This is a genomic window from Streptomyces sp. YGL11-2 (assembly GCF_050054615.1).
Taxonomy (GTDB): domain Bacteria; phylum Actinomycetota; class Actinomycetes; order Streptomycetales; family Streptomycetaceae; genus Streptomyces.
The window spans coordinates 140,048-197,375 of sequence record NZ_JBNHIN010000013.1 but is presented as its reverse complement, the minus strand read 5'-3'; the positions used below and the strand labels follow the sequence as shown (position 1 = coordinate 197,375).

At 72.1% G+C, this 57,328-nt stretch carries 49 protein-coding genes, 5 tRNA genes and 1 pseudogene (1 of these 55 only partly in view); 42 read left to right on the top strand and 13 right to left on the bottom strand.

Features of this window, described 5'->3' with window-relative positions; all coding sequences use genetic code 11:
- On the bottom strand, positions 1 to 154 hold the start of the coding sequence (locus tag ACO1BR_RS17690) for a roadblock/LC7 domain-containing protein (protein WP_393907255.1). 260 nt of this gene lie to the left of the window's left edge; the window shows 154 of its 414 coding nt (coding positions 1–154); its start codon is at positions 152 to 154; its stop codon lies off the left edge, out of view.
- 9 nt (positions 155 to 163) lie between these two features.
- Positions 164 to 3,820 carry a nitrate- and nitrite sensing domain-containing protein gene (locus ACO1BR_RS17685; RefSeq protein WP_426796013.1) on the bottom strand — a complete coding sequence of 1,219 codons (3,657 nt, stop codon included), beginning with the start codon at positions 3,818 to 3,820 and terminating at the stop codon, positions 164 to 166.
- Between the two features lie 609 nt (positions 3,821 to 4,429).
- On the opposite strand from ACO1BR_RS17685, the gene ACO1BR_RS17680 reads away from it, so the two are divergent.
- The 9 genes from ACO1BR_RS17680 to ACO1BR_RS17640 all read left to right on the top strand — a co-directional run bounded on the left by ACO1BR_RS17680 (position 4,430) and on the right by ACO1BR_RS17640 (position 8,383).
- Positions 4,430 to 4,615: a hypothetical protein gene (locus tag ACO1BR_RS17680; protein ID WP_426796012.1), complete on the top strand. Its 186-nt coding sequence runs from the start codon at positions 4,430 to 4,432 to the stop codon at positions 4,613 to 4,615.
- 82 nt (positions 4,616 to 4,697) lie between these two features.
- A complete protein-coding gene (locus tag ACO1BR_RS17675) occupies positions 4,698 to 5,471 on the top strand; it encodes a fumarylacetoacetate hydrolase family protein (RefSeq protein WP_426796011.1) in 774 nt (257 codons plus the stop codon).
- On the top strand, positions 5,464 to 6,951 hold the full coding sequence (gltX, locus tag ACO1BR_RS17670) for a glutamate--tRNA ligase (RefSeq protein WP_426796010.1): 1,488 nt from the start codon (positions 5,464 to 5,466) through the stop codon (positions 6,949 to 6,951). Before ACO1BR_RS17675 ends, gltX begins: the two co-directional genes overlap by 8 nt.
- 99 nt (positions 6,952 to 7,050) lie before the next feature.
- Positions 7,051 to 7,776 carry an HAD family hydrolase gene (locus ACO1BR_RS17665; RefSeq protein ID WP_426796009.1) on the top strand — a complete coding sequence of 242 codons (726 nt, stop codon included), beginning with the start codon at positions 7,051 to 7,053 and terminating at the stop codon, positions 7,774 to 7,776.
- 88 nt (positions 7,777 to 7,864) lie between these two features.
- Positions 7,865 to 7,936 (top strand) — tRNA-Gln (locus ACO1BR_RS17660).
- 21 nt (positions 7,937 to 7,957) lie between these two features.
- Positions 7,958 to 8,030, top strand: a tRNA-Glu gene (locus tag ACO1BR_RS17655).
- A gap of 62 nt (positions 8,031 to 8,092) precedes the next feature.
- A tRNA-Glu gene (locus tag ACO1BR_RS17650) sits at positions 8,093 to 8,165 on the top strand.
- Between the two features lie 16 nt (positions 8,166 to 8,181).
- Positions 8,182 to 8,253, top strand: a tRNA-Gln gene (locus ACO1BR_RS17645).
- A 57-nt stretch (positions 8,254 to 8,310) separates the two neighbouring features.
- Positions 8,311 to 8,383 (top strand) — tRNA-Glu (locus tag ACO1BR_RS17640).
- Between the two features lie 243 nt (positions 8,384 to 8,626).
- On the opposite strand, the gene ndgR is transcribed toward ACO1BR_RS17640, so the two are convergent.
- Positions 8,627 to 9,346, bottom strand: coding sequence for an IclR family transcriptional regulator NdgR (gene ndgR / locus ACO1BR_RS17635; RefSeq protein ID WP_426796008.1), 720 nt, complete (start codon positions 9,344 to 9,346; stop codon positions 8,627 to 8,629).
- Positions 9,347 to 9,519: 173 nt separating this feature from the next.
- On the opposite strand from ndgR, the gene leuC reads away from it, so the two are divergent.
- From leuC to ACO1BR_RS17610, 5 genes and pseudogenes are all read left to right on the top strand, one after another.
- A complete protein-coding gene (gene leuC, locus ACO1BR_RS17630; protein WP_426796007.1) occupies positions 9,520 to 10,947 on the top strand; it encodes a 3-isopropylmalate dehydratase large subunit in 1,428 nt (475 codons plus the stop codon).
- Between the two features lie 5 nt (positions 10,948 to 10,952).
- Entirely contained in the window at positions 10,953 to 11,546 is a 594-nt protein-coding gene (gene leuD, locus ACO1BR_RS17625; protein WP_426796006.1) for a 3-isopropylmalate dehydratase small subunit, read from the top strand.
- Positions 11,547 to 11,682: 136 nt separating this feature from the next.
- A complete protein-coding gene (locus ACO1BR_RS17620) occupies positions 11,683 to 11,928 on the top strand; it encodes a hypothetical protein (RefSeq protein ID WP_100599609.1) in 246 nt (81 codons plus the stop codon).
- A 125-nt stretch (positions 11,929 to 12,053) separates the two neighbouring features.
- A pseudogene (locus ACO1BR_RS17615) lies at positions 12,054 to 12,698 on the top strand (HU family DNA-binding protein); the annotation flags it as partial.
- A gap of 97 nt (positions 12,699 to 12,795) precedes the next feature.
- Positions 12,796 to 12,999 carry a hypothetical protein gene (locus tag ACO1BR_RS17610; RefSeq protein ID WP_426796005.1) on the top strand — a complete coding sequence of 68 codons (204 nt, stop codon included), beginning with the start codon at positions 12,796 to 12,798 and terminating at the stop codon, positions 12,997 to 12,999.
- Here ACO1BR_RS17610 and cofC read toward each other — a convergent pair.
- Positions 12,980 to 13,693, bottom strand: coding sequence for a 2-phospho-L-lactate guanylyltransferase (gene cofC / locus ACO1BR_RS17605; protein ID WP_426796004.1), 714 nt, complete (start codon positions 13,691 to 13,693; stop codon positions 12,980 to 12,982). The two genes, ACO1BR_RS17610 and cofC, sit on opposite strands and share 20 nt — an antisense overlap.
- A gap of 140 nt (positions 13,694 to 13,833) precedes the next feature.
- Here cofC and ACO1BR_RS17600 point away from each other — a divergent pair, with 140 nt between their 5' ends.
- From ACO1BR_RS17600 to ACO1BR_RS17590, 3 genes are all read left to right on the top strand, one after another.
- Positions 13,834 to 14,691 (top strand): lysophospholipid acyltransferase family protein, encoded by an 858-nt coding sequence (locus tag ACO1BR_RS17600; protein ID WP_426796003.1) that lies wholly within the window; start codon positions 13,834 to 13,836, stop codon positions 14,689 to 14,691.
- A complete protein-coding gene (locus tag ACO1BR_RS17595; protein ID WP_426796002.1) occupies positions 14,688 to 15,689 on the top strand; it encodes an NAD(P)H-dependent glycerol-3-phosphate dehydrogenase in 1,002 nt (333 codons plus the stop codon). Before ACO1BR_RS17600 ends, ACO1BR_RS17595 begins: the two co-directional genes overlap by 4 nt.
- Positions 15,690 to 15,782: 93 nt before the next feature.
- Entirely contained in the window at positions 15,783 to 16,919 is a 1,137-nt protein-coding gene (locus ACO1BR_RS17590) for a D-alanine--D-alanine ligase family protein (protein WP_426796001.1), read from the top strand.
- A 303-nt stretch (positions 16,920 to 17,222) separates the two neighbouring features.
- Here the strand turns inward: ACO1BR_RS17590 and ACO1BR_RS17585 are convergent, their stop codons facing one another.
- Positions 17,223 to 17,714 (bottom strand): DUF3515 domain-containing protein, encoded by a 492-nt coding sequence (locus tag ACO1BR_RS17585; protein WP_426796000.1) that lies wholly within the window; start codon positions 17,712 to 17,714, stop codon positions 17,223 to 17,225.
- 9 nt (positions 17,715 to 17,723) lie between these two features.
- The gene (locus ACO1BR_RS17580) at positions 17,724 to 17,957 is read right to left on the bottom strand and encodes an Lrp/AsnC family transcriptional regulator (RefSeq protein ID WP_159507893.1); all 234 of its coding nucleotides are present in this window, start codon (positions 17,955 to 17,957) and stop codon (positions 17,724 to 17,726) included.
- Positions 17,958 to 18,115: 158 nt separating this feature from the next.
- Between ACO1BR_RS17580 and ACO1BR_RS17575 the strand changes: the two genes are divergently transcribed.
- Both ACO1BR_RS17575 and thiD read left to right on the top strand, forming a co-directional pair.
- Positions 18,116 to 19,084: a thiamine-phosphate kinase gene (locus ACO1BR_RS17575; protein ID WP_159507892.1), complete on the top strand. Its 969-nt coding sequence runs from the start codon at positions 18,116 to 18,118 to the stop codon at positions 19,082 to 19,084.
- A 9-nt stretch (positions 19,085 to 19,093) separates the two neighbouring features.
- Positions 19,094 to 19,924, top strand: coding sequence for a bifunctional hydroxymethylpyrimidine kinase/phosphomethylpyrimidine kinase (gene thiD, locus ACO1BR_RS17570; protein ID WP_426795999.1), 831 nt, complete (start codon positions 19,094 to 19,096; stop codon positions 19,922 to 19,924).
- A gap of 119 nt (positions 19,925 to 20,043) precedes the next feature.
- Here thiD and rpmB read toward each other — a convergent pair whose 3' ends face one another.
- Complete coding sequence (rpmB, locus tag ACO1BR_RS17565) at positions 20,044 to 20,229, bottom strand: 50S ribosomal protein L28 (RefSeq protein ID WP_043266286.1); 186 nt, start codon at positions 20,227 to 20,229, stop codon at positions 20,044 to 20,046.
- A 232-nt stretch (positions 20,230 to 20,461) separates the two neighbouring features.
- Here rpmB and ACO1BR_RS17560 point away from each other — a divergent pair, with 232 nt between their 5' ends.
- From ACO1BR_RS17560 to mutM, 9 genes are all read left to right on the top strand, one after another.
- The gene (locus ACO1BR_RS17560) at positions 20,462 to 22,141 is read left to right on the top strand and encodes a DAK2 domain-containing protein (RefSeq protein WP_426795998.1); all 1,680 of its coding nucleotides are present in this window, start codon (positions 20,462 to 20,464) and stop codon (positions 22,139 to 22,141) included.
- Between the two features lie 117 nt (positions 22,142 to 22,258).
- The gene (locus tag ACO1BR_RS17555; protein WP_426796024.1) at positions 22,259 to 25,309 is read left to right on the top strand and encodes a helicase-related protein; all 3,051 of its coding nucleotides are present in this window, start codon (positions 22,259 to 22,261) and stop codon (positions 25,307 to 25,309) included.
- A gap of 160 nt (positions 25,310 to 25,469) precedes the next feature.
- On the top strand, positions 25,470 to 26,069 hold the full coding sequence (rsmD, locus tag ACO1BR_RS17550; protein WP_426795997.1) for a 16S rRNA (guanine(966)-N(2))-methyltransferase RsmD: 600 nt from the start codon (positions 25,470 to 25,472) through the stop codon (positions 26,067 to 26,069).
- A 26-nt stretch (positions 26,070 to 26,095) separates the two neighbouring features.
- Positions 26,096 to 26,578, top strand: a complete 483-nt coding sequence (gene coaD, locus ACO1BR_RS17545; protein WP_426796023.1) for a pantetheine-phosphate adenylyltransferase — start codon at positions 26,096 to 26,098, stop codon at positions 26,576 to 26,578.
- A gap of 139 nt (positions 26,579 to 26,717) precedes the next feature.
- Positions 26,718 to 27,803 (top strand): ATP synthase F0 subunit B, encoded by a 1,086-nt coding sequence (locus ACO1BR_RS17540; protein WP_426795996.1) that lies wholly within the window; start codon positions 26,718 to 26,720, stop codon positions 27,801 to 27,803.
- A 179-nt stretch (positions 27,804 to 27,982) separates the two neighbouring features.
- Entirely contained in the window at positions 27,983 to 28,609 is a 627-nt protein-coding gene (locus tag ACO1BR_RS17535) for a YceD family protein (RefSeq protein WP_426796022.1), read from the top strand.
- Positions 28,610 to 28,611: 2 nt separating this feature from the next.
- The gene (gene rpmF, locus ACO1BR_RS17530; RefSeq protein ID WP_043266291.1) at positions 28,612 to 28,785 is read left to right on the top strand and encodes a 50S ribosomal protein L32; all 174 of its coding nucleotides are present in this window, start codon (positions 28,612 to 28,614) and stop codon (positions 28,783 to 28,785) included.
- 7 nt (positions 28,786 to 28,792) lie between these two features.
- A complete protein-coding gene (gene rnc / locus ACO1BR_RS17525; protein WP_426795995.1) occupies positions 28,793 to 29,647 on the top strand; it encodes a ribonuclease III in 855 nt (284 codons plus the stop codon).
- 85 nt (positions 29,648 to 29,732) lie between these two features.
- Positions 29,733 to 30,662 carry a bifunctional DNA-formamidopyrimidine glycosylase/DNA-(apurinic or apyrimidinic site) lyase gene (gene mutM, locus ACO1BR_RS17520; RefSeq protein WP_426795994.1) on the top strand — a complete coding sequence of 310 codons (930 nt, stop codon included), beginning with the start codon at positions 29,733 to 29,735 and terminating at the stop codon, positions 30,660 to 30,662.
- Between the two features lie 37 nt (positions 30,663 to 30,699).
- Here the strand turns inward: mutM and ACO1BR_RS17515 are convergent, their stop codons facing one another.
- Positions 30,700 to 31,638, bottom strand: coding sequence for a CAP domain-containing protein (locus ACO1BR_RS17515; protein WP_426795993.1), 939 nt, complete (start codon positions 31,636 to 31,638; stop codon positions 30,700 to 30,702).
- A 131-nt stretch (positions 31,639 to 31,769) separates the two neighbouring features.
- Here ACO1BR_RS17515 and ACO1BR_RS17510 point away from each other — a divergent pair, with 131 nt between their 5' ends.
- The 4 genes from ACO1BR_RS17510 to ACO1BR_RS17495 all read left to right on the top strand — a co-directional run bounded on the left by ACO1BR_RS17510 (position 31,770) and on the right by ACO1BR_RS17495 (position 38,312).
- On the top strand, positions 31,770 to 32,051 hold the full coding sequence (locus ACO1BR_RS17510; protein WP_426795992.1) for an acylphosphatase: 282 nt from the start codon (positions 31,770 to 31,772) through the stop codon (positions 32,049 to 32,051).
- A 382-nt stretch (positions 32,052 to 32,433) separates the two neighbouring features.
- Positions 32,434 to 32,637: a hypothetical protein gene (locus ACO1BR_RS17505; RefSeq protein WP_043266296.1), complete on the top strand. Its 204-nt coding sequence runs from the start codon at positions 32,434 to 32,436 to the stop codon at positions 32,635 to 32,637.
- 334 nt (positions 32,638 to 32,971) lie between these two features.
- Positions 32,972 to 36,646, top strand: a complete 3,675-nt coding sequence (locus tag ACO1BR_RS17500; protein ID WP_426795991.1) for a chromosome segregation SMC family protein — start codon at positions 32,972 to 32,974, stop codon at positions 36,644 to 36,646.
- Positions 36,647 to 36,893: 247 nt separating this feature from the next.
- Positions 36,894 to 38,312, top strand: coding sequence for a sugar porter family MFS transporter (locus tag ACO1BR_RS17495; protein WP_426795990.1), 1,419 nt, complete (start codon positions 36,894 to 36,896; stop codon positions 38,310 to 38,312).
- A 100-nt stretch (positions 38,313 to 38,412) separates the two neighbouring features.
- On the opposite strand, the gene ACO1BR_RS17490 is transcribed toward ACO1BR_RS17495, so the two are convergent.
- The 3 genes from ACO1BR_RS17490 to ACO1BR_RS17480 all read right to left on the bottom strand — a co-directional run bounded on the left by ACO1BR_RS17490 (position 38,413) and on the right by ACO1BR_RS17480 (position 42,918).
- Positions 38,413 to 40,137, bottom strand: a complete 1,725-nt coding sequence (locus ACO1BR_RS17490; RefSeq protein ID WP_426795989.1) for an ankyrin repeat domain-containing protein — start codon at positions 40,135 to 40,137, stop codon at positions 38,413 to 38,415.
- 69 nt (positions 40,138 to 40,206) lie between these two features.
- The gene (locus tag ACO1BR_RS17485) at positions 40,207 to 41,274 is read right to left on the bottom strand and encodes an LLM class flavin-dependent oxidoreductase (RefSeq protein ID WP_426795988.1); all 1,068 of its coding nucleotides are present in this window, start codon (positions 41,272 to 41,274) and stop codon (positions 40,207 to 40,209) included.
- A 147-nt stretch (positions 41,275 to 41,421) separates the two neighbouring features.
- Entirely contained in the window at positions 41,422 to 42,918 is a 1,497-nt protein-coding gene (locus ACO1BR_RS17480; RefSeq protein WP_426795987.1) for a purine-cytosine permease family protein, read from the bottom strand.
- A 421-nt stretch (positions 42,919 to 43,339) separates the two neighbouring features.
- Between ACO1BR_RS17480 and ACO1BR_RS17475 the strand changes: the two genes are divergently transcribed.
- Complete coding sequence (locus ACO1BR_RS17475) at positions 43,340 to 43,645, top strand: hypothetical protein (RefSeq protein ID WP_426795986.1); 306 nt, start codon at positions 43,340 to 43,342, stop codon at positions 43,643 to 43,645.
- A 103-nt stretch (positions 43,646 to 43,748) separates the two neighbouring features.
- The gene (ftsY, locus tag ACO1BR_RS17470; protein ID WP_426795985.1) at positions 43,749 to 44,984 is read left to right on the top strand and encodes a signal recognition particle-docking protein FtsY; all 1,236 of its coding nucleotides are present in this window, start codon (positions 43,749 to 43,751) and stop codon (positions 44,982 to 44,984) included.
- 180 nt (positions 44,985 to 45,164) lie between these two features.
- On the opposite strand, the gene ACO1BR_RS17465 is transcribed toward ftsY, so the two are convergent.
- Complete coding sequence (locus ACO1BR_RS17465; protein ID WP_426795984.1) at positions 45,165 to 45,875, bottom strand: bifunctional DNA primase/polymerase; 711 nt, start codon at positions 45,873 to 45,875, stop codon at positions 45,165 to 45,167.
- Positions 45,876 to 46,366: 491 nt separating this feature from the next.
- Between ACO1BR_RS17465 and ACO1BR_RS17460 the strand changes: the two genes are divergently transcribed.
- From ACO1BR_RS17460 to ffh, 5 genes are all read left to right on the top strand, one after another.
- Entirely contained in the window at positions 46,367 to 47,860 is a 1,494-nt protein-coding gene (locus ACO1BR_RS17460) for a hypothetical protein (RefSeq protein ID WP_426795983.1), read from the top strand.
- Between the two features lie 197 nt (positions 47,861 to 48,057).
- On the top strand, positions 48,058 to 49,398 hold the full coding sequence (locus ACO1BR_RS17455; RefSeq protein WP_426795982.1) for an ammonium transporter: 1,341 nt from the start codon (positions 48,058 to 48,060) through the stop codon (positions 49,396 to 49,398).
- The gene (locus ACO1BR_RS17450) at positions 49,395 to 49,733 is read left to right on the top strand and encodes a P-II family nitrogen regulator (RefSeq protein ID WP_426795981.1); all 339 of its coding nucleotides are present in this window, start codon (positions 49,395 to 49,397) and stop codon (positions 49,731 to 49,733) included. Before ACO1BR_RS17455 ends, ACO1BR_RS17450 begins: the two co-directional genes overlap by 4 nt.
- A gap of 60 nt (positions 49,734 to 49,793) precedes the next feature.
- Positions 49,794 to 52,283: a [protein-PII] uridylyltransferase gene (locus ACO1BR_RS17445; RefSeq protein ID WP_426795980.1), complete on the top strand. Its 2,490-nt coding sequence runs from the start codon at positions 49,794 to 49,796 to the stop codon at positions 52,281 to 52,283.
- Between the two features lie 154 nt (positions 52,284 to 52,437).
- The gene (ffh, locus tag ACO1BR_RS17440; protein ID WP_426795979.1) at positions 52,438 to 53,991 is read left to right on the top strand and encodes a signal recognition particle protein; all 1,554 of its coding nucleotides are present in this window, start codon (positions 52,438 to 52,440) and stop codon (positions 53,989 to 53,991) included.
- 426 nt (positions 53,992 to 54,417) lie between these two features.
- Here the strand turns inward: ffh and ACO1BR_RS17435 are convergent, their stop codons facing one another.
- Positions 54,418 to 55,284, bottom strand: coding sequence for a methyltransferase domain-containing protein (locus ACO1BR_RS17435; RefSeq protein WP_426795978.1), 867 nt, complete (start codon positions 55,282 to 55,284; stop codon positions 54,418 to 54,420).
- 554 nt (positions 55,285 to 55,838) lie between these two features.
- On the opposite strand from ACO1BR_RS17435, the gene ACO1BR_RS17430 reads away from it, so the two are divergent.
- The 3 genes from ACO1BR_RS17430 to ACO1BR_RS17420 all read left to right on the top strand — a co-directional run bounded on the left by ACO1BR_RS17430 (position 55,839) and on the right by ACO1BR_RS17420 (position 57,276).
- Positions 55,839 to 56,429, top strand: coding sequence for a hypothetical protein (locus ACO1BR_RS17430; RefSeq protein WP_043266310.1), 591 nt, complete (start codon positions 55,839 to 55,841; stop codon positions 56,427 to 56,429).
- Positions 56,430 to 56,584: 155 nt separating this feature from the next.
- Positions 56,585 to 57,034, top strand: a complete 450-nt coding sequence (gene rpsP / locus ACO1BR_RS17425) for a 30S ribosomal protein S16 (protein WP_426795977.1) — start codon at positions 56,585 to 56,587, stop codon at positions 57,032 to 57,034.
- Between the two features lie 2 nt (positions 57,035 to 57,036).
- Positions 57,037 to 57,276: an RNA-binding protein gene (locus ACO1BR_RS17420; RefSeq protein WP_003980229.1), complete on the top strand. Its 240-nt coding sequence runs from the start codon at positions 57,037 to 57,039 to the stop codon at positions 57,274 to 57,276.
- Positions 57,277 to 57,328: the final 52 nt, after the last annotated feature.

Genomic DNA, 57,328 nt, shown 5'->3' with positions numbered 1-57,328 from the left:
CCGCCGCCAACTGGTCGGCGCGGTCGCGGGGGAAGCCCTCGGACATGGCGAGGAGCAGTCCGTCCGCGGAGACCACGACCGTGTGGGACACCCCGGGGGTGTTGTCCACGAAGTTGGTGATCAACCAGTTCAGGTTCTGCGCCGCCTGGCTCATCGGACTCAACTAACGCTCCTGCTGGTGAGTGGGATCGACAATGCCGTGGTTGCCGGTCGACGACGTCCCGGCCTGCCGGCCCTGCTGGATACCGCGGCGGAGATTGGTCAGCCGCCCGCGCACCTCACTGGGCGCGCGCGAGACCTGCGGACCGTTCTGGGGGGACTGCTGCTGGGCGGTGCCCGCGACGAGGTTCGCGCGGGGGACCCGGCGGGGCAGCCCGGACGTGGTCACACCGCCCGAGGCGGGCTGGCGTATCTGCTCGGCCTGCCGCCAGGTCTCGTCGTTCGGCGAGGTGCGCCACTGCGCCGTGGCGTCGGCCGGCGCCGGCGCGGCATCGCGGGCGCCGCCGGCCGGCCCCGCGGCGGGTGCCGCGCCGTCCTGCTCGGCCCCGCGGCGCGGCGGCGGCGCCGCCTCGGCGCGGTTCGCACGGTCGCCGGTCCGCGGCGGCACACCGGCGGCTGCCGATGCCGGGTGGCTGAACCAGTTGGACTCGATGGTGTCGAAGATCGGCGTCCGGCCGTCCCCGGGGCCGGCGTCCGCGCCGCCGAGCACATCGCCGCCGGCCGGGGCGGGGCCGGCCGCCGGCCGGTGGCCCTCGGGGCGCGCGAACTGGCCGGTGTCGAACTGGCCGGTGTCGCCGTCGGGGCGGGCGTACTGCCCGGTCTGCCCGCTGCCGCCGTCAGGGCGCGGGAACTGTCCGGTGTCACCGTCCGGTCGGGCGTACTGCCCGGTCTGCCCGCTGTCGCCGTCAGGGAGCGGGAACTGGCCGCTGGTCTCCGGCTGCCGGGTCGCGAACGGGTCGGCGTCGTACCGGCCGGCGCTCTCCGGCCGCCCGGTTTCGTACCGGCCGGTGTCGCTGTCGGGGCGGGCGTACTGCCCGGTCTGCCCGCTGCCGCCGTCGGGGAGCGGGAACTGACCCGTGCCGCCCGGCCCGTCGGCCGAACCGGTCCGGGCCGGCCGACCGCCGCCCGCGCGCGGAGCCGGCCCACGGGCCGCATCCGGGCGCGGTGCGCCGAAGTCGGGACGGGCGAACGCCGAGGTGTCGCCGGGGCCGGCGGCCGGCGCGGGCCGCTCGAAGCTGCCGGTGCCCTCGGGGTCCTCGTGGCCGCGCGGCTGGTCCTGCGCCTCGCGGGGCGCCATCGGCCAGTCGTCGGAGGAGCCGCGGTCCCGGCGCACGCCCAGCGCACCGTCCGTCGGCCGGGTTGTGTCCTGGGGGTCCCGGGGGGCCCGGGCGTCCTGGCCGGCGCCGCTGCCCGGCAGTTCGCCCGCGGCGTTCCGCGCCGGCAGCTGGGGCCGCTCGTCGCGGCCGGTTACGCCGGCGGGCGGGGCCACGGCTGAGGACGGGGCGCCGTCCGCGCCACGGGTGGGCAGCGCGGGACGCGCGCCGGCCGACCTGACGTCGCCGCCGCCGCGGGCCGGGGCCGTACGGCTGTCGGGAGCGGCGGAGCCGAACGCGTTCGGCGCGCCACCGGGGCCGCCGCGGCCGGGCAGCGCGGGCCGCCCGCCGGGACCGGAGCCCACCTGGCCGCGCGGCTGGAGTCCGGCCAGCCGGCTGGAGGGGCCGCCGGCGACGTCGCCGGCGGCCTTGGCATTGCTCGGCGCCGGCTTCTTGCCGCCCTGGGCGACATCGACCGGCAGCATGACCAGGGCGGTGGTGCCGCCGGAGTCGGACGGCCGCAGCTGGATGCGGATGCCGTGCCGCAGCGACAGCCGGCCGACCACGAACAGACCCATCCGCCGGGACACCGAGACGTCCACGGTCGGCGGGCTGGCCAGCCGCTCGTTGATCGCCGACAGGTCCTCGGGGGACAGGCCGATGCCGGTGTCGTGGATCTCGACCAGGACGCGGCCGTCGGGCAGCGCGTGACCGGTCACCTTGACCTTGGTCTGCGGCGAGGAGAACGAGGTCGCGTTCTCCAGCAGCTCGGCGAGCAGGTGCACGAGGTCGTTGACGACCCGGCCGGCGACCTCGGTCTGCGGTACCGCGTTGAGCTCGATCCGCTCGTACTGCTCCACCTCGGACGCGGCGGCCCGCAGGACGTCGACCAGCGGCACCGGCCGGGTCCACCGGCGGCCCGGCTCCTCACCCGCGAGGACGAGGAGGTTCTCGCCGTTACGGCGCATACGCGTGGCGAGGTGGTCGAGCTTGAAGAGGGAGGAGAGCTGGTCCGGGTCGGCCTCGCGCGACTCCAGTTCGGAGATCAGCGAGAGCTGGCGCTGGATCAGACCCTGGGAGCGGCGCGAGAGGTTGGTGAACATCGCGTTGACGTTGCCCCGCAGCAGGGCCTGCTCGGACGCCAGCCGGACCGCCTCGCGGTGCACGTCGTCGAAGGCCGCGGCCACCCGGCCGATCTCGTCCCGGCTGTGCACACCGACCGACTCGACGGAGGTGTCCACGTCCTGCGGGTCGGCCTCGGACAGCTGCTTGACCAGCTCGGGCAGCCGGTCCTGGGCGACCTTCTGCGCGGTGTCCTGGAGGCGGCGCAGCGAGCGGACCATGGACCGGGCCACGACGAACGCGCCGACCAGCGAGACACCGAGGACCAGCAGGATCACCGCACCGTTGATGATCGCGTCCCGGGTGGCGGCGTCGCGCAGCTCGCGGGACTTCTGGTCCATCTCGGACAGCAGCGAGGTCTCGATGCGGGACATCTCGTCGATCTTGACGGTGTCCGAGTCGTACCAGTCGAGGTACTTGTACTCCTGGCTGCGGATGCCGCTGGGGCTGTTGAACGAGCGGTGCGCGAACGCGACCGCGGCCTTGATCTCGTCGTTGTTGCCGTCCAGGCCGCGGGTGAGCGCGCCGGCGTTGCCGCTGTAGATCTGCGCGAAGCGGTCGCGGGCGGCCTTCTCGTCGTCCTCGGCGGCGTGGCCGGCCTGCCGGTCGTTGGAGGAGAGCTGGGGGCCGCCGGAGTGCGCCAGGCCCGCACTGACCAGGGCGCGCTGCATCGACGCGTACTCCTTGGCCGACGAGAACGCGGCCAGCGCGCGGGTGCTGCGGATCATGTCCGGTTGGCTGGTGGCCAGCGCCATGTCCTGGGACAGCTGGAGCAGGGAGTTGATCAGCTGGTTGTAGGCGCTGACGGTCCGCGCGACGTTGTTGTCGTCGTTGTAGGCGTTGGCGCGGATCTCGTTGAGGGTGTTGAGCTGGCGCCCGATCTCCAGGATGGTGGCCCGGACACCGGCCATCGTGGTGTCGTCGGCCTTGATGTCCCCGGTGGCCTGGTTGAACGACACCTTGGCGCGGTCGGTCGCCTCGCGGGGCGCGACCACGTTGGCGTCGTCCTTGGTGTTGCCCGTGCCGGCCAGCGGACCGGCCGACTTGTCCCGCTCGACCTGGAGCGCGTCGGCGAGCTCGGTCGCCTGACGCGTCATCTCGGTGAGCAGCTGCATCTTGTCCTGCTGGTCGATGTTGTCCAGCTGGGTCGCGATACGCATGCCGCCGAGCGTGGTCGCGGCGACGACGGGAAGCGCGAGCAGGGAGACCAGGCGGGTGCTGATGCGCCAGTTGCGCAGCGCTATTCGGTTTCCGGGCCCGGTGGGGCTGGTCTTGGGCTTGCCGCCGTCCGCGGCGTCCCCGCCCGGAGTCTGCGCGCGGTCGGTCTCGCCGCGCAGCTCCGGGTCAGCCGCAGCGTTGCCATCCCTCTTGAAACGTCCCTGCACTAGCGTCGCAACCTCTGGACCAGGCGTCCCACCGCGCCAACGGCGGGACGGTGTCGAGTCGAAGGGGACCGCGAAGTCCCCCGTGGCGGTCGTGAGTGACCGGCGGGCTGCCCCCTCTGGCCGAGAGAGCGGCACCACCGCGCGGCGCCACTTCGCGCCCGTGCGCGCCGGCTTGAACGTGCGGCGGTCCGTGGAATTCCAGCACAGTGCCGGATCTCCAACAAGAGCGGAGCCGGTCGCTGTGACATGGGTGACGCAATGTACGGGACGTGTCACGACTTGTAGAAGACGCTGCCCCAGATTTCGGACTTTTGCCCGCGAGTCGTACGCCCCCAACCCCTGTCCCAGGTGCGGTGATCAGGAGCGGAACATGCGGTTCAATCCATCAATGTCCGTTTCGCCCACGGATGTTGATCATGGGAAATGCGGCATATGTCACATCGCTCGTGAGGAAACTCACAGGAAGATCGCCGACTTCACCGGCGTTCCCCAGGGAATAGCGCGCTTAGCCTGACGCTTTACACAGTTGCGTAAAACGACAAGCACCTGACGGTGCGGTGATCGTGACGTTCCGCAACTCTTCCCTGACACGACGCGAGGCATACAGCAGTGAAGACGACGATGATGTTCCGCAACATAGCCAACCCGCGGCGCACCACCCTGGCCCACCTCAAGGACGCCGACGAGCTCGGCACCATCGAGGTCCCGGAACACCCCGTCGACCTGCCCGGCCAGACCGCCAATCCGCGCCGCACCATCCTGATGGACGCCCCGAAGCAGGACGTCCCGGCCTGAAAGGTCGGCGGAGCGGCGGTGCCCCCGCGATAGCCTGGAGTGTCAACTCCGGCCAGTGATCAATGAGGGGCAGCGGCAACCCGTGCGCATCGCCAGATTCTCCATCGACGGCAACGTCGGCTTCGGCGTCCTCGAAGGCGACGAACTCGACGTCATCAAGGGGCATCCCTTCGCGGAATTCGAGCGCTCGGGCCAAAAGGTCCCCCTCGACAAGGTCCGGCTGCTGCCGCCGGTCCTCCCCAACAAGGTCGTGGGCGTCGGCCGCAACTACGCCGAGCACGCCGCCGAGCTGGGCAACGAGGTCCCGGAGGTGCCGGTCACCTTCTTCAAGCCGTCCACCTCGGTGATCGGCCCCGGCGACCCCATCCCGTACCCCTCCTTCTCCCAGGAGGTGCACCACGAGGCGGAACTCGCCGTCGTCATCGGCCGGATGTGCCGCGAGGTGCCCCGCGAACGCGCGAAGGACGTCATCCTCGGCTACACCTGCGCCAACGACGTCACCGCGCGCGACGTCCAGCGGCGCGAGAAGCAGTGGGCCAGGGCCAAGGGCTTCGACGGCTCCTGCCCTCTGGGCCCCTGGGTCGAGACCGGCCTGGACCCGGCGGCGGTCGCCGCGGGCCTCGCCGTCCAGTGCACCGTCAACGGCGAACAGCGCCAGCTCGGCCGCACCAGCGAGATGATCCGCCCGATCGAGGACCTGATCGTCCACATCACCGAGGCGATGACGCTGCTCCCCGGCGACGTCATCCTCACGGGCACCCCGGCCGGGGTCGGCCCGCTCAACGTCGGCGACGAGGTCGCCGTCACCATCGAAGGCATCGGCACTCTCACCAACAAGGTGATCAAGCGTGGCTAACGCGACCCCCGGAACCCCCGTCCGCGTACGTTTCTGTCCCTCCCCGACCGGTAACCCCCACGTCGGCCTGATCCGTACCGCCCTGTTCAACTGGGCCTACGCGCGCCACAACAAGGGCTCCCTGGTCTTCCGCATCGAGGACACCGACGCGGCCCGCGACTCCGAGGAGTCCTACAACCAGCTGCTGGACTCGTTCCACTGGCTCGGCTTCGACTGGGACGAGGGCCCCGAGGTCGGCGGCCCGCACGCGCCGTACCGCCAGTCGCAGCGGATGGACATCTACAAGGACGTCGCCGAGAAGCTCCTCGCCGCCGGCCACGCCTACCACTGCTACTGCACCACCGAAGAGCTCGACGAGCGCCGCGACGCCGCCCGCAAGGCCGGCAGGCCCTCCGGCTACGACGGCACCTGCCGCGACCTGACCGCCGAGCAGAAGGCCGCCCACGAGGCCGAGGGCCGCAGCTCGATCGTCCGCTTCCGGATGCCCGACGAGCCGATCACCTTCACCGACCTGGTCCGTGGCGAGCTGACCTTCACCCCGGAGAACGTCCCGGACTACGGCATCGTCCGCGCCAACGGAGCGCCCCTCTACACCCTCGTCAACCCCGTCGACGACGCCCTGATGGGGATCACCCACGTCCTGCGCGGCGAGGACCTGCTCTCCTCCACCCCCCGCCAGATCGCCCTGTACCGGGCCCTGATCGAGCTGGGCACCGCCACGTCGATCCCCGTCTTCGGCCACCTCCCGTACGTCATGGGCGAGGGCAACAAGAAGCTCTCCAAGCGCGACCCGCAGGCGAACCTCAACCTCTACCGCGAGCGCGGCTTCCTCCCCGAGGGCCTGCTGAACTACCTGGCGCTCCTCGGCTGGTCCTTCTCGGCGGACCAGGACCTCTTCACCGTCGGCGAGCTGATCGAGAAGTTCGACATCGCCGACGTCAACGCCAACCCGGCCCGCTTCGACCTCAAGAAGGCCGAGGCGATCAACGCCGACCACATCCGCCGGCTGGACCCGAAGGACTTCGCCGCGGCCTGCGAGCCCTGGCTCGCGGCCCCGTACGCCAACTGGGAGCCCGAGGACTTCGACCGGGCCGCGTGGGAGGCCGTCGCCCCGCACGCCCAGACCCGCCTCACCGTCCTCTCCGACATCACCGCCAACGTCGACTTCCTCTTCCGCAAGGAGCCCGTCGAGGACGAGGCGTCCTGGACGAAGGCGATGAAGGGCGACCCGGCGGCCCTGCTCACCACGGCCCGCGCCAACCTGGAAGCCGCCGACTGGGCTGACCCCGAGTCCCTCAAGCAAGCCGTCCTCACCGCCGGCGAGCAGCACGGCCTCAAGCTCGGCAAGGCCCAGGCCCCGGTCCGGGTGGCCGTCACCGGCCGCACGGTCGGCCTCCCGCTCTTCGAGTCCCTGGAGATCCTCGGCAAGGAGCGCACCCTCCAGCGCATCGACGCGGCGCTGGCCAAGCTGGCCGGCTGACCCCGCGACGCACCCCCCTCGGGCCCGGAAGCCGCACGGCTCCCGGGCCCGAGGCGTATCCGGGCACAATGGGCCCCACCGGCAACGGAAAGGCCGCCCATGACCGTCCGCGCCGTCCTCTGGGACATCGACGACACCCTCTTCGACTACACGGGCTCCGACCGCACCGGCGCGCTGCGCCACCTGGAGGCCGAGGGACTGGTGGACGCCTACGGAGGCACGGAGCCGGCGCTGGCGCGCTGGCGCGCGGCCATGGAAACCGAGTTCGCCCGCTTCCTCGCAGGTGAGGTGGGCTTTCTCGACCACCGCAGGGCCCGCGCCCGGACGTTCCTGGGCACCGAGCTCTCCGACGACGAGGCGGACGCCTGGTTCGGCCGCTACGTGGCCCACTACGAGTCCGCCTGGACGCTCTTCCCGGACTCCGGCCCCGCCCTGGAGGAGCTGGCGCCGTTGGTCCGCCAGGCGGCGCTCTCCAACTCCTCGACGGCCAACCAGGAGCGCAAACTGACCACCCTGGGCATCCGGGAGCGCTTCGAGGCGGTGCTCTGCGCCGACGAGCTGGGACACGCCAAGCCCGCCCCCGAAGCCTTCCTGGGTGCCTGCGCGGCACTCGCCCTGCCGCCGTCCGAGGTGCTCTACGTGGGGGACAACCTCGACGTCGACGGACGGGGTGCCCGGGACGCCGGACTGGTGGCCGTGTGGCTGGACCGCACGGCCGGCGGGGCACAGCCGCCTCCGGGGGTGCGCCGGATCGGCGGCCTGGCCGAGCTACCCGAGCTGTTGCGCGGAGTTATCGGTTTTGGAGCCCCGTCCGCGATCAGGTAATGTTCTTCCTGCGCCGCCCGAGAGGGCCGAAAGGTCCGGCCGGGAAGCGCAGATCAAATCAAGCCCCCAGCCGGGGGTTGCGCTTTGATGGCCTATGGTGTAATTGGCAGCACGACTGATTCTGGTTCAGTTAGTCTAGGTTCGAGTCCTGGTAGGCCAGCTCGCAGAGCTCATCTGCAAAGCCCCCGTTGTGTAGCGGCCTAGCACGCCGCCCTCTCAAGGCGGTAGCGCCGGTTCGAATCCGGTCGGGGGTACAGATCCTTCCCGGGGAGACAGTCAGGGTCGCACCCACTGTCACTCACGCAGGATCGCTAGGGCCCCCGTTGTGTAGCGGCCTAGCACGCCGCCCTCTCAAGGCGGTAGCGCCGGTTCGAATCCGGTCGGGGGTACTGGTCTAAACCACCATGGGCTATGGTGTAATTGGCAGCACGAGTGATTCTGGTTCATTTAGTCTAGGTTCGAGTCCTGGTAGCCCAGCGCAGTGTGTCGCTCCGGCACGTGTCTCGATGACATCGCTCAACTGCAGCAAAACTTGCCCCCGTTGTGTAGCGGCCTAGCACGCCGCCCTCTCAAGGCGGTAGCGCCGGTTCGAATCCGGTCGGGGGTACAAGAAGGAGGCCCCCCGTGTATGCGGGGGGCCTTTTCGCTGTCCCAACCGCCGTGTGCGGGGCCCGGATCGGGATTCCCCCGCGGCTCGGCCGGGCCGGCTCCGCGCCGTACGCGGCGAGTTGGGCCGCCGGGGCGGCGGCTGCCCGCGGGCGGTGGGCAGTTGGCGCCGGCGGGAGCCGGTGTGCGCCGAGGGGCGGCCAGCCGGTCGTCGCGGGGGCGGGCCGACCGGCCGGCGGGGCGCTCAGGTGCCGTTGCGGCGCAGGCCGTCGGAGAGGCGGGCGGCGGCGTCGATGACCGCCTGGGCGTGCATACGGCCCGGGTGGCGGGTCAGCCGCTCGATCGGGCCGGACACCGAGACGGCGGCCACCACGCGGTTGGAGGGGCCGCGTACGGGCGCGGAGACGGACGCCACGCCGGGCTCCCGCTCGCCGATCGACTGGGCCCAGCCGCGGCGCCGTACGCCGGACAGCGCGGTGGCCGTGAAACGGGCGCCCTGGAGGCCGCGGTGCAGCCGCTCCGGCTCTTCCCAGGCCATCAGGATCTGGGCGGCCGATCCGGCCTTCATGGGCAGCGTGGAGCCGACCGGGACGGTGTCCCGCAGTCCGGACAGCCGCTCCGCCGCCGCCACGCAGATCCGCATGTCGCCCTGCCGGCGGTAGAGCTGGGCGCTCTCGCCCGTCACATCGCGCAGATGCGTGAGCACCGGCCCGGCCGTGGCCAGCAGGCGGTCCTCGCCGGCCGCCGCGGCCAGCTCGGAGAGCCGGGGGCCGAGGATGAACCGGCCCTGCATGTCCCTCGCCACCATCCGGTGGTGTTCCAGTGCCACGGCCAGCCGGTGGGCCGTGGGTCGCGCGAGCCCGGTCGCCGCGACCAGCCCGGCGAGGGTGGCCGGACCGGACTCCAGAGCGCTCAAAACCAGAGCTGCCTTGTCGAGAACGCCGACGCCGCTAGAGTTGTCCATGCAACGATACTCGCGTCTCACAGTGTGAAACGCAAGTTCAATTTTCCAGGGAAGTCGTCAATCTGTAGGTGCGGCCCTCGACCAGGGCCCGGCGTCAGGCCCGTCAGGGGACATTCGCGGGCATCGCGCACAGACGAGCAAGGCCGGCACAGCGGCCGGCCGGAGGGAAAGCGATGGGACGGACACTTGCGGAGAAGGTCTGGGACGACCACGTCGTCCGGCGCGCGGAAGGCGAGCCCGACCTCCTCTTCATCGATCTGCACCTGCTGCACGAGGTCACCAGCCCGCAGGCGTTCGACGGCCTGCGCAAGGCCGGCCGACAGGTGCGCCGGACGGATCTGACCATCGCCACCGAGGATCACAACACCCCGACCCTCGACATCGACAAGCCGATCGCCGACCCGGTCTCGCGCACCCAGCTGGAGACGCTGCGCAAGAACTGCGCGGAGTTCGGCGTCCGCCTGCACCCGCTGGGCGACGTCGAGCAGGGCGTTGTCCACGTCGTGGGACCGCAGTTGGGACTGACCCAGCCCGGCACCACCGTGGTCTGCGGTGACAGCCACACCTCCACCCACGGCGCGTTCGGCGCGCTGGCCTTCGGCATCGGCACCAGCCAGGTCGAGCACGTCCTGGCCACCCAGACGCTGCCGCTGGCGCCGTTCAAGACCATGGCGATCACGGTGGAGGGCGAGCTGCCCGAGGGCGTCACCGCCAAGGACCTCATCCTGGCGATCATCGCGAAGATCGGCACCGGCGGCGGCCAGGGCTACGTCATCGAGTACCGCGGCCAGGCCATCGAGAAGCTTTCGATGGAAGCCCGGATGACCATCTGCAACATGTCGATCGAGGCGGGCGCCCGGGCCGGCATGATCGCCCCCGACCGGACCACCTTCGACTACCTCCAGGGCCGCGACCACGCCCCCGAGGGCGAGGACTGGGACGCCGCGGTCGCGTACTGGAAGACGCTGCGCACCGACGACGACGCGGTCTTCGACGCCGAGGTCGTCATCGACGCCGCCTCGCTGTCGCCCTTCGTCACCTGGGGCACCAACCCCGGCCAGGGTGCGCCGCTTTCGGCCCGCGTCCCCGACCCGGCTTCGTACGAGGACGCCTCGGAGCGGCACGCCGCCGAAAAGGCCCTGGAATACATGGGGTTGACAGCCGGTCAACCGCTGCGCGAGATCACCGTGGACACCGTCTTCGTAGGTTCGTGCACCAACGGCCGGATCGAGGACCTGCGCTCCGCGGCGGCGGTCCTGGAAGGCCGTTCGGTCGCCGAGGGCGTACGCATGCTGGTCGTTCCCGGCTCGGTGCGGGTCGCCCTCCAGGCCGTTGCGGAGGGCCTGGACAAGGTCTTCACCGCGGCCGGCGCCGAATGGCGGCACGCGGGCTGCTCGATGTGCCTGGGCATGAACCCCGACCAGCTGGCGCCCGGTGAGCGCTCCGCGTCCACGTCCAACCGCAACTTCGAGGGCCGGCAGGGCAAGGGGGGCCGCACGCACCTGGTGTCGCCCCAGGTGGCCGCCGCAACGGCGGTTCTCGGCCATCTGGCCTCACCCGCCGACCTGTCCGACGCCGTCGCCGAGCCCGCGGGAGTCTGAGAACCATGGAAGCTTTCACCACCCACACCGGCCGGGCCGTTCCGCTGCGCCGCAGCAACGTCGACACCGACCAGATCATCCCGGCCCACTGGCTGAAGAAGGTCACCCGCGACGGCTTCGAGGACGGGCTGTTCGAGGCGTGGCGCAAGGACCCCGAGTTCGTCCTCAACCAGGCTGCGTACAAGGGCGCCACCGTGCTGGTGGCGGGCCCCGACTTCGGTACCGGCTCGTCGCGCGAGCACGCCGTCTGGGCGCTGCAGAACTACGGCTTCAAGGCCGTCATCTCCTCGCGGTTCGCGGACATCTTCCGCGGCAACTCCCTCAAGAACGGCCTGCTGACGGTGGTCCTGCCGCAGGAGACCGTGGACCGCCTGCAGAAGCTGGTGGAGGCCGACCCCACCGCCGAGGTGACCGTGGACCTGGTCGGACGGCAGGTCCGTGCGGAGGGCGTCACCGCGGACTTCGAGCTGGACGAGAACGCCCGTTGGCGTCTGCTGGAGGGTCTGGACGACATCAGCCTCACCCTTCGGGAGGAGTCCGCCATCACGGAGTACGAGGCGAACAGGCCCGGATTCAAACCGCGTACGATCGAGGTCTGACCTCGGGTTTTATGGCTCAAAGCCTTATTGCGTACGATGCGCCCCCTGTGCAGTTGGCAGGGGGCGCATCGGCTTGTCGAGGCAGCTGTTGAGGCCCCGTGAAGCGACAACTCGCCGCAGATGGCACAATTAGCGCATGGAACGCGACGACCAACTCAAGCTCTATGGTTTCGTCGCCGACCGACTCAAGGACGCACACGCAAGGGTGCGGACACTGCAAGTCCCGGAGGGCGTACGGATGGCGCTGACCCGGAAGCTGCTCGTCATCACGGCCGCGGCTAAACACGATCTTGCGGACGCGGCAAGGCGTCTGGAGTGGTTCATGCATGACCTCGACGAAGGTCGTTATCCCGAAGATGTGCATGCCGACGGAAGTCCGTGAAGGTCGAGTCCGTTGCGGCACAAGGGTGATTAGCCCGTTTCGTGTTTGATTTGCGGTATATATCTGCCTAACGTGCGAAAAAGCTTGGAAACTTTCGTTCCAGCAATGTCTCCGAAGGGGAAGACGTGAACAAGGCGCAGCTCGTAGAAGCCATTGCCGACAAGCTCGGCGGCCGTCAGAACGCCGCGGAAGCCGTGGACGCCGTACTGGACGCAGTCGTCCGTGCAGTTGTCGCCGGCGACCGGGTTTCGGTTACCGGATTCGGCTCGTTCGAGAAGGTCGACCGTCCGGCCCGATACGCCCGCAACCCGCAGACGGGTGAGCGCGTGCGGGTCAAGAAGACCTCGGTGCCGCGTTTCCGCGCGGGCCAGGGCTTCAAGGACCTGGTGAGCGGTTCGAAGAAGCTCCCCAAGGGCGGCGAGGTCTCCGTCAAGAAGGCCCCCAAGGGCAGCCTGACCGGCGGCGTGGCCATCAAGAAGGCCGCGGCGAAGAAGGCCGCCGCCAAGAAGGCCGCCGCGAAGAAGGTCACCGCCAAGAAGGTCACGGCGAAGAAGGTCACCGCGAAGAAGGTCACCGCCAAGAAGGTCACGGCGAAGAAGACCGCCACGAAGGCCGCGGCGAAGAAGGCCACGCCGGCGAAGAAGGCCGCCGCGAAGAAGGCCACGGCGAAGAAGACCGCGCCCGCCAAGAAGGCGACGGCGAAGAAGGCCCCCGCCAAGAAGGCCACGGCGCGCAAGACGACCGCCAAGAAGACCACCGCCCGCAAGCGGGAATTCCGCAGCGGAACGCCATGCGCCGGGCCGGTCTCCCTTCGGGGAGCCCGGCCCGCGGTGCGCCGGCCGCCGGGCAGCCGTCTAGGCTTCCCCCATGCAGGCCACCGCGTACACCTACGACGACGAGACCCGCTCCGGCAGCGTGCTGCTGGACGACGGGACCCCGCTGCCCTTCGACGCGGCGGCCTTCGACGCCGGCGGCCTGCTCCTGCTCCGGCCCGGCCAGCGGGTCCGGATCGACGTCTCCGGCGAAGGGGACGCGCGGCGGATCGTGCTCGTCACACTCCAGACGCTGTGACCTGCGGCGGCGCCTGATCGCCCTGGTCGCGCCGGCCGCCCGCGGCGGCCGGCAGCCGGCGCGTCTGGTGCGCGGTGTGCGGGCCCACGCCCAGCACCAGCGCGGCCCGCAGGTCCTCCCCGGTGTCCACGTCCCGGCGTACCGACGGCACGTCCGGTGAGGTGATCTCGTACGCCCCGGAGGCCCGGTGGCGGACCCGCGAGGCGCCGCCGAATGCCGGGTCCAATTCCACACCGGAAGTCGCGGTCAGAAGTGTTGTCCCGATATCTGCCGCATCCGCGAGAAATGCGCGCGGAAATAGCGATGCGGAATGGAGCACCTGTGCCAGCTCGGCCGGGCGCAGCGCGGGAAGGTCGGCGTTCAGCGCGGCGACCGGCGCACCGGGGCGACGCGCCCGTACCACGGCCGCGCCATGGGCCAGTGCGGCATTCAGTCCGTTGGCCGGAGCGTCCGGCACTATGCGCGCCCCCAGAGCCGCCAAGCGCTCCCCGGCCAGCGGGTCGTCCGTGACAACCGCCACATCCCGCACGTCCGCGCAGGCCAGCGCGCCCGCGACGGTATCCAGGGCGAATGCCAGCGCCAACCGCGGCCGGAACTCCTCACCGGCCGCGCGGGAGAGCCTGCTCTTGGCCCGCACCAGCGGTTTCAGCGGCACCACAAGGCTCCAGCCCACATCCGCTCCGTCTCTTCGCATCGGGATCATTCTCACCTGTTGCCACCGCCTTTCCGGAGCGGCGGGGTTACGGTGTTCTCGACATAGCGGGTACCTGGGGCGACACTTGTGCGGCTGCCGGCTCGCAGCAGCTTCGCAGGTCCCACAAGGAGGGTGTCCCAGTGTCCCGCCGCAGAATCGGCTTCTGGTACCGCTTGGCCGCGGTCATCTGCAAACCGCCGCTCTTGGTTCTGTTCAAGCGGGACTGGCAAGGAATGGAGCACATTCCGGCCGACGGCGGTTTTATCACCGCGGTCAACCACAACTCGTATCTTGATCCGCTCTCCTATGCGCACTATCAGTACAACACCGGGCGGGTCCCCCGATTCCTCGCCAAGGCCGGACTCTTCAAGAGCGGCTTTGTGGGCCTGATGATGCGCGGAACCGGACAGATCCCCGTCTACCGGGAAACCACCGACGCCGCCACCGCGTTCCGGGCCGCCGTGAACGCGATCGAGAAGGGCGAATGCGTCGCCTTCTACCCCGAGGGCACCCTGACCCGCGACCCCGAGATGTGGCCCATGCAGGGCAAGACCGGCGCCGCCCGGGTCGCGCTCCTCACCAGGGCCCCCGTCATTCCGGTCGCCCAGTGGGGCGCGAACGACGCGATGCCGCCGTACGCCAGGGAGAAGAAGCTCCGGCTCTTCCCGCGCAAGACGCTGCGGGTCAAGGCGGGACCGCCGGTCGACCTCGGCGAGTTCTACGGCAAGGAGCCCACCGCCGAGGTGTTGCGGGCCGTCACCGAGACGATCATGGCCGCGATCACCGCGCAGCTGGCCGAGGTCCGCGGCGAGCCCGCGCCGGCCGAACCGTTCGACTACCGCAAGGAGATCGCCCGGGAGCGGCGCGCCGCCCGAGAGGCCGCCAGGGCCCGGGCCGCCGCCGACGCCGCCCTGGAACCGGCCGAGTCCACCGCACCGGCCGCCCCCGCGCCGCAGTCCCTCAGCAACCGGCAGGCACAGGAGGATGAAGGCAAGTGACGCGCTGCGCCGTCTTCGGCACGGGGTCCTGGGGCACCGCATTCGCGATGGTGCTCGCCGACGCGGGATGCGAGGTGACCCTGTGGGGGCGCAGAGCGGCCCTCGTCGACGCCATCAACAACGGCCGTACCAACCCCGACTACCTGCCGGGGGTGGAGCTGCCCGCGGGGGTACGCGCCACCACCGACCCGGCGGAAGCGGCCCGCGGCGCGGACTTCACGGTCCTCGCCGTGCCCTCGCAGACGTTGCGTGCCAACCTCGCCGAGTGGGCGCCCCTGCTGCCCTCCGACACGGTCCTGGTCTCCCTGATGAAGGGCGTGGAACTGGGCACCGCGAAGCGCATGAGCGAGGTCATCGAAGAGGTCGCCAAGGTCCCCGCGGAACGCGTCGCGGTGCTGACCGGACCCAACCTCGCCAAGGAGGTCGCAGCGAGGCAGCCCGCCGCCGCCGTCGTGGCCTGCGCCGACGAGGCGGTCGCCCGCCGGCTCCAGACCGCCTGCCACACCTCGTACTTCCGGCCGTACACCAACACCGACGTGGTGGGCTGCGAACTGGGTGGCGCGGTCAAGAACGTCATCGCGCTCGCGGTCGGCATCGCCACCGGCATGGGCCTGGGCGACAACGCCAAGGCGTCCCTGATCACCCGCGGTCTCGCCGAGACCACCCGGCTCGGCCTCGCCATGGGCGCCGACGCGCACACCTTCGCGGGCCTGGCCGGCATGGGCGACCTCGTCGCCACCTGCTCCTCGCCGCTCTCCCGCAACAACACCTTCGGCACCAACCTCGGCCGCGGGATGACGCTCCAGGAGACCATCGCGGTCACCAAGCAGACCGCCGAGGGCGTCAAGTCCTGTGAGTCCGTGCTGGATCTGGCCCGCCGGCACGGAGTCGACATGCCGCTCACCGAGACGGTCGTGGACATCGTCCACGAGGGCAAGCCGCCCCTCGTCGCCCTCAAGGAGCTGATGTCGCGGACCGCCAAGTCCGAGCGGCACTGAGCGCACCGCCTGCCTGACCGGCGCGTACGCCACGCCACCAACGGCCGCCGCGGCACTGACGCCGCGCCGGTCAGCAGGTACCCTCGACGCGATATGAGCAGCGAGACCTCCTCCCAGAAGCCCCGCGTCGCCGTCGTGTTCGGCGGGCGCAGCTCCGAGCACGCCATCTCCGTGGTCACCGCCGGAGCCGTGCTGGCCGCCATCGACCGCGACAAGTACGACGTGCTGCCGATCGGCATCACGACCGACGGGCGCTGGGCGCTCACCGCCGACGACCCCGCGCGGATGGCCATCACGGACCGGCGGCTGCCCAGCGTGGCGCAGCTCGCCGAGTCCACCGACGGCGCTGTCGTGCTCCCCGTGGACCCCACCAACCGCGAGGTCGTCTACAGCGAGCCGGGATCGGTCCCCAAGGCGCTCGGCGAGGTCGACGTCGTCTTCCCCGTCCTCCACGGCCCCTACGGCGAGGACGGCACCCTCCAGGGCCTCCTGGAGCTGTCCGGCGTGCCCTACGTGGGCTCCGGTGTGCTCGCCTCGGCCGTCGGCCAGGACAAGGACTACATGAAGCGGGTGTTCGCCTCCTTCGGGCTGCCGGTCGGCCCGTACGAGGTCATCCGCCCCCGCGAGTGGGAGAACGCCCCCGCCGCCGCCCGCAAGAAGATCGTGGACTTCGCCGGGGAGCACGGCTGGCCGCTGTTCGTGAAGCCCGCCCGGGCCGGGTCGTCCATGGGCATCAGCAAGGTCGACGGCCTCGCCGGGCTCGACGAGGCCGTCGAGGAGGCCCGCAGTCACGACCCGAAGATCATCGTGGAGGCGCTGCTGCGCGGACGCGAGATCGAGTGCGGGGTGCTGGAATTCGAGGACGGCCCGCGGGCCAGCGTGCCGGCCGAGATCCCGCCGGTCACCGCGCACGACTTCTACGACTTCGAGGCCAAGTACATCGACTCGGCCGACGGGATCGTGCCCGCGCCGCTGACGCCGGAGCAGACCGCCGAGGTGCAGGAACTGGCCGTCGCGGCCTTCGAGGCGGCGTCCTGCGAGGGCCTGGTCCGCGCGGACTTCTTCCTCCAGGACAACGGCGAGTTCGTGATCAACGAGATCAACACGCTGCCCGGCTTCACGCCCATCTCGATGTACCCGCGGATGTGGCAGGAGAGCGGCGTCAGCTACCCGGAGCTCATCGACCGGCTCCTCCAGGCGGCGCTGCGCCGGTCCACCGGCCTGCGCTGAGCGCGGGCCCCTCGGGGGCGGGCGAACGCATCCCCTAGGGGATGCGCGCGCCCCCTGCGGGGCCCAACGCGGCCCGGCCGGGCCGTATTCCGTACGCACCGCCTTGATCCGGTACGCACCGACCCGATCCGGTGTGCTGCGCACCGCACAGGACTGCTGCCCGGGACCGCCGCCCCGGAGCCGGTCCGATGGGCGAGGGGCGGAACGGGGCCGGGGCGGACAGACCCCGGACCCCGGCCGGAGCCCCAGGGCCTGTGCGATCGGTCAGGGCCGGAAGGCCCTCGATGTCTTGCTGTACTGCCCCTAGACCCCGGCCGGAATGGCCTTCTTCACGGCGTTCGCGAGGTCGGGGAGCACATCGACCTCGGGGGCGTACTTCCCCGGCACCGTCACCTCGACGTAGACCTTCCGCAGCACCGTCGTGAAGCGGTAGCCGTCGTCCTGCTTCTCGAAGAGCCACTGGACGCCGTTGACTTCCGCCGCGTCGGGGTTCGCGTTGTAATGTTCACTCCCGTACCTCAGCACGTCCGGCTTCGGCACTCCGCAGCGCAGCTCCACGGCAGGATCGCCCCATATGGCAGTGAAGTCCGAGACCGGCTCGGTGATACCCCGCTTCAGCCCGTTCACGGTCTGCGGCAGCGACTTGTGGAGCGCCCGGCAGTGCTGCGCGGCGTCGCCCTCGGGGGACGGCGCCGCCACCTGCGTCGCGGACGAGCAGGCCACCGCCCCGAACAGCACGGTGAGCAGGAGCAGGGCCAGGTACCGGCGTCGTGCACGTATCACCCGGCCGAGCATACGGGGGAGCTAGAGATGGACGACCGGGCAGGTGAGCGTGCGCGTGATGCCCTCCACTTGCTGGACCTTCGCGACCACCATGCGCCCCAGTTCGTCGACCGTGTCGGCCTGCGCGCGCACGATGACGTCGTAGGGACCGGTGACGTCCTCGGCCTGCAGGACGCCGGGGATCTTCGCAATCACTTCGGCCACCGCCGAGGCTCTGCCGACCTCGGTCTGGATCAGGATGTAAGCCTGTACCACGGAACCTCCAGGGCGGCTACGAGGATCATGTGGGAAGAAGGGACGCCACGGTACCGCGTCACCGAGCGGAGCGGGGAGACCCGCGCGGTGAACACGGCAAGTGCGGCGCAGTCGTCAGCCACGTACGGACCGTCCGTACACATGGGAAGGGCAACAGCATGAAGGGCACCGTGGGCGAGCTGGGGGAATTCGGGCTGATCAGGGAGCTCACCTCCCGGCTCACCTCCACCCCCGCCGTACGGATCGGGCCGGGGGACGACGCCGCGGTGGTCACCGCGCCGGACCGCAGGGTCGTCGCCAGCACCGACGTTCTCCTCGAAGGACGGCACTTCCGCCGCGACTGGTCCACCGCCTACGACGTGGGCCGCAAGGCCGCCGCGCAGAACCTGGCCGATATCGCGGCGATGGGCGCGGTGCCCACCGCCATCCTGCTCGGCCTGGTCGTCCCCGCGGAGCTGCCCGCGACCTGGGCCACCGAGCTGATGGACGGGCTGCGCGACGAGTGCCAGGTGGCCGGCGCCGCGGTGGTCGGCGGGGACGTGGTCCGCGGCGACACCATCACCGTCGCCATCACCGCCCTCGGCGACCTGCGCAACCAGGAGCCGGTCACCCGGGCCGGCGCGCAGCCCGGCGACGTCGTCGCGGTGACCGGCTGGCTCGGCTGGTCCGCCGCCGGCCACGCGGTGCTCTCGCGCGGGTTCCGCTCCCCGCGCGCCTTCGTGGAGGCGCACCGCCGCCCCGAGCCGCCGTACCACGCGGGCCCGGCCGCGGCGGGGCTCGGCGCCACCGCCATGACCGACGTCAGCGACGGGCTGGTCGCCGACCTCGGGCACATCGCGGAGGCCAGCAAGGTCCGTATCGACCTGCGGTCCGCCAGCATCGACATCCCCTCGCAGATGTCCGATATCGGTACGGCGGTCGGCGTGGATCCGATGCAGTGGGTGCTGAACGGCGGCGAGGACCACGCCATCGTGGCCACCTTCCCGCCCGACGTGAAGCTGCCCGCCCGCTGGAAGGTCATCGGCGAGGTCCTCAACCCCTCCGCGCTGCCCCAGGTGACCGTCGACGGCGCACCCTGGGCGAGCGCCGGCTGGGACCACTTCGGGGACACCGCGGACGCGGAGTAGATTCGCCGCATGCGCACACCTCCCCGCGTGCTGACCGTCGCCGGCTCCGACTCCGGCGGCGGCGCGGGCATCCAGGCCGACCTGAAGACGATGCTGGCCCTGGGCACCCACGGCATGAGCGTGCTCACCGCGGTCACTGCACAGAACTCGCTGGGCGTGCAGGGCGCGTGGGAACTGCCCGCGGACGCCGTGCGCGCCCAGTTCCGCAGCGTTGTCGACGACATCGGCGTCCAGGCCGTGAAGACCGGGATGCTGTCCTCGGCCGAACTGGTCACCACCGTCGCGGAACTCCTCGCCGGCCTCTCCGTGCCGGTCGTCGTCGACCCCGTGGGCATCTCCAAGCACGGCGACGCGCTGCTCGCCGCCTCCGCCCTGGACGCGGTCCGCGGCACGCTCCTGCCGGCGGCGACGGTGGCCACGCCCAACCTGGACGAGGTGGCCCAGCTGACCGGCGTACAGGTCCGCACACCGGCCGACATGCGGCGCGCGGCCGACGCGATCCTGTCGTTCGGGCCGCGCTGGGCGCTCATCAAGGGCGGCCATCTGCCGGGCGGTACGGCGGACGCGGACGGCGGCCCGGCCGCGGTGGTCGACGCCGTCGATCTGCTCACCGACGGCAGTGAGGAGCACTGGCTGCGCGCCCCCCGCCACGACAACCGGCACACCCACGGCACCGGCTGCACGCTCGCCAGCGCGCTCGCCGCCCGGCTCGCCGCGGGGGACACCGTCCCGCAGGCCGCCGCGGCGGCGAAGGAGTACGTCACCGGCGCTATCGCGGCCGGCTTCCGGCTGGGCGCCGGCATCGGGCCGGTCGACCACGGCTGGCGGCTGCGCGGCTGACCCGGCCGCCCGCACGGCCGGCCCGGTCCGGCCCGCCACCGGGAAAGGCGAAAGCCGGCCCACCTCGGAGGTGGACCGGCTTCACAAGCAACCGGCTGGGCTGCGCTACGGCTAAGTCGTCAGCGCGAGACCTTGCCGGCCTTGATGCACGAGGTGCAGGCGTTCAGCTTCTTCGGCGTGCGCCCGACCACTGCACGAACCGTCTGGATGTTGGGGTTCCAACGACGGTTGGTGCGGCGGTGCGAGTGCGAGACACTCTTGCCGAAGCCCGGCCCCTTGCCGCAGACGTCGCAGTTGGCAGCCACGGGTCACTCCAAAGACTTCAGATGCACTTACGGTGAAATCCCACCGGGCCGAGTGCATAGCCGTGCCGGCGCCGACAGGAGAGGAATGGCCCGATTTTCATCGGGCAACCGGAGCAGCATACAACGGCTGCTCCTGCAGAACGAAACTATCACGCACCTCCCGGCCCCCGCCCCGGCCTCCCCACCGGAGCGCGGCTACTGTGCGGTGCATCCCGCGATCCAGGAGGACGACGTGCCGTACCCGCTCGACGCCGCCGCCGTCCGCACCTGGTGCGGACTGGCCCTGGAGGCGCTCGGCCGGGAACGGGAGCGGATCGACGCGATCAACGTCTACCCGGTGGCCGACGGCGACACCGGCACCAACCTCTACCTGACCCTCGAATCGGCCGCCCGCGCCGTCGAGGCCGCCTTCGACGGCCACGCCTCCGCCGGCACCGCCCCCGCCCTCGCCGACGCCATCGGCGCCATGGCACACGGCGCCCTCATAGGGGCGCGGGGCAACTCCGGAACCATCCTCGCCCAGCTGCTGCGCGGCATGACCCAGGTGCTGGCGGTCGCCCCGGACGCCGGGCCGGGCTCCGCCGACGCCCTGCGGCGGGCCCTGCGCTGCGCCGCCGCCGCGGCGTACGAGGCGGTCGCGCACCCCGTGGAGGGCACCGTGCTGTCGGTGGCGACCGCCGCGGCCGACGCCGCGGAGCGGGCCGTGGCCGAGACTGCCGAGACCGCCGAGCCGGCCGAGGTCGCCCGGGCCGCCCACCGGGGCGCGAACGACGCGCTGCAGGCCACCCCGGGGCAGCTCGCGGTCCTGGGGCGGGCCGGCGTCGTGGACGCGGGCGGCTGCGGACTCGTCGCCCTGCTGGGCGCGCTCGCCGCCGCGCTGTCCGGGGAGGTCTCCGCGGCCCCCGTCGCCATACGGGCCGATGCCCCGCTCCCCGAGGCGGCCGGCTGCGGGGTACCGGGCCGGGAAGGCCCGGGAGCCGACGGCTGCGCCGACCCGCACGCCGGCGGTCCCGCCTTCGAGGTGATCTACCTCCTGGAGGCCGGCGACGCCCCGGTGGCCCGCCTGCGGGCCCGGCTCGACCGGCTCGGCGACTCGCTCGTGGTGGTCGGCGGGGACGGCCTGTGGCACGTCCACGTGCACGTCGACGACGCCGGGGCGGCGGTGGAGGCCGGTATCGAGGCGGGCCGCCCGTACCGGATCCGGATCACCCACTTCGGCGGCACCACCCGCGCCGAGGAGCCCGCCCTGGCGGCCCGCGCCGTGGTCACCGTGGTCCCGGGCACCGGGCTCGCCGGGCTCTGCGCGCAGGCCGGCGCCACCCCGGTCCCGGTACGCCCCGGGGAGCCGCCCGCCAGCGGAGAGCTGGTGCAGGCGATCCGGCAGGCCCGCGCCCGCGAGGTGATGCTGCTGCCCAACGACCCCGAGCTGCGGCACACTGCGGCAGCCGCCGCCGAGCAGGCCCGCACCGAGGGCGTACGGGTCGCCCTGATCCCCACCCGCTCCGCCGTGCAGGGCCTGGCGGCGCTGGCCGTGCACGAGCCCGGCCGCAGCTTCGACGAGGACATGGTGGCGATGACCGCGGCGGCCGGCGCCACCCGCTACGCCGAGCTGGCGGTCGCCGAGCGGCAGTCCTGGACGATGGCCGGGGTCTGCCAGGCCGGGGACGTCCTCGGCCTGATCGACGGCGATGTCGCGGTGATCGGCCCCGACCTCGCCCGGACCGCGATGACGGTGCTCGACCGGATGCTCTCCGCGGGCGGCGAAATGGTCACCCTGGTCCTCGGCGCGGACGTTCCCGATTCCCTCGCCGAGCGGCTGGAGCGGCATGTACGGGAGCACCATCTCGCGGTGGACACCGTCGTCTACGAAGGCGGCGAGTATGCGGCGCCGCTGCTGATCGGCGTCGAATAGTCGAAATAGCTGCCCCTCACCATCCCTCACCGTCCCTCACTGCCTCCGGGGAACACCGGTGAACGGCGGGCCGGGGAATGCGGTGATTGTGGCCCGCTGTCAGTGGCGTGGTGTGCAATAGGTTGCGTGGCAGCGCTCGACGAACCCCTGAAGAAAATCCTCGGCGGCACCACCGCGAAGGTGCTGGCCGAGCATCTCGACCTGCATACGGTCGGCGATCTGTTGCACCACTATCCCCGGCGCTATGCCGAGCGCGGCGAGCTGACCCGGCTGGCCGATCTCCCGCTGGACGAGCACGTCACCGTCGTCGCCCAGGTCGCCGACGCCCGCGTCCTCACGTTCAACCACGGCCGCGGCCAGCGGTTGGAAGTGACCCTCACCGACGGCAGCGGCCGTCTCCAGCTGGTCTTCTTCGGCAAGGGCATCCACAAACCGCACAAAGAGCTGCTGCCGGGAAAGCGCGCGATGTTCGCGGGCAAGGTGTCCGTCTTCAACCGCAAACTCCAGCTCGCCCACCCCGAATACCAACTCCTCGACCGCGACGCCGACAGCGAGGCGGGAGCGGTCGACGCATTCGCCAATCAGCTGATGCCGATCTACCCGGCCTGCCAACAAATGGCGTCCTGGAAGCTCGCCAAGGCGGTCGACGCGGTGCTGCCCAGCGCCCAGGACGCGGTCGACCCGCTGCCCGCGGCGCTGCGCGAGGGCCGGGCCCTGATCCCGCTCCCCGAGGCGCTGCTGAAGATCCACCGGCCGGCCAGCAAGGCGGACATCGCGGGCGCGCGCGCCCGGCTGAAGTGGGACGAGGCGTTCGTCCTCCAGGTCGCGCTGGCCCGGCGCCGCTTCGCCGAGACCCAACTCCCCGCCGTGGCACGGGCGGTGACCGAGGGCGGCATCCTCGACGCGTTCGACGCCCGGCTGCCGTTCACGCTCACCGACGGCCAGCAGAAGGTCAGCCGGGAGATCTTCGACGACCTGGCGACGGAACACCCCATGCACCGCCTCCTCCAGGGCGAGGTCGGCTCCGGCAAGGCGCAGCCGCTGGACGCCCTGGTGCTGACCCCGCGCGGTTTCCGCCCCATGGGGGAGATGGCCCCCGGCACCGAAGTGGTGGTGCCAGACGGCGGGATCGCCCTGGTGGACGGCGTCTTCCCGCAGGGCGAGCGGGAGGTCTGGCGGCTGGTGCTGTCCGACGGCAGCCGCGTCGAGGCGGACGACGAGCACCTGTGGATCGTCGGCTCCCGCAGCACGGGGGAGCGGGTGCTGACCACCCGCGAGCTGCGGGCCGATCTGCTGGGCCCCGACGGCCGGCCCCAGTGGTCCATCGCGCCGGCCACGCCGGTGGACCTCGAAGGCGGCGGGGACCGCCCGCGCGATCCGTACCTCCTGGGGCTGGACCTGGGTGGTGGGGGCGCGCACGGACGCCGGGTCCCGGACGCCTGCCGCAACGCACCGCTCAAGGACCGGCTGGCGCTGGTGCAGGGCCTGATGGACGCCGGAGGCGAGCCCGCGGAGGCCACCGCGGTGTTCCGCGGGGCGCCCGCCCCGCTGGCCGGTGACCTCGCGTGGCTGGTGCGCTCCCTGGGCGGCTGCGCCCGGATCACGCCCGTGCGGGACGGTGCGTGCAGGGTGCACCTGGCGCTGCCGGCCGCGTATCCGCCGTTCCGTGAGGCCGGCGGCGGGTGGGCGCCGCCCGAGGGCGACGACGCCTTCCGGCGCACCGTCGAGGCCGTCGAGTACGTGGGCCGCAAGCCCGTCCAGTGCATCAGCGTCGCCCACCCGAGCCGCGCCTACGTGACCGACCACTTCACCGTCACGCACAACACCATGGTCGCGCTGCGCGCCATGCTCGGCGTGGTGGACAGCGGCGGCCAGGCCGCGATGCTCGCACCGACCGAGGTGCTGGCCCAGCAGCACCACCGCTCCGTCTCGGAGATGATGGGGGAGTTGGCCGAGGGCGGGATGCTGGGCGGCTCCGACCAGGGCACCAAAGTGGTGCTGCTGACCGGCTCGATGGGCGTCGCGGCCCGGCGCCAGGCGCTGCTCGACCTGGTCACCGGCGAGGCCGGCATCGTCATCGGCACGCATGCGCTGATCGAGGACAAGGTGCAGTTCCACGACCTGGGCCTGGTCGTCGTCGACGAGCAGCACCGCTTCGGCGTCGAGCAGCGCGACGCGCTGCGCGGCAAGGGGAACAACTCCCAGGGGGAGAAGCGCACGCCGCATCTCCTGGTGATGACCGCGACCCCGATTCCGCGCACGGTCGCCATGACCGTCTTCGGCGATCTGGAGACCTCGGTCCTGGACCAACTCCCCGCCGGGCGCTCGCCGATCGCCAGCCATGTGGTGCCCGCCAAGGACAAGCCGCACTTCCTCGCCCGCGCCTGGGAACGGGTCCGCGAAGAGGTGGCCGCCGGGCACCAGGCGTATGTGGTGTGCCCGCGGATCGGCGACGACGAGGACGAAGTCGCCGCCAAGGGCGGGAAGAAGGGCGCGGCGGGCGCCAAGGGCACGGCGGCCACGGCGAGTTCACCGGAGGACATCGCGGAGAAGCGACCGCCGCTCGCCGTCCTCGACATCGCCGACCAGCTGGCCAAGGGCCCGCTCGAAGGGCTGCGGGTGGCGGCGCTGCACGGCCGGATGGCCCCGGACGACAAGGACGCCGTGATGCGCCGGTTCGCCGCCGGCGAGCTGGACGTGCTGGTCGCCACGACCGTCATCGAGGTCGGCGTGAACGTCCCGAACGCCACCGCCATGGTGATCATGGACGCGGACCGCTTCGGCGTCTCCCAGCTGCACCAGCTGCGCGGCCGGGTGGGCCGCGGCTCCGCGCCCGGCCTGTGCCTGCTGGTCAGCGAGATGCCCGAGGCCAGCCCGGCGCGCGCCCGGCTCGCCGCGGTCGCCGCCACCCTCGACGGCTTCGAGCTCTCCCGTATCGACCTCGAACAGCGGCGCGAGGGCGATGTCCTCGGCCAGGCCCAGTCCGGCGTCCGCTCCTCGCTGCGGATGCTCGCCGTCATCGAGGACGAGGAGGTGATCGCGGAGGCCCGCGAGGAGGCCACCGCGGTGGTCGCCGCCGACCCCGAGCTGACCGGCTATCCGGAGCTGCGCACCGCGCTGTCGGCGCTGCTGGACGACGAACGGGAGCAGTATCTGGACAAGGGCTGACGGCAGGGCGGGGGAGTGCCCGCCGGGTGAGATCGATCACGGCGGGAGGGCGACGCGGCCGGGCACCGCCGCGCAGGTGACGGAATATCGTGGGAGAGCGGGAGCCCACCGGGGCGCCCGTCCCTGCACCACCGACCATGCTCAACGTAAGGACGGGCCCATGACCCGCGTGATCGCCGGTACGGCCGGCGGCCGGCGCCTCGCCGTACCCCCGGGGAACGGCACCCGCCCGACCTCCGACCGGGCGCGCGAGGGCCTGTTCTCCACGTGGGAGTCGCTCGACGGGCCGCTGACCGGTGCCCGGGTGCTCGATCTGTACGGCGGTTCCGGCGCGGTCGGTCTGGAGGCGCTCTCCCGCGGCGCCGCGCACGTCCTGCTGGTCGAGGCCGACGCCCGTGCCGTCCGCACCATCCGCGAGAACGTCCGGGCGGTCGGCCTGCCCGGTGCCGAGGTCCGCGTCGGCAGGGCCGAGCAGACCGCCGCCGCCCCGGCCCCGGCCGAGCCGTACGACATCGCCTTCCTGGACCCGCCGTACGCGGTCGGCGACGACGAACTCCGCGAGATTCTGCTCACACTCCGTGGTCAGGGGTGGCTTGCCGAGGAGGCACTCGTCACCGTGGAACGGAGTACCCGAGGCGGCACGTTCCCCTGGCCGGACGGTTTCGAAGCGATCAAGGCCCGTCGCTACGGCGAGGGGACGCTTTGGTACGGTCGCGCCGCTTCGGCGTCCGCCGAATCGACGTCAACAAGCGTGTCATGAACGGACCGGAGAGCGAGGAGACGAAGTTGCGCCGCGCCGTCTGTCCGGGGTCCTTCGACCCCATCACCAACGGGCACCTGGACATCATCGCCCGTGCCTCCAAGCTGTACGACGTCGTCCATGTCGCCGTGATGATCAACCAGTCCAAGAAGGGGCTGTTCACGGTCGAGGAGCGGATCGACCTGATCCGCCGGGCCACTGCCGAGTACGGCAACGTCGAGGTCGAGTCCTTCCACGGCCTGCTGGTCGACTTCTGCAAGCAGCGCGACATCCCCGCCATCGTCAAGGGGCTGCGCGCGGTCAGCGACTTCGACTACGAACTCCAGATGGCCCAGATGAACAACGGCCTCTCCGGGGTGGAGACGCTGTTCGTCCCCACCAACCCCACCTACAGCTTCCTGTCCTCCAGCCTCGTCAAGGAGGTCGCGGCCTGGGGCGGAGACGTCTCCCACCTGGTCCCGCCGTTCGTCCTGGACGCGCTGACCGAGCGGCTCCGCCGGCAGTCGTGACCCGGTCCGCGACGCGGTGCGGGCCGACTGCCTCCGGAGGCTTTCTGATGGGGCGTCAGTAGGTGTCGGGCCGGGGGTCCCTGGCCGTACAGTCGTCCCGTTCCCTCGTTCCAACCCTGCAGAGAGTGGCGAGTCCAAGGTGGACGTCCAGAAGAAGCTCGACGACATCGTCGCAGCCGTCGGCGGTGCCCGGTCCGTGCCCATGTCGGCCTCGTGCGTGGTCAACCGCGCCGAGCTGCTCGCCATGCTGGAGGAAGTGCGTACGGCCCTGCCCGGCTCCCTCGCACAGGCCCAGGAACTGCTCGGCGGGCGTGAGCAGATGGTCGAGGAGGCGCGCGCCGAGGCGGAGCGGATCATCGAGTCCGCGCACGCCCACCGCGGTTCGCTGATCTCCGACACCGAGGTCGCCCGGCAGTCCCAGGACGAGGCGGACCGGATCCTGGCGGAGGCCCGCCGGGAGGCCGAGGAGGTCCGCGCCCAGGCCGACGACTACGTGGACAGCAAGCTCGCGAACTTCGAGGTCGTGCTCACCAAGACCATCGGATCCGTCGACCGCGGCCGCGAGAAGCTGCTCGGCCTCGACCCGGGGCCCTACGGGCCGGACTACGACGCGCAGGCGGACGCCGAGGCCCCCGAGCGCAGCTCCGACCCGGAGACCCTCAAGCGGCGCGCGGACGAGTACGTGGACACCAAGTTCGGCGCCTTCCAGGCCGTGCTGACCAAGACCCTCGAAGCGGTCGGCCGGGGCCGCGACAAGCTCCAGGGCGCCCGCGCCGTCGACGAGCTCGGCGCCCACCTGGCGGCCCAGGGCGACCCGCAGTCCGCCTCCGCGCCGCAGGCCGACGCCGAGTACCTGGCCGGCCTGGCGGGCATCGGCACCGGTCACGACTCCGCACCCCAGCAGCAGCTCCACGAGCAGCCGCAGCCCGTCTACTACACCGACCAGGCCGCCGCCTACCAGCAGCCGGACGTCTACGCCTACCAGCAGCAGCCCGAGCAGGTCTCGTACGCCCAGCACCAGGACCCGTACGCCTACGACTGGCAGCAGGCCCAGCAGCAGACCCAGCAGGGCTACGACCCGAACACCGGCTACCTCCCGCCGCAGGTGCCCGCGCAGCCCCAGCACACCGCGCAGCACCCCGGCGCACTGGACGAGACCAGCCTCTTCGACACCAGCCTGATCAACCTGGACCAGCTGCGGCAGTACGAAGAGGGCCGCCAGTAGGCGTCCCGGCCCCGGGGTGCCCGACCCGCGCGCCGGGAACGGCCGGATGCGGATTGGGCCTATCGGGGCCGGTCCAGTATCCTGGCTCTTCGGTCGCGTGTATGTCCGCGATCACTGCTGCCCGCTTGCCGCTCGTCGGCGACGGACGGCGGATACCGCAGTACAGAAAGCAGGAAGCCATCAACGCCCGCCTCGACCACCGTTCCCCGCTCGTGTTCGATACACGCGAGCTGGGTCGTCGTCCCGGCACGCTCAAGCGGCTCTCCCGCTCCGCCGAGGCCCCCGCGGACCTCGGCAACGAGGTCATCGGAGTGCCCGAGGGCGAACCGATCGAGCTCGCCCTCCGCCTGGAAGCGGTCATGGACGGGGTGCTTGTCACAGGCACCGCCCGTGCAACCGTCAAGGGGGAGTGCGTAAGGTGTCTGGAGCCGCTGGAGCAGGTGCTCGAAGCGGACTTCCAGGAGCTGTTCTCCTACCCCGACGCCGATGCCCGGACCCGCACCGCGGAGTCCGGCGACGACGCCGAGGACGAGGAGGACACCCTCCACATCGAGGACGACCTGTTCGACCTCGAACCCGTGCTGCGGGACGCGGTGGTGCTGTCACTGCCGCTGCAGCCGGTGTGCCAGGACGACTGCCCCGGCCTGTGCTCCGACTGCGGAGCGCGGCTGGCGGACGATCTGGACCACCACCACGATGCCGTCGACATGCGCTGGGCGGCACTGCAGGGACTCGCCGGGACCAACCAGGACCGCGAGAAGGACAACGTACCCCGCGACGGCGGGGATGAACCTCAGGAGAAGTAGCCGTGGCTGTTCCGAAGCGGAAGATGTCGCGCAGCAACACGCGCCACCGCCGGTCGCAGTGGAAGGCTGCGGTCCCCACCCTGGTGGCGTGCGAGCGCTGCCACGAGCCGAAGCAGCAGCACATCGCGTGCCCCAGCTGCGGCACCTACAACAAGCGCCAGGTCATCGCGGTCTGAGCGGCTGGTGACAGGCACTGTGTCTAGCCCCAAGAAGGCGGAAGACGCTCATTCGTCACCCCGCGCACGCGGGGAGGAAACGGCTCCCGCGGACACGGCCTCGTCCCACACGCTTCTGGAAGGGCGGCTCGGGTACACACTTGAGTCCGCCCTTCTGGTGCGTGCGCTGACGCACCGCTCGTACGCCTACGAGAACGGCGGTCTGCCCACCAACGAGCGGCTCGAATTCCTCGGGGATTCGGTGCTCGGCCTGGTGGTCACGGACACGCTGTACCGCATCCACCCCGACCTGCCGGAAGGCCAGCTGGCCAAACTGCGGGCCGCGGTGGTCAACTCGCGGGCGCTCGCCGAGGTGGGCCGCGGCCTCGACCTCGGCGCCTTCATCCGCCTCGGCCGGGGCGAAGAGGGCACGGGCGGCCGGGACAAGGCGTCCATCCTCGCCGACACCCTGGAAGCGGTGATCGGCGCGGTCTATCTCGACCAGGGCCTCGACGCGGCCGGCGAGCTGGTGCACCGGCTCTTCGACCCGCTGATCGAGAAGTCCTCCAGCCTGGGCGCCGGCCTCGACTGGAAGACCAGCCTCCAGGAGCTCACCGCGACCGAGGGCCTCGGTGTTCCGGAGTACCTGGTCACCGAGACCGGTCCGGACCACGAGAAGACCTTTACTGCTGCCGCCCGCGTCGGTGGTGTCTCGTACGGCACCGGCACCGGCCGCAGCAAGAAGGAAGCCGAGCAGCAGGCGGCCGAGTCCGCGTGGCGTGCGATCCGCGCCGCGGCGGACGAGGCGGCCAAGGCCAAGGAGTCACCGGCTTCCGGCGACTCGGCTCAGGCTTCCGGCGACGGCTCGTCGCCGGCACACTGAACCACTCCCTCTGACCCCGTCCGTGGCGGCCCGACCGCCGCGGACGGGGTCAGAAGTCTTTCCCGACGATGCTGAGGAGCGCCCCGTGCCCGAGCTGCCCGAGGTCGAGGTCGTACGCCGTGGCCTTGCGCGCTGGGTCAGCGGCCGGACCGTCGACGCCGTCGAGGTCCGCCACCCGCGCGCGATCCGCCGGCACACCGCGGGCGCGGCCGACTTCGCGGACCGGCTCACGGGGCTGCGGATCGGCACCGCCCGCCGGCGCGGCAAGTACCTCTGGCTCCCGGTGACCGGCGGCGGTCCGGCCGCGCAGAGCGCCGCCGAGGGCATCGCGCCGATCATCACCCCGTCCGTCACCCACGGCCTGGCGGTCCTGGCGCACCTCGGCATGAGCGGCCAGCTGCTGGTCCAGCCGCAGGACGCCCCCGACGAGAAGCACCTGCGGATCCGGATCCGCTTCGCCGACGACCTCGGCACCGAGCTGCGCTTCGTCGACCAGCGGACCTTCGGCGGCCTCTCGCTGCACGACACCGTCCCCGGCGACGCCGACCTGCTCCCCGACGTCATCGCGCACATCGCCCGCGACCCGCTCGACCCGGCCTTCGACGACGCCGCCTTCCACGACGCGCTGCGCCGCCGCCGCACCACCGTCAAGCGGGCCCTGCTGGACCAGTCGCTGATCAGCGGCGTCGGCAACATCTACGCCGACGAGGCGCTGTGGCGCTCCCGGCTCCACTACGAGCGGCCGACCGCCACCTTCACCCGCCCGCGCACCGCCGAGCTGCTGGGGCACGTACGGGACGTGATGAACGCGGCGCTGGCCGTCGGCGGCACCAGCTTCGACAGCCTCTACGTCAACGTCAACGGCGAGTCCGGCTACTTCGAGCGCTCCCTGGACGCGTACGGCCGCGAGGACGAACCGTGCCGCCGCTGCGGTACGCCGATCCGCCGACGCCCCTGGATGAACCGCTCCAGCTACTTCTGCCCGCGCTGCCAGCGCCCGCCCCGGCCGCGCTGAGCCGGACCGGCCCGGCGACCCGCACCGGGCGGCGGGCTCAGAAGCCGAACTCCTGGGTCCACCACGGGCCGCCCGGCCCGAAGTGCGCGCCGACGCCGAGGGTCCTGTACTCGCAGTTCAGGATGTTGGCGCGGTGCCCCGGGCTGTTCATCCAGGTGTCCATCACGGCCCGGGCGTCGGCCTGGCCGCGGGCTATGTTCTCGCCGCCGAGGTCGGTTATCCCGAGAACGCGGGCCCGGTCCCACGGGGTGTGGCCGTCCGGATCGGTGTGGCCGAAGAACCCCCGCTGCGCCATGTCCTCGCTGAAATGCTGGGCCAGACCGTCCAGTTGGCTGCTGTCGGCCACCGGCGAGCAGCCGGCCGTCGCGCGCTGCTGATTGACCAGCGAGAGCACCTGCGCCGCGGCGGACGTCCCGGTTTCGGGGGCCTTCGACGCCGTCGCCGAGCTCGTGGGCGCCGGGCTCGTGGGCCGGCCGGTGGGCTGCGCGGACTGCGGTGCACCGGGCGTTGCGGCGGGTGGGGCGGAGGCCCGGCCCGCCGACGGGGAGGCGCTGGGGGCGGGGGAGGAGGGGGTGTCGGTGGCGGCGGGCTGTCCGGTGCCGGGGGTCGCGGGCTGCCCGCCGCCACCGCTGCTGCCGGTCGCCGGGTCCGTGGCACCGGTCGGTGCCGCGGAGCGGCTCTCCTGGGGCTGCAGGTCCGGCAGTGCACCGGCGCGGACCCGGTCGGCACGGTGGCCGTCGCCGCCCACCACGAACTGGCCGCCGCCGGGGACGAGTCCGGACGCGACCGCCACCGCCCCCATCGCCATCGCGGCGGAGGCGCCGAGCAGTCCGGTGCGCACCGGGGCCGACCGGCGGGGCCGGGCGGCGTGATGGGCGCGGTGGCGGGCGGCCTGCGGCGCGTCTGTCGGTCCGTCAACTGGCCCCGTACCAGGGGATTCGGGCGCGTGGGGAGCAGAGCGTCGGTGGCGGCCCATCCGCGGTGGTTCCTTCCGTCAGCGTCACATCGACTCACCCGAAAGAGTGAGCCTTCGCTGTCGGGGGACTGTACGCCATGACGGGAGGGGCCGAAGTTCCTCCTGAGCAATTGGCCGGTTAACGTGCACACATGGAGGAAGACGTGCGGATGACCGCCTGGGTACGCGGCCGGGTCCAGGGAGTTGGGTTCCGCTGGTTCACCCGTGCGAACGCTCTGCGCATCGGCGAACTCGTCGGCTTCGCGGTCAATCTCGGCGACGGCCGGGTCCAGGTCGTCGCCGAGGGCCCGCGGGACCGCTGCGAGGAGTTGCTGGACTGGCTCCGCACCGGGGACACGCCCGGGGCCGTCGACGGCGTCACTGAGATATGGGACACGCCCCGGGGCGGCTACGACGGGTTCGCGATCCGCTGACATGGCCCGGAAAGGCCGTCGGTCCGGGGGCCGTGGCTGATCTTGGTGGTATGCCTTTGTCAGCTGCTTACAGGAGATAAGCCCTGGTGGTTGCCAACTCGGCCGACCCGTGCAAGGCTGCCGCTGTACGGATGATCTCCACGCCCCCGCGGGACGTTTCTGGGGAGTCGGCGCAGTGCCCCGAGGCCGCGCACTCTCAGGTGCCCGAGGATACGGGGTGTGATCGTGTTGACCCTCCATCCGTTTGGTGAGACTCTGGAATCCCCGCGCACCTTAGCTGTTTGGCATTGAAGGCACCTGGAGAATGACAAGCACCGCGGGTGCGAATCCCTCACGACCCACACCGCTTCGGTCGGTCACTCATTGTGGAGGACCATCCATCATGGCAAAGGCGCTTCTCGGTTACGTCGGCGGCTCCGACCCCCGAGTCCTCTCCGAGATGCGACGGCTTCAGCAGCGCGTCCAGGACCTTGAATCCGAACTTATTCGGATGCAGGCCGAGAACGACATGCTGTCGGCTGCCGCACGTCGCGACGATTCGGTGCTCGACATCGACGTACCCCAGGCGGAGCCCGCGCTCACCTGACCCCAACCCCAGGGTCGGTCGGGCTGCTCGCCAGCCGCTTGAGGCACCGCTCTTCAAGATCTGCAAGGGACGCTTCGGCGTCCCTTCGTCGTTCTCGTGGCACTTTCCCCGATGGTGGAATTCCGTCCGGCGGCCTGAATTCCGCCGGCCGGCGCCTCGCCGTCCGGTCACTTCAGTCCTCCGGTGCCTCCCTCACCGCATCATGTGCCCTGCACTTTCACCGGTGAAACCGAAAAGCGGCGCCCGCCGGATACCCGGGGGCCGTACCGGGCGGTGAGCCGGTGCCGGAATGTTGGGGACGTCCGCCGAGGAGCGGCCGGTAGAGTCCAAAGGCGTGCACCTCAAGAGTCTGACCCTGCGAGGCTTCAAGTCCTTCGCCTCCGCCACGACGCTGCGGTTCGAACCGGGCATCACCTGCGTCGTGGGCCCGAACGGTTCCGGCAAGTCCAACGTCGTGGACGCGCTGTCCTGGGTCATGGGCGAGCAGGGTGCAAAGTCGCTGCGCGGCGGGAAGATGGAGGACGTCATCTTCGCCGGGACGACCGGCCGGCCACCGCTGGGCCGGGCCGAGGTCTCGCTCACGATCGACAATTCCGACGGCGCGCTGCCCATCGAATACGCCGAAGTCACCATCACCCGGATCATGTTCCGGAATGGCGGCAGCGAGTACCAGATCAACGGCGACACCTGCCGGCTGCTGGATATCCAGGAACTCCTTTCCGACTCCGGTATCGGCCGCGAGATGCATGTCATCGTCGGCCAGGGCCAGCTCGACTCCGTTCTGCACGCCGATCCGATGGGCCGCCGGGCGTTTATCGAGGAGGCGGCCGGCGTCCTCAAGCACCGCAAGCGCAAAGAGAAGGCGCTGCGGAAGCTGGACGCGATGAAGGCCAATCTCGCCCGCGTACAGGATCTGACCGACGAGCTGCGGCGGCAGCTCAAACCGCTGGGGCGGCAGGCCGCGGTCGCCCGGCGGGCCGCCGTCATCCAGGCCGATCTCCGCGACGCCCGGCTGCGGCTGCTCGCCGATGATCTCGTCACCCTGCGCCGGGCGCTGGCCGCGGAGATCGCCGACGAGGCGGCGCTCAAGGAGCGCAAGGAGGCGGCGGAGGCCCGGCTGCGGACCGCCCAGCAGCGTGAGGCGGCGCTGGAAGAGGAGGTGCGTACCCTCACGCCGCGGGTGCAGCGGGCCCAGCAGACCTGGTACGAGCTGTCGCAGCTCGCCGAGCGGGTGCGCGGCACGACCTCGCTGGCCGAGGCGCGGGTCAGGAGCGCCTCGGCGGCTCCGCCGGACGAGCGGCAGGGCCGCGACCCGGAGGACATGGAGCGGGAGGCGGCCCGGATCCGCGAGCAGGAGGCGGAGTTGACGGCCGCGCTGGAGGCGGCGAGCCGGGCGCTGGAGGACACCGTCGAGCACCGGGCCGGGCTGGAGCGGCAGTTGGCCGACGAGGAGCGGCGGCTGCGGGATGCCGCCCGGGCCATCGCCGACCGGCGCGAGGGGCTGGCGCGGCTGAGCGGCCAGGTCACCGCGGCGCGCGGCCGGGCCGCCTCGGCGCAGGCGGAGATCGGCCGGCTCACCGAGGCCCGGGACGCGGCCCGGGGTCGGGCGGTGGCCGCCCAGGAGGAGTACGAGCAGCTCAAGGGCGAGGTCGCGGGACTGGACGCGGACGACGCGGAGACCGGGGAGCGGTACGAGGCGGCCCGCCGGGAGCTGGCCGCGGCGGAGGCCGCGCTGACCGCCGCGCGGGAGGCGCTGACCGCGGCCGAGCGCGAGCGCGCCGCGACGGCGGCGCGGCACGACGCGCTGGCGCTCGGACTGCGCCGCAAGGACGGCACCGGTGCGCTGCTGGCGGCCACCGACCGGCTGAGCGGGCTGCTCGGCCCGGCGGCGGAACTGCTGACGGTCACCCCCGGGTTCGAGATCCCGGTGGCGGCGGCGCTCGGTGCGGCGGCTGACGCGGTCGCGGTCACCGACACGGCCACCGCCGCCGAGGCCATCCGGCTGCTGCGCAAGGAGGACGCCGGACGGGCGGCGATGGTGCTCGGCGGGAGCCGGGCGGTGCGGGTACCGGCGCCGGCGCGTGCGGTGGAGGCCGTGGCGGCGGTGGAGGTCGCCGGGCGGGTCGGCGGCGACGGCGCCGGTGGCGCCGAGGCGGCCGGTGTGGACGCGGGCGCGCCCGGGGCCGGGGCGGCGGTCGCCGGTGCGGGGCCGGTGCCCGCTCAGGAACTGGTCAACGGGCCGCGGGAGTTGACGGCGGCGGTGGCCCGGCTGCTGCGGGACGTGGTGGTGGTCGGGACGCTGGAGGAGGCCGAGGAGCTGGTGGCCGGCCGGCCCGAGCTGACGGCGGTGACCGCGGAGGGCGATCTGCTCGGGGCGCACTTCGCGCACGGCGGTTCGGCCGGGGCGCCGAGTCTGCTGGAGGTGCGGGCGTCCGTCGACGAGGCGGCGGCCGAGCTTGCGGAGCTGGGATCCCGCTGCACGGAGCTGGCCGTGGCGCAGCGGGCGGCGGCGCAGCGGCGTACCGAGTGCGCCGCGCTGGTCGAGGAGTGGGACGGGCGGCGGCGGGCGGCGGACCGGGAGAAGTCGAAGGTCGCCGGGGACCTGGGGCGGCTCGGCGGGCAGGCGCGGGCCGCCGCCGGCGAGGCCGAACGTTCCGCCGCGGCGGTCGCCCAGGCCGAGGAGGCGCTGGTGCGGGCCACCGAGGAGGCCGAGGAGCTGGCCGAGCGGCTCGCGGTGGCCGAGGAGGAGCCGGGCGACGAGGAGCCCGACACCTCCGTACGCGACCGGCTGGCCGCGGACGGCGCCAATGCCCGGCAGACGGAGATGGAGGCCCGGCTCCAGGCGCGGACGCACGAGGAGCGGGTCAAGGGGCTCACCGGGCGGGCGGACGCACTGGACTGGGGGGCGCGGGCGGAGCGCGAGGCGCGGGCGCGGGCCGAGCGGCGGCGGGCCCGGCTGCGCCATGAGGCGGCAGTGGCCGGGGCGGTGGCTTCCGGGGCGCGGCAGCTGCTGGCGCATGTCGAGGTGTCGCTCGTACGGGCCGAGGAGGAGCGGGCCGCCGCGGAACGGGCCAAGGCCGAGCGGGAGCAGGCGCTGGTGGCCGAGCGCGGCCAGGGCCGGGAGCTGAAGGCCGAGCTGGACAAGCTGACGGACTCGGTCCACCGGGGCGAGGTGCTGGGGGCCGAGAAGCGGATGCGGATCGAGCAGTTGGAGACCCGGGCGCTGGAGGAGCTGGGGGTGGAGCCGGCGGTCTTGATGGCGGAGTACGGCCCGGACCAGCCCGTTCCGCCGTCGCCGCCGGCCGAGGGCGAGGAGCTGCCGGAGGACCCCGAGCACCCGCGCAACCAGCCCGTGCCCTACGTACGCGCGGAGCAGGAGAAGCGGCTGCGGGCCGCCGAGCGGGCGTACCAGCAGCTCGGGAAGGTGAACCCGCTGGCGCTGGAGGAGTTCGCGGCGCTGGAGGAGCGCCACCAGTTCCTCAGCGAGCAGCTTGACGACTTGAAGAAGACCCGGGCCGACCTGCTGCAGGTGGTCAAGGAGGTCGACGAGCGGGTGGAGCAGGTCTTCACGGAGGCGTACCACGACACCGCGCGGGAGTTCGAGGGCGTCTTCTCGCGGCTCTTCCCGGGCGGCGAGGGCCGGCTGGTGCTGACGAACCCGGACGACATGCTGGCGACCGGGGTGGATGTGGAGGCGCGGCCCCCGGGGAAGAAGGTCAAGCGGCTCTCGCTGCTGTCGGGCGGTGAGCGATCGCTGACGGCGGTGGCGCTGCTGGTGTCGATCTTCAAGGCGCGGCCCAGCCCGTTCTACGTGATGGACGAGGTCGAGGCGGCGCTCGACGACACCAACCTCCAGCGGCTGATCCGGATCATGGAGGAGCTCCAGGAGAGCTCCCAGCTGATCGTGATCACGCACCAGAAGCGCACGATGGAGGTCGCCGACGCGCTCTACGGCGTCTCGATGCAGGGCGACGGCGTCTCGAAGGTGATCAGCCAGCGGCTGCACTGAGCGCCAGGGGGAGACCGCACCGCGTCACCGTCCGCCACATCTTTCGAAGATCAATTCAGGACTTGAACGAGGCGCGCCGCTGTCTTGTGGGAAACAAATCAGTTACGCACTATTGACTTCGAAACTTGAAGGCATAGTCTCTGCAACGTTGCTTTTACCTTCAAGTGGTGGGTGTCCCCAAGCTATGCACCACTTGTAGTGCCAGCCCCCTACGCCCGGCAGCGCAGCCGGGCCACTGGAGTTCACGTTGACCAGCACCGCGCAGCCGACGGTCCCGGAAGGCCGCAAGGCCCACCCCGACCACCTCGGCCATGTCATCTTCATCACCGCGGCTGCCGCGATGGGCGGCTTCCTCTTCGGTTATGACAGCTCCGTCATCAACGGCGCCGTGGAGGCGATCCGCGGCCGTTACGACGTCGGGTCCGCCGGCCTGGCGCAGGTGATCGCCATCGCGCTGATCGGCTGCGCCATCGGCGCCGCCACCGCCGGCCGGATCGCCGACCGGATCGGCCGGATCCGCGTGATGCAGATCGCCGCGACGCTCTTCACCATCAGCGCCATCGGCTCCGCCCTGCCGTTCGCCCTCTGGGACCTGGCGATGTGGCGCGTGCTGGGCGGTATCGCGATCGGTATGGCCTCGGTCATCGGTCCGGCCTACATCGCCGAGGTCTCGCCGTCCGCCTACCGCGGCCGGCTCGGCTCCTTCCAGCAGGCCGCGATCGTCGTCGGTATCGCCATCTCCCAGCTCGTCAACTGGGGCATCCTCAACCTCGCCCACGGCGACCAGCGCGGCAAGATCGCCGGCCTGGAAGCCTGGCAGTGGATGCTCGGCGTGATGGTGATCCCGGCCGTCCTCTACGGTCTGCTGTCCTTCGCGATCCCCGAGTCGCCGCGCTTCCTGATCTCCATCGGCAAGACCGACCGCGCCAAGGAGGTGCTGGCCGAGGTCGAGGGCCACGCCGTCGACCTCGACGCCCGGGTCGTCGAGATCGAGGAGGCGATGCGCAGCGAGCACAAGTCGACCTTCAAGGACCTGCTCGGCGGCAAGGGGGGCTTCCTGCCGATCGTCTGGGTCGGCATCGGGCTCTCCGTCTTCCAGCAGCTGGTCGGCATCAACGTCGCCTTCTACTACTCCTCGACGCTGTGGCAGTCCGTCGGGATCAACCCCGAGAGCTCGTTCTTCTACAGCTTCACCACCTCGATCATCAACATCATCGGCACCGTGATCGCGATGATCTTCGTCGACCGGATCGGCCGCCGCCCGCTGGCACTGATCGGCTCGGCCGGTATGGCCGTCGCGCTCGGCCTGGAGGCGTGGGCCTTCTCCGCCAAGTCCGCCGCCGGCACCCTGCCGACCGCCGAGGGCACCATCGCCCTGATCGCCGCCCACGGCTTCGTCCTCTTCTTCGCGCTCTCCTGGGGCGTCGTGGTCTGGGTCTTCCTCGGCGAGATGTTCCCGAACAAGATCCGCGCCGCCGCGCTGGGCGTCGCCGCCTCCGCGCAGTGGATCGCCAACTGGGTCATCACGGCCAGCTTCCCGAGCCTGTCCGACTGGAACCTCTCGGGCACCTACGTGATCTACATGGTCTTCGCCCTGCTCTCGATCCCCTTCGTGCTCAAGTACGTGAAGGAGACCAAGGGCAAGGCGTTGGAGGAGATGGGCTAACCCCCCGCCAGTCCGTCTCCTCAGTTGTGGCTGCTGCCCCCGGCTCACCCGAGCCGGGGGCAGCGGTCGTCTCCGGACGCGGCCCGGGAGCCCGGGAGCCTCAGCCCAGCAGCGGGCTGCCGTCCGGTATCTCCACCCAGCGGCGCGGCGCACCGGCGACCGCGTGCGGGTCCGCCAGGCGCAGGCCCGCCCTCGCGGAGGCGTACGCCAGCTCGGCGGCGCCGTACATGCCGTCCGGCCGGTCCCAGCTCCAGAAGCGGTACAGCCAGTGGCCGTCCGGCTCGTCCCCGTACGGCGGGAGGCCGATCTCCTCGGTGAGCTCGGTTCGGCCGTCCCGGGAGAGCGCGCCGAAGGTGCCCCCGCTGGGGTTGAAGTAGACGCCGTAGGCGGTGGTGCCGGCGGAGAGCGCGTCCAGCACCGGGGCGGTGCTCAGCCGATACGACACGGGCTGGACCAGGACGCATCCGCCCGGCACACCCGTCACCCCCACCTGCCGCTCGGCCTCCTCCAGCGCGTACGGATCGAAGCCGTGCGGGCCGGTGCCGTGCGGGCCGGGCTCCGCGTCCAGGTCGAGGACCGGGCACTCGCCGGGGTCGCGGCCCAGGCGCCGCACGGCCTCCTCCTCGCCGACGCCGGGGACGAAGGCGACCGAGAGGCCCTCCGTCTCCACCCCCTCGAAGACCGCGGCCCGGTCGTCGGCGTCCTGCTGGGCGGCGCGCTCCCGGGGCGTCAGCGGCACCGCGTCCGGCAGCCCGGCGAACAGCGGGGCCAGGGACGTCGTCAGGGCCAGCCGGCCGGGCGAACGGCCGCCGATCCGCGGGCGCCAGGCATCGGCGCCGGCCCCGAGCAGCAGCGCGGCGTTCGCCTCGGCGCCGTGCACGACCGCGTGCCACAGGGGAGTGCCGCCCTGGTCGTCCACCACGTCCACCTCCGGCCCCCGCGCGAGGAGTTCGGCGACGATCTCCGGGGAGCTGTGAGCGGCGGCCAGATGCAGCGGGGCGTCCAGGGAACCCGACCGCAGCACGGCCGGATCGGCTCCCCGCGCCAGGCGCGCCCTGATCAGCTCGGTGTCCTGCCAGTGGAAGGGGGCCAGCTCCTCCCAGTCGCCGCGCGCCGGGTCGGGGGCCGGCGGGGACCACGCGGGCAGCCCCGCCGCCGGCGGCTGCGCCAGGATCTCGGACGGCCCCAGGCTGACGCTGAGGAACCCCCGCGGCTCCTCACCGGCCCCGGAGTGGGCGGGCGGCGCGGCGTCCGGCCAGATCTCCAGCGCGCCGCCGGCCGACGCCCGCAGGATCGCCGCGTCGACGACCGTGACCGTCTCCGGCACGCCCTCGTCCGGCCACTCGACCACCAGCTGGGCCGGCCCGGCGGGCGGCAACTGCGAGAGGTGCAGCTCCAGTTCGTAGTGGAAGGCGCCGCCCGTGCCGCCGCTCAGCCGGAGCGTGGGGCGGCTCCCGTCGGCCATCGGCCAGGGCTCGCCGTCGAGGGTGGTGACCTTCCGCCCGTCGGCCAGCAGCAGCCCGCAGCGCAGCGCCCCGCTGCCGGGGCGGCCGTACGGCGTGGTCCGGCCGCCCGGCTCGATCCGCCGCAGGAAGACCGCCAACCGCATCGTCACCGACGCCGGCCACACCTCCCAGCCGGTCAGCATGATCCGCACGTCGGGGCCGGCGCCGACCTCCGCCACCTGCGGCAGCTGAGCCGGCACGAACCAGTGGGCGGGCGCGAAATCCTCGGTGCCGCCGGGATCGTAGGCGCTCAACACCATGGTGTCGGCGGGGGGTTCGGGTGGTGGGTCGGGAGCGATCAGACCGTCGAAGAAGCTCATGCACCGATCGTGACACCCGCCACTGACAATCCGCCGTGACGTGCGCGCCGCCGCTCCGGCCGCCCCGCGTCAGCCCCCGAGCCCGGGCAGCACCCGCTCCGCGAACAGGTGCAGCGACCGCCAGCCCTCGTCGACCGGCATCCCGCCGCACAGCGGATGCAGGATCAACGTGCCCTGGGCGCCCGCCTCTTGGGCCAGCTTCACACACGCCTCCGGCGTGACGATCCGGTACACGCCCTCCGCGCGCAGCGCCGCGGCGTCCCCGGCGGTGGAGCGCACCGCGGAGCGGATCCCGGCGGACTGCCACGAGGCGTACATCCGCGCCTCGTGCAGCAGATGCCCGCCGTACTCGGCCCAACTCCGGTCCGGATCCTCGGAGATGTGCAGCAGGCAGGTGCGCTCCGGCGGCTGCATCACCCAGCCCTCGGTGCCGAACCCGGCGCGCTGCTCGTGGTAGTAGCGCTCCAGCTCCGGCAGGCGGTCGCTGGGGAAGAGGGGCAGCCCGAACCGGGCGGCGCGCCGGGCCGCCGGCCGCGAACCGCCGCCGACCAGCAGCAGCGGATGCGGCCGGGTGTACGGGCGCGGGGTGACCCGGACCGTACGCCCCTGATAGGTGAACGGCTCACCGGTCCAGGCGGAGAGCAGCGTCCGCAGCACCTCGTCCTGGAGGGCGCCGCGGCCCCGCCAGTCCTTGCCGTGCGCCGCGTACTCCTCGGGCCGGTAGCCGAGGCCGGCGACGGTCACCAGCCGGCCGCCGCTGAGCAGGTCGAGCGCGGCGATGTCCTCGGCCAGCCGCAGCGGGTCGTGCAGCGGGGTGATCAGCGCGGAGACGGTGACGCCGATGCGCCGGGTGGCGCCGAAGACGGCGCCCGCGAAGGCGAGCGGAGCGGGCATCCAGCCGTTGGTGGTGGCGTGGTGCTCCTCGGTCTGGACCATGGTCAGGCCGCGGTCGTCGGCGAACGCGGCCATCTCCAGGGCGGCCCGGTAGCGCGCGGCGAGCCCTTCGGGGGTGGGCGACGGGTCGACGAGGTTGAAGCGCAGGACCGTGGTGCAGCGGGGCGGCGCGGTGGGGGTCCCCCCGGACGGAGTCCGGGGGAGCCTCGTCGCGGGGTGGTGGGGTGACGGGCGGGCTGACATGACGGCGTCCCCTTCGCCGGGCGGATGGCGAAGGGGACGCTAGCTGACGACTCGTCAGTTATCCAGGCCGGTGGCCGGAACCGGCCAGGACGGTGGCGCGGATCCGGCCGGGGCGGCCACCGGCTGCGCCGCCGGCCGCCCGGTCGTTCAGCCGACCTCGACGGTCGGCCGGTCCTCGTCGGCGGCCCGCTCGGGCGCCTGCTCGGGGGCGTTCTCCCGGGCGGCCGGCAGCACGGCGAAGACCACCGCGGCGATCAGGATCGTGGCCGCCCAGCCCAGGCCGTTCTGACCGATCCAGGTGCCGGCCAGCGGGCCGGTGAACCACTCCACCTTCGTGAAGCACAGGCCCGCGACCAGGGCGATCGCCCAGGCGGTCATGGCCTGCCAGGAGAAGCCGCCCTTGTACCAGTAGCGGCTGGTGCGGCTGATGTTCATCAGGCTGTCCGCGTCGTAGCGCACCGCCTTCTTGTGCCGGCGGGCCATGTCGACGCCGTAGACGCCGATCCAGGCGGAGAAGGAGACCGCGAGCAGCGTCAGGAAGGCGATGAACTGGCCGATGAAGTCCTTGGCCACCAGCATCATGAACAGCCCGCCGATCAGGCTGATGGCGGCGTTGATGCTGACCGCCATGGCGCGCGGCAGCTTGACGCCCATGGTCTGTGCGGTGAAGCCCGCGGAGTACATCGACAGGCTGTTGATCAGCATCATCCCGATCAGCGCGGTGATCAGGTACGGAATCGCGATGGCCGACGGCAGGACCTGGCCGAGGAACGACATCGGGTCGGTGTTCTGGTTGGCCAGCTCCGGGTTGGACACGGCCATCACGCCGCCCATGACCACCATCGGGACCAGCACCAGGGCCGCACCGGAGACGGTGGTGCCGACGATCTTCCTGCCGGAGGCGGAGTGCGGCAGGTAGCGCGCGAAGTCCGGGCCGGTGGGCACCCAGCTGATACCGCCGGCCGCGATCGTGCCGATGCCCGCGATCATCATGGCGCCGCTGCCCGGCGACTTGGCGAAGATGGCGCCCCAGGGCATCTTGACGATCAGGTAGATCAGCACGACGACGCTGATCAGGCTGAAGAGGTACGTGGAGTACTTGTTGCAGAGGTTCAGCGCCTTGCGGCCCATCCCGCTGACCAGGAAGGTGCAGGCGACGAAGGCGAGCAGGGTGACGACGATCAGGGCGTTGTTGGCCTTGATGCCGAACACCAGGTGCAGCACGGTCAGGATCGCGTACGCGCCGGTGACCGCGTTGATCGTCTCCCAGCCGAAGCGCGCGACCCAGAGGATCGCGCCCGGGAAGTAGTTGCCGCGGACGCCGAAGGCGGCCCGGGAGAGCATCGCGCCGGGAGCGCCGCCCCACTTACCGGAGACGGACAGTAGGCCGACCATCCCGAAGGAGACCGCGGAGGCGATCGCGGCGACCACCAGCACCTGCCAGAAGTTCAGACCGTTGTTGATCACCAGGGAGGCGCCCATGGTGAGCAGCAGCACGCTGATGTTGGCGGCGACCCAGGTGGGGAACAGTTCGCGGACCCGGCCCCGGCGTTCGTGGTCGGGAACCGGCTCGATGCCACGGGTCTCGACGGCGCCGTCGGCTTCGGGGGTGGACGTGGGTGCGGACGTAGTGCTGGTGCCCATGGGTGCAGCTGTCTCCGTGCGGGGTCTGGGGGGCACCCCCGGGGAGGAGGTGCAGGCAGCGGCCGTGGTGCCTGGCCAGAAATGGTTGCCAGGACTCTACGCGCGTTGCGCAGCCGTCCACCATCGTACTTTGATCCAACTTCTACCGGTCCGCCCCCTTGGACTCCTCGACGATGCCAGAGATTTCCGGTTTCTGTCGATGAGTCCAGTCACACCCTCCTGAACAGGCATGGTGTGACGGCACCGGATCCCCGCGGCGGAAACGGAATCCGGTCCGCCGGTCGGCAACCTCGTGGTTTCGCCCAACACGGTGCCTCCGGAGAGACGCATGTCTCGTTTCGGGCGGGTCCCGGCGTCGCCGCGGACGGCGATATTCCGGCTCCGGGTCATCCGGGGCCGGATGTGGTGCAAGGTGATCCCGATGAACGAGAGCGAGTACTCGCAGGAGGCCGATGTGCCCGGCACGACGTGTCAGTGGTGCCAGGGCACCGGCTATATGTCGCAGGCCCTCGCCTACGCCCCCGGCGTCGAACCCTTCCGGGGGCCGTACGAGACCGTTCACCGCGCCGGCGAATGCCGGCACTGCCGGGGGTCGGGCACGTACGACTCGCACCGCGACCCCACCCTGGAGCGCTGGCGCACCCAGGAGCCCAGAGAGAGCCAGGGCCTGCCCGACGGGTCACGGCCGGGCCCGCGACCTGACCCACCGGACAGACCCCGGTCCTGACCGACGGGTCACGGCCGAGCAGGACGCGGGGACCGACCCGCCGCACAGGACCCAGCGCGCGTGCCTCCTCCCGGCGCGGGGCGTGGCTGATACTGGAGGGGTTATGGAATTCGTCATCCTTGCTGTAGTGATCGCCGTGGTCGCGCTCGGCGCGATCAGCGGGCTTGTCGTCAGCAGCCGCAAGAAGAAGCAGCTGCCGCCGCCCCCGCCGGCTGCCCCCAAGCCCTCCGTCACCGCGCCCCCCGCCGAACCGCAGGTCGGCGAGGAGGCCGAGACCCCACGCGACGAAGAACGTCGCACCATCGAAGAAGTCGCGCTGCCCACCGCCGAGGCCCCCGAGGCCGAGGCGGAGGCGCCGGCCGCCGAACCCGAGGCGCCCGCGGCGCCCGAGATCGAGGTCCCCGAGCCGACCGCCGGCCGGCTGGTCCGGCTGCGCGCCCGGCTCTCCCGCTCCCAGAACAGCCTCGGCAAGGGCCTGCTGACCCTGCTGTCGCGCGAGCACCTCGACGAGGAGACCTGGGAGGAGATCGAGGACACCCTGCTCACCGCCGACGTCGGTGTCGCCCCCACCCAGGAGCTCGTCGACCGGCTGCGCGAACGCGTCAAGGTCCTGGGCACGCGCACCCCCGAGGGCCTGCGCCAGCTGCTGCGCGAGGAGCTGCTGACCCTCATCGGCACCGACGCCGACCGCACCGTGCACACCGCCAACGGCATCGGCAACGGCGGCGACGAGATCCCCGGCGTCGTGCTGGTCGTCGGCGTCAACGGCACCGGCAAGACCACCACCACCGGCAAGCTCGCCCGGGTGCTGGTCGCCGACGGCAAGTCCGTGGTCCTCGGTGCGGCCGACACCTTCCGCGCCGCCGCCGCCGACCAGCTCCAGACCTGGGGCGAGCGGGTCGGCGCCCGCACGGTCCGCGGGCCCGAGGGCGGCGACCCCGCCTCGATCGCCTTCGACGCGGTGAAGGAGGGCATCGCCGAGTCCGCCGACGTCGTCCTGATCGACACCGCCGGCCGGCTGCACACCAAGACCGGCCTGATGGACGAACTCGGCAAGGTCAAGCGGGTCGTCGAGAAGCACGGCCCGGTCGGCGAGGTGCTGCTCGTTCTGGACGCCACCACCGGCCAGAACGGCCTGGTCCAGGCGCGGGTGTTCGCCGAGGTCGTCGACATCACCGGGGTGGTGCTGACCAAGCTCGACGGCACGGCCAAGGGCGGCATCATCGTCGCCGTCCAGCGCGAGCTCGGCGTGCCGGTCAAGCTCGTCGGCCTGGGCGAGGGCGCGGACGACCTGGCGCCGTTCGAGCCGGAGGCGTTCGTCGACGCGCTCATCAGCTGAGGCACAGGCACCGCCGCGCCGCCCGCGGCCCCATCGGCCCCCGGTACCCGCACCCGTCGGGTACCGGGGGCCGTCGCTTCTCCTCATGGGCGGGTGCGGCGCGGAGGGCAGTACGGCACCGGGCGCCGCCCCTCAGGAGCGGCGCCCGGACCACGGCGACGACGAAACGATTTACCCGGTTCAGACCAGCGGCCGGGGGCAGCCTGCCCCGTGGGCGGCCGGGCGGCTGCCCGCCGAGCGGTTGCACACATACGCCAGCGTCCCGAGCAGCAGCCGGGCCTGCGGCGGGCAGCCGGCCGAGTCCAGCGTGGGCGGGCGCAGCCAGCGCATCGGGCCGTGGCCGCCGAAGTCCGAGGGCGGCGCGGTGACGTAGTCGCCGCGGCCCAGGGAGCGCAGGTCCAGACCGGCGTCGTCCCAGCCCATGCGGTAGAGGAGGTCGGGGAGCGCGCCGGCCGCCCCGGGGGCGACGAAGAACAGCGCCCGGCCGGTTGGGGTGGCGGCCACCGGCCCCAGCGGCAGTCCCATCCGCTCCAGCCGCACCAGCGCGCCGCGGCCGGCGTCCTCGGGCACGTCGAGGATGTCGAAGGACCGCCCCACGGGAAGCAGCACCGCGGCCCCCGGGGTGTCCGCCCAGGCGGCCGCCGCCTTCTCCAAGGGTGCGCCGGCCGCCAGCTCCTGGCCGAAGGACAGCGGATGGGCGCCCGGCGACGGGCAGTCGGCGGCGCCGCACGAGCAGTCCGTGCGGCTGCCGGTGCGGACCGCGCGGGCGCCCGGCGCCACGTCCCAGCCCCACAACCCGGTGTACTCCGCCACCGCCGTGCTATCGGTCGAGCGGGCGCGGCGGCGCGAGCCGGAACGGATGTCCCGAATGCCACCGATCGTGAAGTCCATGCCCCCTCCAACGGGTGGTGCGTGCGAGTGGTTACGAGGCGGCGCATTGACGAGGAGGCGGTGTCCACGCGGGGCTTCACGCTCCGTCGACGGTCCGCGGTGCCGGTGGTGAGCCGTAGCGCGCCGGGTGGTGCGATGCGCCGCGCACGCCTTCGCGTGCTTCGCTCCGCCCGGCCCTCTTCGGCCTGCGTCAAGTCAATCGCGAGTGCAGCCCGGGGAGTTCATTCAAAGGGGTGGCGAATGGTGGCGTTTCCGCGGTCGCCCTCGCGACGGGCGTGATCGTAGGATTACTTTCGGTGCACGAACCCCGGAGAGGCATCGTTCGCACGGGTATGCCGGTGGCAATGCGCCAGGAGGACGGACCGCGGCCGGAGGTGTGGCCGGAATCCGCGCTCGGGTAGATGTACCCCCGGAACGGGCGCCGCAACAGGCGGCATCCTGTGGGTGGTTCGCAGTTCGCAGCAAAGCGCTATCGGAATGGGGGCATTCCTGTGGGCGGCACTGGCGGCACCGCCGGCTCCAACGGCACGGGCGGCACCGACGCCGTCAAACGTCCCAACGCGCAGTTGGGTTCGTGGTTCATGCGCAGCGGCTGGTCCAAGGGCGAGCTGGCGCGACAGGTCAACCGGCGGGCGCGCCAGATGGGCGCCCACCACATCAGCACCGACACCTCCCGCGTGCGCCGCTGGCTGGACGGCGAGCAGCCGCGCGAGCCCATCCCGCGGATCCTGTCCGAGCTCTTCTCGGAGCGCTTCGGCTGCGTGGTCGGCATCGAGGAGCTGGGACTGCGCTCGGCGCACCAGTCCCCGTCCGTCTCCGGGGTCGACCTGCCCTGGGCCGGGCCCCAAACCGTCAGCCTCATCAGCGAGTTCTCGCGCAGCGACCTGATGCTGGCGCGCCGCGGCTTCCTGGGCACCTCCCTGGCGCTGGCCGCCGGACCGACCCTCATCGAGCCGATGCAGCGCTGGCTGGTGCCGGTGCCCGCGGCACCGGGCGACGTACCGGCGCAGCAGGAACGGGCCCCGCGGCCGGCCCGGCTGTCCAAGCCCGAGCTGGAGTTGCTGGAGTCGACGACCGCGATGTTCCGGCAGTGGGACGCGCAGTGCGGCGGCGGGCTGCGGCGCAAGGCGGTGGTCGGCCAGCTTCACGAGGTCACCGACCTCCTCCAGGAGCCGCAGTTGCCGCAGGTCTCCAAGCGGCTGTTCAAGGTCGCCGCCGAACTCGCCGAGCTGGCCGGCTGGATGAGCTACGACATCGGGCTCCAGCCGACCGCGCAGAAGTACTTCGTGCTGGCGCTGCACGCCTCCAAAGAGGCCGGCGACCGCCCCCTGGGCTCGTACATCCTCTCCAGCATGAGCCGGCAGATGATCCATCTCGGCCGGCCCGACGACGCGTTGGAGCTCATCCACCTCGCCCAGTACGGCAGCCGGGAGACCGCCACCCCCCGTACGCAGGCGATGTTGTATGCGATGGAGGCGCGCGCGTACGCCGGCATGGGCCAGCCCAGCAAGGTCAAGCGGGCGGTGCGGATGGCCGAGGACACCTTCTCCGACGTCACCCCCGGCGAGCCGGAGCCGGACTGGATCCGCTTCTTCTCCGAGGCCGAGCTGAACGCCGAGAACGCCCACTCCTACCGCGACCTCGCCTACGTGGCGGGCCGCAGCCCCACGTACGCCTCGCTCGCCGAGCCGGTGATGCGGCGCGCCGTGGAGCTGTTCGGCCAGGACCCCGAGCACCAGCGCTCCTACGCGCTCAACCTGATCGGGATGGCGACCGTGCATCTGCTCCAGAAGGAACCGGAAGCCTGCGCGGAGATGGCGCAGCGCGCGATCCCGTTCGCCCGGCAGGTCCGCTCCGAGCGCGTCAACACCCGGCTCCGCAAGACCGTGGACACCGCGGCGCGGGAGTACGGGGGCGTCGCCGAGGTGATCCAGCTGGGCGACGAGCTGTCCCGGCAGCTCCCGGAGACGGCGGAGGTCGGCTGAGCGACGGTTTCCGCGGACTGAACAGGCGGTGCCGGGCTGATCCCGGAGTTCACCGGGGCGTAACACGGAGGGTGCCTTCGTCACCCCGGTGAAACACCGGCAAGGTTTGGCCGAAACGGTGCTGCGACAACCTCATCGCGAAGTCGGCCCACCAGCACCACGCCAGCACGGGCCGCATCGACGACGAGGAGACGCCGATGCCCCCAGGCATCCTGACGATCGCGGCAGACAAAGCGACGCTCAGCCCGGCCAACACCGGGTTCATGCTGATCTGCTCCGCACTGGTGATGATCATGACCCCCGGACTCGCCTTCTTCTACGGCGGCATGGTCCGGGTCAAAAGCGTCCTGAACATGCTGATGATGAGCTTCATCAGCCTGGGCATCGTGACGATCCTGTGGGTGCTCTACGGCTTCGGGCTCGCGTTCGGCAAGGACAACGGCGGCGTCATCGGCTGGGACAGCACCTTCGCCGGAATGGGCCACATCGGCCTGACCCAGCTGTGGGGCACCACTTCCATCCCGGTCTACGTCTTCGCGGTCTTCCAGCTGATGTTCGCGGTGATCACGCCCGCGCTGATCAGCGGGGCGCTCGCGGACCGGGTGAAGTTCACCGCCTGGGCGCTGTTCATCGCCCTGTGGGTGACCCTCGTCTACTTCCCCGTCGCGCACTGGGTGTGGGCCGACGGCGGGTGGCTCTTCAAGCTGGGCGTGATCGACTTCGCCGGCGGCACCGCCGTCCACATCAACGCCGGTGCCGCGGCGCTCGGTGTCATCCTCGTCGTCGGCAAGCGGATCGGCTTCAAGAAGGACCCGATGCGCCCGCACAGCCTGCCCCTGGTGATGCTCGGCGCCGGCCTGCTGTGGTTCGGCTGGTTCGGCTTCAACGCCGGCTCCTGGCTCAACAACGACGACGGCGTCGCCGCGGTCGCCTTCGTCAACACCCAGGTCGCCACCGCCGCCGCGATGCTCGGCTGGCTCGCCTACGAAAAGATCCGGCACGGCTCGTTCACCACCCTCGGCGCGGCCTCCGGCGCGGTCGCCGGACTCGTCGCGATCACCCCGGCGTGCGGTGCCGTCAGCCCGCTCGGCGCCATCGCCCTCGGCCTGATCGCCGGCGTGGTGTGCGCGATGGCGGTCGGCCTCAAGTACAAGTTCGGCTACGACGACTCGCTCGACGTCGTCGGCGTCCACCTCGTGGGCGGCGTCATCGGCTCGCTGCTGATCGGCGTCTTCGCCACCGGCGGCGTGCAGAGCGACGCCAAGGGCCTCCTCTACGGCGGCGGCTTCGCACAGCTCGGCAAGCAGACCGTCGGCGTGGTCTGCGTGCTCCTGTACTCCCTGGTCGTCTCGTACGTCCTTGCCAAGGCGATCGACCTGGTGATGGGCTTCCGGGTCGGCGAGGACGAGGAGATCGCCGGCGTCGACCAGGCCGCGCACGCCGAGACCGCGTACGACTTCGCCGGCGCGGGCGGCGGCACGGCCGCCCGCACGACCACGGCCCTCGGCGAGACCCCGACCAAGAAGGTGGACGCGTGAAGCTCATCACCGCAGTAATCAAGCCGCACCGGCTGGACGAAGTGAAGGAAGCCCTCCAGACGCTCGGCGTGCACGGCCTGACCGTCACCGAGGCCAGCGGCTACGGCCGGCAGCGCGGGCACACCGAGGTGTACCGCGGCGCCGAGTACACCGTCGACCTGGTGCCGAAGATCCGGATCGAGGTGCTCGTGGAGGACGCGGACGCCGAGGCACTGGTGGACGCCGTGGTCAAGGCGGCCAGAACCGGCAAGATCGGCGACGGGAAGGTGTGGAGCGTCCCCGTCGACGAGGCGGTCCGGGTGCGGACCGGCGAGCGCGGACCCGACGCGCTGTAAACCGCGGCCCGGCGGCGGGGAAGCCCGGTGGGGGCACAACACGACCAAGGAGAAGCCGAGTTGACCGAGAGCGCCGAGGACACCGCAGGCCGGCCCGCGGCCCCGCCGCCCAGCGCCCCCGAAGGCGGCTACCCCGCCGCCCGGATCCGGCTCCTCCAGGACGACACCCCCACCGGCCCCGACCGCCGCGCCGGCCTCGCCCGGCTCACCGACGACTGGCTCGGTGGCCTGCTGACCGCGGCGGCCGGTGCCACCGGCGTCACCGGCACCGCGCTGGTCGCCGTCGGCGGCTACGGCCGCGGCGAACTCTCCCCGCGCAGCGACCTCGACCTGCTCCTGCTGCACGACGGCCGGGCCGCCGCCGCGGACCTCGCCGCCCTCGCCGACCGCCTCTGGTACCCCGTCTGGGACCTCGGCCTGGACCTCGACCACTCCGTACGCACGCCCTCCGAGGCCCGCAGGGCGGCCCGCGAGGACCTCAAGGTGCAGCTGGGCCTGCTGGACGCCCGCCACCTGGCCGGCGACCCCGAACTGACCGCCGCGGTACGCACCGCCGCCTACGCGGGCTGGCGGGAGAGCGCCCCCAAGCGGCTCCCCGAACTCCACGCGCTGTGCCAGGAACGCGCCGCACGCCAGGGCGAACTCCAGTACCTCCTCGAACCCGACCTCAAGGAGGCCCGGGGCGGACTCCGGGACGCCACCGCCCTGCGCGCCATCGCCGCCTCCTGGCTCGCCGACGCCCCACGCGGCGGCCTCGAAGCCGCCCGCACCCGGCTCCTGGACACCCGCGACGCGCTCCACCTCACCACCGGCCGCGCCACCGACCGGCTCGCCCTCCAGGAACAGGACCAGGTCGCCGGCGCCCTCGGCCTGCTCGACGCCGACGCGCTGCTGCGGCAGACCTACGAATCCGCCCGCACCATCTCCTACGCCGCCGACGTCACCTGGCGCGAGGTCGGCCGGGTCCTGCGCGCCCGGTCCGTCAAACCGACGCTGCGCGGGCTGCTGCCCGGACGCACCGCGGCCAAGGGGGAGCGCACACCGCTCGCCGAGGGCGTCGTGGAACTCGACGGCGAGGCGGTACTGGCCCGCACCGCGCGCCCCGAACGGGACCCCGTCCTGGTCCTGCGTGCCGCGGCCGCCGCCGCCCAGGCCGGACTCCCGCTCGCCACCCACGCCATCCGCCGCTGCGCCGCGGCCGCCGCCACCGCGCCGCTGCCCGTGCCCTGGCCCGCCGAAGCCCGGGAACAGCTGGTGACGCTGCTCGGCGCGGGCGCGCACACCGTGCCCGTATGGGAGGCCCTGGAGGCCGAGGGCGTCATCGGCCGGCTGCTGCCCGACTGGGAACGCGTCCGCTGCCGCCCGCAGCGCAACGCCGTGCACACCTGGACCGTCGACCGCCACCTGGTCGAGACCGCGGTACGCGCCGCCGCGCTGACCCGCCGGGTGCACCGCCCCGACCTGCTGCTGGTCGCCGCGCTGCTGCACGACATCGGCAAGGGCTGGCCCGGCGACCACTCCGTGGCCGGCGAGACCATCGCCCGCGACATGGCGGCCCGGCTCGGCTTCGACAGCCGCGACACCGCCGTGATCGCCACCCTCGTCCGGCACCACCTGCTGCTCATCGAGACCGCCACCCGGCGCGACCTGGACGACCCGGAGACCGTCGCCGCGGTCGCCGAGGCCGTCGCCGGCCCCGGCACCCTGGAACTCCTGCACGCCCTCACCGAGGCCGACGCGCTGGCCACCGGGCCCGCCGCCTGGAGCTCCTGGCGCGACGGCCTGGTCACCGACCTGGTCGCCCGCGTCGCCGACCGGCTCGCCGGGGAGCCCGCGGCCGACCCCCGCGAGACGGAGGGCCCGACCGCCGAAGAGGAGCGGCTGGCCATCGAGGCCGGGCGCACCGGCGGCCCGGTGCTCGCGCTGCACACCAGGCACGAGAGCACACCGCAGGCCGCGGACGACGGCACGGCCACCGCCCGGGAACCGATCGGCGTGGAGCTCCTGATCGCCGTCCCCGACCAGGCCGGCGTGCTGCCCGCCGCGGCCGGCGTGCTGGCCCTGCACCGGCTCACCGTCCGCGCCGCGGACCTGCGCGCCCTCGACCCCATCGGCCAGGGCCCGGTCCTGCTGCTCAGCTGGCGGGTCGCCGCCGAGTACGGTTCACTCCCCGAGGCCGACCGGCTGCGCGCCGACCTGGTCCGCGCCCTGGACGGCTCCCTCGACATCCCCGCCCGCCTCGCCGAACGCGAACGCGCCTACGCCCGCCGCTCCCGCGCCGTACTGGCCCCGCCGCCGCGCGTCACCGTCGCCACCGGCAGCTCCCGTACGGCCACCGTCATCGAAGTCCGCGCCCAGGACGCGCACGGGCTGCTGCACCGGATCGGCCGGGCGCTGGAGGCGGCCGGGGTGTGGGTGCGCAGCGCCCATGTCAGCACCCTGGGGGCGAACGCGGTGGACACGGTGTACGTCACGCGGGACGACGGGACGCTGCTGCCGGAAGGGGAGGCGGCGGATCTGGCGAAGGCGCTGGAAGAGGCGCTGCGGTAGCGCCCTGTAGCGAGCCCGTCCGGTGCCCGTCCGGTGCCCGCCCGGCGGCGCCCGGTGAACGGCCGGGAGCGGGTCCGGGACGGTCCGCTTGCGTGGCCGGATACCCTAGAAGCCGACTGCACCCCGCCCCCGACCCCGAGGATCGACGACCGCCGTGTTCGATACGCTTTCCGACCGCTTGGCGAGTACTTTCAAAAACCTCCGGGGCAAGGGCCGCCTGAGCGAGGCGGACATCGATGCCACGGCGCGCGAGATCCGTATCGCCCTCCTTGAGGCCGACGTCGCCCTCCCGGCCGTCCGCTCCTTCATCAAGCACGTCAAGGAACGCGCCTCCGGTACCGAGGTCTCCCAGGCGCTGAACCCGGCCCAGCAGGTCATCAAGATCGTCAACGAGGAGCTCATCGGCATCCTCGGCGGCGAGACCCGCCGGCTGCGGTTCGCCAAGACAGCGCCGACGGTCATCATGCTGGCGGGTCTGCAGGGTGCCGGTAAGACGACCCTGGCCGGAAAGCTCGGCCGTTGGCTCAAGTCGCAGGGCCACGCCCCGCTGCTGGTCGCCTGCGACCTCCAGCGCCCCAACGCCGTCAACCAGCTCCAGGTCGTCGCCGAGCGCGCCGGCGTCGCCTTCTACGGCCCCCAGCCGGGCAACGGCGTCGGCGACCCCGTCCAGGTCGCCAAGGACTCCATCGAGCACGCGCGCACCAAGCAGCACGACGTCGTCATCGTCGACACCGCCGGACGCCTCGGTATCGACGCCGAGATGATGCAGCAGGCCGCCGACATCCGCGACGCGGTCAGCCCCGACGAGGTCCTGTTCGTCGTCGACGCGATGATCGGCCAGGACGCGGTCAACACCGCCGAGGCGTTCCGCGACGGCGTCGGCTTCGACGGCGTGGTGCTGTCCAAGCTGGACGGCGACGCCCGCGGTGGTGCCGCGCTCTCCATCGCGCACGTCACCGGCAAGCAGATCATGTTCGCGTCCAACGGCGAGAAGCTGGACGACTTCGACGCGTTCCACCCGGACCGCATGGCGTCCCGCATCCTCGGCATGGGCGACATGCTGTCGCTCATCGAGAAGGCCGAGCAGACCTTCAGCCAGCAAGAGGCCGAGAAGATGGCGGCCAAGCTGGCGAAGGGCCCCAAGGAATTCACGCTGGACGACTTCCTGGCCCAGATGGAGCAGGTCCGCAAGATGGGCTCCATCTCCAAGCTTCTCGGCATGCTGCCCGGTATGGCGCAGATGAAGGACCAGATCAACAACCTCGACGAGCGCGAGGTCGACCGTACGGCCGCGATCATCAAGTCGATGACCCCGGCCGAGCGCCAGGACCCGACGATCATCAACGGCTCGCGCCGCGCCCGTATCGCCCGGGGCTCCGGTGTGGACGTCAGCACCGTCAAGAACCTCGTCGAGCGGTTCTTCGACGCCCGCAAGATGATGTCGCGGATGGCCCAGGGCGGCGGGATGCCCGGCATGCCTGGGATGCCGGGCATGGGTGGCGGTGCCGCGCGGAAGAAGAAGCAGCTCAAGCAGGCCAAGGGCAAGCGCAAGAGCGGCAACCCGATGAAGCGCAAGGCCGATGAAGAGGCCGCGGCGGCGCGCCGCGAGGCCGCGGCGGCGGGCAACCCGCTGGGCCTTCCGCAGGACGCCGGCCAGGACCCGCAGAACTTCGAACTGCCCGAGGAGTTCAAGAAGTTCATGGGGTGAGCACGCCGGGGCGGGGGGTGCTTTTCCCTCTTGGCCCGGCTCCCGGGCCGCCCCTCTGTCTTTCCTTGCGTGCTTTCCTTGCGTGCCCACCGGCCTCGTCGCCCGGTCAGTCGGTCCTTCTTAGCTTCCTCGCCTGGCTGTCCGGCTCTGTTCGCCTCCTCGCCCGCCCACCCGCCCCCTCCGCACCTCCTCACCCGCCCACCCCCCGAAGGGGGGTGGGCGGCGGGGAAAAAATCAGGCGCGGGGTGGGCGGCGGGTAAGAGGAGCGCACCCCACGGAGTTCCGCACCCCACGGGCCCCCACGGTGACGCCCTCACGGGCCCACCCCCACGCAAGGTTCACCCCCGGGAACTCGCCCCAGCCGGAGCCGCAGCGTCAACCGGGCCTCCAGGGAAGGCGGTTCGCGCCCTGCCAGGGCGGCCGGGCCTAACGGGTGCGCGCGATCAGGTAGCGGAACACGTTCGGCATCCACACCGTGCCGTCCGCACGCTGATGCGGATGCAGCGCCTCCGTCAGCTCCTTCTCCACCTGCCGCGGCTCGGTGGCCTCCAGCGCCGCGTCGAACAGCCCCGTCGACAGCAGCCCGCGCACCGCGCTCGCCATGTCCGCGTAGCCGAACGGGCAGGACACCCGCCCCGACCCGTCGGGCCGCAGCCCCGCCCGGTCCGCCAGTTCCTCCAGATCGTCCCGCCCGGCCAGCCGCCAGCCGGCGGAGCCGGCGGCGAAGCCGGCGGGGGAGTCGGCCAGCCGCTGCGCCACCCGCAGCACCCCGGACGTGGCACACCGCTCCACCGGACCCCAGCCGCCCAGCACCACCGCGCTGCCGCGCTCCGCCAGCGCCGCCGCCGCGGTCAGCGACGCGGTCAGCCCCCCGGCGCTGCTCCCGCAGCCCACCGGGTGGAACGCCGTCACCACGGTGAACGCCGCGTCCTCCGGCGCCGCGTCCGCCAGCCCGCCGCTGACCAGCCGGGTCACCTCCGGCATCCCGTCCGGCGTGAGCCGCTCGCGGGCCAGCTCCAGCCGGCACTCGTCCGCGTCCACGCCGCTGACCTGGGCGCCGCGCGCCGCCGCCAGCAAAAGCGCCAGCCCGGAGCCGCAGCCCAGCCCGAGCAGCCGGGTGCCGGGCCCGACGCCGAGACGCTCGTACGCGGCTTCGTAGAGGGGGACCAGCATGCGCTCCTGGATTTCCGCCCAGTCACGGGCACGCGCTCGGGCGCCGGCCGCGGCGGGCGGGTCGTCGCAGCGCATGGACCCGGTGTTCGGAAGCTGGTGCCGCACGAGCGTGGGTGACATCGAAAGCGCCCCTATTCGCCGAGAACCCGAAGCTGATCCGTACCGTCCGCCCCCGTTTCCGAGCGTTGTGCGCCCCCGCAATTCCAGACAACTGCGCATCCGTCCGGCCGTCCAGAGGGTGCGCCGGGGTTGTCTCCCGCGCGCCCCCATGTGCGCCGGGCCCCCACCCCGGAGCGCCGTTCCAGGGTGCCCCGGCGAGCGCGGTCCCGCCACGGCAACGCGCACCACCCGGCACCCGCGCGCCGGCCGGGCCCCGCGCCCGGGCGGGTCGCGCTGCCCTACGGTGGAGGGGCGGGGCGGTGCCCGGGGCGATCCCTGCCACCCGTAACATCGCCGCGTGATGGTTGCCCCGGCGTACGACCGGCTTACGCCATGCGGCGTACGCGGGGGTACGCGGTGGTACGTACCGGCTTGCTGCCCGGCGGGCGCCTTCTCCGCAGATCGGCGCACCAGGCCCGCGGCACGGCCGATGACCAGAAACTGACCGGTACGTGCAAATTATTTGGGATGCCCCGGAATCGGAACACTGGGCGACCCCGGCTCGTTGTCACGACGTGAGCACGACACCGCCTGTTCTCGCCGCCGAGCTGGCGCTCGCGTGGGCCGACATTCAACGGCACCACCCCGAGCTGCCGGACCTGGCCGCGCCCGAGTCCCTGATCGGAGAGTCCTCGTCCGCCTGCGGCGCCGAACTCTCCTTCGAACGGCTGCTCCATGAGGCAGTCCACGGCATCGCCGCCGCCCGCGGCATCCGCGACACCTCCAGGGCAGGCCGCTACCACAACCGCCGGTTCCTGGCGATCGCCGAGGAGCTGGGCCTGGACCACGCCGACGAGCCGCATCCCAGCAGCGGCTTCTCGCTGGTCACGCTCAACCCCGAGGCCAGAAGGCGCTACCGCCCCACCATCGAGCGGCTCACCAGAGCTCTCAAGGCCCACAGTGCCGCGACCGCCACCGACACCGCCCGCAGCTTCCGCGGCCCGGCCGCCCGGCACGGTTCCTCCGGGGGCGGCGTGCGCGTCAAGGCCGTCTGCGACTGCGGACGCAATGTCCGGGTCGTACCGTCCGTGCTGGCCCAGGCGCCGATCGTCTGCGGCGGCTGCGGCAAGCCCTTCCGTATCCCCGAGGTGGCCGCGGTCGGCTGACCCCGGGGCGTGTGGCACAATGAATGGCTGTACTCGACAGTCGCACAGGACCCCTCTCTCCTCCGGCTGACGCGTCCATCGGGCACCCGAGTACCGCAACCCCACGTGGCATCTCGTTGTGCCCAACCACGTCAAGACCAGGAGACACCACTCCAGTGGCAGTCAAGATCAAGCTGAAGCGTCTGGGCAAGATCCGTGCGCCTCACTACCGCATCGTCGTAGCCGACTCCCGCACCCGCCGTGACGGCCGGGCCATCGAGGAGATCGGCCTGTACCACCCGGTGCAGAACCCCTCGCGCATCGAGGTCGACTCGGAGCGCGCGCAGTACTGGCTGGGCGTCGGCGCGCAGCCGACCGAGCCCGTCATGGCCATCCTCAAGGTCACCGGCGACTGGCAGAAGTTCAAGGGCCTGCCCGCCCCGGCGCCGATGAAGGTCGCCGAGCCGAAGCCCGACAAGAGCGCCCTCTTCGAGGCCGCCGCCAAGGCATCCGGCGACGAGCCGAAGGGTGAGGCCATCACCCCCAAGGCGAAGAAGTCCGACAAGAAGGCGGACGAGGCCGCGGCCGAGGCCGACAAGCCCGCCTCTGAGCCCTCCGAGGACTGAGCGTGCTTGAGGAGGCCCTTGAGCACCTCGTCAAGGGCATCGTCGACAACCCCGATGACGTGCAGGTAGCCTCGCGCACCCTGCGCCGCGGGCGCGTGCTGGAGGTCCGGGTCCACCCCGACGACCTCGGCAAGGTGATCGGCCGCAACGGCCGTACCGCCCGTGCGCTGCGGACCGTCGTGGGCGCCATCGGCGGCCGGGGCATCCGCGTCGACCTCGTCGACGTCGACCAAGTTCGCTGACAAGTTGAACACCGGCTCGGGCCGGGGAGGGCCTTCGGGTCGTCCCCGGCCC

Excerpts from the sequence above, each read along its gene's own strand:
- rsmD (WP_426795997.1), top strand. The coding sequence starts at position 25,470 with ATGACCCGCGTGATCGCCGGTACGGCCGGCGGCCGGCGCCTCGCCGTA.
- ACO1BR_RS17510 (WP_426795992.1), top strand. The coding sequence starts at position 31,770 with ATGGAGGAAGACGTGCGGATGACCGCCTGGGTACGCGGCCGGGTCCAG.
- ACO1BR_RS17610 (WP_426796005.1), top strand. The coding sequence starts at position 12,796 with ATGCAGGCCACCGCGTACACCTACGACGACGAGACCCGCTCCGGCAGC.
- ACO1BR_RS17505 (WP_043266296.1), top strand. The coding sequence starts at position 32,434 with ATGGCAAAGGCGCTTCTCGGTTACGTCGGCGGCTCCGACCCCCGAGTC.
- ACO1BR_RS17665 (WP_426796009.1), top strand. The coding sequence starts at position 7,051 with ATGACCGTCCGCGCCGTCCTCTGGGACATCGACGACACCCTCTTCGAC.
- ACO1BR_RS17490 (WP_426795989.1), bottom strand. The coding sequence starts at position 40,137 with ATGAGCTTCTTCGACGGTCTGATCGCTCCCGACCCACCACCCGAACCC.
- ACO1BR_RS17465 (WP_426795984.1), bottom strand. The coding sequence starts at position 45,875 with ATGGACTTCACGATCGGTGGCATTCGGGACATCCGTTCCGGCTCGCGC.
- ndgR (WP_426796008.1), bottom strand. The coding sequence starts at position 9,346 with ATGGACAACTCTAGCGGCGTCGGCGTTCTCGACAAGGCAGCTCTGGTT.
- ACO1BR_RS17585 (WP_426796000.1), bottom strand. The coding sequence starts at position 17,714 with ATGCTCGGCCGGGTGATACGTGCACGACGCCGGTACCTGGCCCTGCTC.
- ACO1BR_RS17475 (WP_426795986.1), top strand. The coding sequence starts at position 43,340 with ATGAACGAGAGCGAGTACTCGCAGGAGGCCGATGTGCCCGGCACGACG.
- cofC (WP_426796004.1), bottom strand. The coding sequence starts at position 13,693 with ATGCGAAGAGACGGAGCGGATGTGGGCTGGAGCCTTGTGGTGCCGCTG.
- ACO1BR_RS17590 (WP_426796001.1), top strand. The coding sequence starts at position 15,783 with ATGAGCAGCGAGACCTCCTCCCAGAAGCCCCGCGTCGCCGTCGTGTTC.
- ACO1BR_RS17435 (WP_426795978.1), bottom strand. The coding sequence starts at position 55,284 with ATGTCACCCACGCTCGTGCGGCACCAGCTTCCGAACACCGGGTCCATG.
- ACO1BR_RS17485 (WP_426795988.1), bottom strand. The coding sequence starts at position 41,274 with ATGTCAGCCCGCCCGTCACCCCACCACCCCGCGACGAGGCTCCCCCGG.
- ACO1BR_RS17480 (WP_426795987.1), bottom strand. The coding sequence starts at position 42,918 with ATGGGCACCAGCACTACGTCCGCACCCACGTCCACCCCCGAAGCCGAC.
- leuC (WP_426796007.1), top strand. The coding sequence starts at position 9,520 with ATGGGACGGACACTTGCGGAGAAGGTCTGGGACGACCACGTCGTCCGG.
- leuD (WP_426796006.1), top strand. The coding sequence starts at position 10,953 with ATGGAAGCTTTCACCACCCACACCGGCCGGGCCGTTCCGCTGCGCCGC.
- ftsY (WP_426795985.1), top strand. The coding sequence starts at position 43,749 with ATGGAATTCGTCATCCTTGCTGTAGTGATCGCCGTGGTCGCGCTCGGC.
- ACO1BR_RS17620 (WP_100599609.1), top strand. The coding sequence starts at position 11,683 with ATGGAACGCGACGACCAACTCAAGCTCTATGGTTTCGTCGCCGACCGA.
- ACO1BR_RS17515 (WP_426795993.1), bottom strand. The coding sequence starts at position 31,638 with ATGGGCCGCCACCGACGCTCTGCTCCCCACGCGCCCGAATCCCCTGGT.
- ACO1BR_RS17455 (WP_426795982.1), top strand. The coding sequence starts at position 48,058 with ATGCCCCCAGGCATCCTGACGATCGCGGCAGACAAAGCGACGCTCAGC.
- thiD (WP_426795999.1), top strand. The coding sequence starts at position 19,094 with ATGCGCACACCTCCCCGCGTGCTGACCGTCGCCGGCTCCGACTCCGGC.
- ACO1BR_RS17575 (WP_159507892.1), top strand. The coding sequence starts at position 18,116 with ATGAAGGGCACCGTGGGCGAGCTGGGGGAATTCGGGCTGATCAGGGAG.